Source organism: Paraburkholderia sp. JHI869 (assembly GCF_038900775.1).
GTDB lineage: Bacteria > Pseudomonadota > Gammaproteobacteria > Burkholderiales > Burkholderiaceae > Paraburkholderia.
In genome coordinates, this window is sequence record NZ_JAYMSC010000004.1 from 287,647 (window position 1) to 345,317 (window position 57,671).

Here is a 57,671-nt window from a genome sequence, read left to right on the forward strand (position 1 = left end):
CGCGCGTGTTGCAGCCTGCCACGGTGTGATGCGCGAGTTGCTGCGCCATCGACCAGTACATGTGGCGGAAATTCGTGCGCGCGATGGTCGTGGCCTCTTGAACGCCTTCGGGGCGCATCAGCACTTCCAGCGAAATGTCGAAGGCGTGGTCGCCTTCGTGGCGCAGATATTCGAGCGGCTGCGGTTCCTGCACCGGCTGCGCGACGCGGAACGGCTCCAACGCGTCGAGCGTCACGACCCACGGCGAAATCGTGGACGCGAAGGTCTTCGCGTTGAACGGCCCGAGCGGCACGTATTCCCATTGCTGGATGTCGCGCGCGCTCCAGTCGTTGAGCAGCACCATGCCGAAGATGTGGTCCTCGGCGTCTTCGCACGCGATCGGCTCGCCAAGCGCATTGCCGCGCCCGACGATGAAGCCCGTCTCCAGTTCGATATCGAGCTTGCGGCAGGCGCCGAACACCGGACGCTCCTGATCGGGCAGCTTCAACTGGCCGTTCGGGCGGCGCACCGGCGTGCCGCTCACCACCACCGACGACGCGCGGCCGTTATAGCCGATCGGCATCTCGGACCAGTTCGGCAGCAGCGCATTCTTCGGATCGCGAAACATCGAGCCGACATTCGTCGCGTGTTCCTTCGACGAATAGAAGTCGGTGTAGCCCGGAATCTGCACGGGCAGATGCAGTTTCGCATCGGCGAGCTTGACGAACGCGCGCTGGCGCAGTGCCGCGTCGTCGCGCAGCGTGGCCGTTTCGCGCGCGAGCAGCGACGAAAGCTGCACTCGCACGCTGCGCCACGTATCGCGGCCAAGCGCGATGAAATCGTTCAGTGAGGCACGCGCAAACACGTCCTGCTGCGCGCTCGCGGGCAAACGCAGCAGGCCGGTTTCGTGCAGCACCGCAAGGTCGGCCACGAGATCGCCGATCGCCACACCCACGCGCGCCTTTGCATTGGCGGCGTCGCTGAACACGCCGAACGGCAGGTTCTGGATCGGGAAATCGCACTGCGCGTCGTTCGCGCGCTCGATCCAGCTCTTGCGCTTGGGGTCGAGCGTCGCCTTGAGTTCGTCAGTCATGGTGCTGTTCATTGCGGTTCCGGATTGAAGTGTTTCGTGAGGCCTTGCCAGCATTCGAAGTAATGCGCCTGCAGCTGGCTCGTTTCGAGCGCGTAGCGCGTCGGGCGGATCAGCGTGCGGGTTTCGAACATGAAGGCCATCGTGTCGCCGACCTTGTGCGGTTTCGTCGTGTCGGAGTTCGAGGCTTTTTCGAAGGTCTCGGCATCCGGGCCATGACCCGACATGCAGTTGTGCAGGCTCGCGCCGCCCGGCACGAAGCCTTCGGCCTTGGCGTCGTACACGCCGTGCACGAGGCCCATGAATTCGCTCGCCACATTGCGGTGATACCAGGGCGGGCGGAACGTGTTCTCGGCCGCGAGCCAGCGCGGCGGGAAGATCACGAAGTCGATCGAGTCGACGCCCGGCGTGTCCGTGGGTGCGTGCAGCACGAGGAAGATCGAAGGATCCGGATGGTCGTAGCTGATCGAGCCAATGGTGTTGAAGCGGCGCAGATCGTACTTGTAGGGCGCGTAGTTGCCGTGCCACGCCACCACGTCGAGCGGCGAGTGGCCGATGTCGGCGCGCCAAAGCTGGCCGTTGAGCTTTGTGACGAGCTCGAAATCGCCTTCACGGTCTTCATACGCGGCGACGGGCGTGAGGAAGTCGCGCGGATTCGCGAGGCCGTTCGAGCCGATCACGCCGAGATCCGGCAAACGCAGCAGCGCGCCGAAGTTCTCGCAGATATAGCCGCGCGCTTCGCCATCGGGCAGATCGACCGTGAAGCGCACGCCGCGCGGGATCACGACGATCTCGAACGGCTCGACGTCGAGGCGACCCATCTCCGTGCGGATGACAAGGCGCCCTTGCTGCGGGACGATCAGCAGCTCGCCATCGGTGTTGTAGAAAAAGCGGTCCACCATCGACCGGTTCGCCGCGTACAGGTGGATCGCGCAGCCGCTCATCGAGGCCGCCGAGCCGTTGCCCGACATCGTCACCCAGCCGTCGATGAAATCCGTGGGCTCCGTGGGCATGGGCAGCGCGTCCCAGCGCAGCTGGTTGGGCGGCGTGGGCGGCACATCGCCGAAATCGGCGACGAGGCGCGGCGCCCCGTTCACGCTCAAACGCGAGGCGACCGCCGTGAATGGCTGATGCACCGCGCCCGGACGGATCCGGTAGAGCCACGTGCGGCGGTTGTGCGAGCGCGGCGCGGTGAACGCGGTGCCCGAGAGCTGCTCGGCGTACAGGCCATAGGCGCAGCGCTGCGGCGAGTTCTGGCCTTCGGGCAGCGCGCCCGCCAGCGCCTCGGTCGCGAATTCGTTGGCGAAGCCGCTCATGTAGCCGTGCTGGACTTCGGTTGGGTGCCGCAAAGGTGCGTTCATTGCTGTCTCTCCACGTTCTCGGGCCGTGACATGAGGTCACGCGATTTACGGATGGTAAAACGAATTACGTTTAGTGAAATTACGTGTATACCCTGAAGGATCGACGGAGAGCCCCAGAACGCGTGTAGAGCGCTCCAGAACCCGTGTAAATAGTCGATAACGTTATGACCAAACAGTCCATCCGGCGCGGCTGCGGGCTGCTACCATCGGGTCATGCGACCCCGTGTCGGGCTCGACCGCTCTCCGCTACATCACCATGATCGCTCCCACCATTCCCGAGCTTGTTGCCCGCGCCGCCGACCATCCGTTTCTCGGCGAGCATCTGGCGATGGGCACTGGCGCGCACGCCAAAGAGGCCGTGGCGCGGCGGCGCGGCGTGGAGCTATTGAGCGCCTATGAGCCGATTTACGACATCAGCGTGCACAGCGGCGCGCAGTCGCTCACGGCCGACCTCGCGATGGCCTCGCGCTTTGGCGACGAACTCGGCTATCAGGCGGTCACGCTGCGCGAGCAGGACGGCCAGCTCACGCCCTGCGACGCATTCAGCGACACGCTCGACGATCCCGACCTCGTCGCGGTCGACCGCATGGTGCGCGCGCTGCACGCCATCAATTTTCTGGGCGGCCAGCAGCACGGGCTGCTCTTCCTGCGCGTGCACGAGCGGCTCCTGAAGAGCGTGAAGTACGACCATGGACGGCATTTTTCGAACGTGCTGGTGTCGTTCGGGCTCAACCCCGGGCGCATCGTGATCGAACTACCGTCGGCCGCGGTCGCGCACCGCACGTTCCTCGGCTATCTCACGAAGAGCTATCAGCGATACGGATTCAAGGTGGCGGGCAATCTGCCCAATGCCGGGCAGATTCTTTCGGTGTCGGACGCGCCTCGGCCCGACTTCGTGAAGATGGATGCGGCGTCCGCGCTGCGCGATTCGATGGTGAAGCCGCTAGTGAGCTACGCGGCGCGGCTGCGCATTCCGCTCATTTTCAACCGCGTGACCGATGCGGCGCAGTTCGAGCAGTTGCAGCAGTACGACGTGCGCTTCGTGCAGGGACCGGTGTTCGCGGCCCAGGACAAGGTGGTTTGAGGGTGATGCGAAGGCAGGCGCCGGGCGGCGCCTGAGAGGCGGCCTTACAGGCTGATGGGTTCCTGCTCCAGCTCTACGCCAAAGCGCGCGAGCACATCGCGCTGGATCGCCTCAGCGAGTTCGAGAACGTCCGCGCCGGTCGCACCGCCGCGATTCACGAGCACGAGCGCCTGGCGCTCATGCACTGCCGCGGCGCGCAGCGCACGGCCCTTCCAGCCGCAGCGGTCGATCATCCAGCCAGCCGCGAGCTTCACGCGCCCGTCGGCCTGCTGGTACGAAACAATCTGCGGTTCGCGCACGACGAGCGTATCGAACTGCTGCGCTTCGATCACGGGATTCTTGAAGAAACTGCCCGCATTGCCGAGTTGCAGCGGATCAGGCAGCTTCGCGCGCCGCACCGCGACCACGGCGTCGAACACGGCGCGCGCATGCGGCGCCTCGCCGGCGTTGTGCTGCGCCAGTTCGCGCGCGAGATCGGCATAACCCGCATTGGCCTGCCACACCTTCGGCAGACGAAACGTGACCGAGGTAATGACGAAGCGATCGCGCCCTTCGCGCTTGAAGAAGCTGTCGCGATAGCCGAAGCGGCAGGCAGCCGCATCGAACTCCACGGCTTTCCCCGTCGCCATTTCGATGGCCCGCACCGAGATGCAATGCTCGGCCATTTCGAGCCCGTAAGCGCCAATGTTCTGAATCGGCGCCGCGCCCACCGTGCCCGGAATCAGCGCCAGATTCTCGAGGCCCGGCATGCCCGCTTCGAGCGTCCAGGACACGAAATCGTGCCAGTTCTCGCCCGCGGCCGCTTCCACGTACCAGGCATGGCCGTCCTCAAAGGCAACGCGCTTGCCGGCCAGCGCCATGAGCAGCACGAGACCGTCGAAGTCGCGCGTGAGCACGACATTGCTGCCGCCGCCCAGCACGAGCGTGCGCAAACCTTGCGCACGCGGATCGCGCACGGCTGCGGCGAGATCGGCCTCGCTTTCGACCCGGCACGCGTAGCGCGCACGCACGTCGAAGCCGAACGTGTTGTGCGCGCGCAGCGCAAAGCCGGCGGCGAACCACACTGGAGACTTGGTGACGGGCGATTGGGCGACGGGCATCGGGGAAGAACGGAACACGGACAGCAGAGGAAAAAGGCCGGAAAGGCAGAAATAGCCGCCGGCGGACAACTTTGCACCGCGGATTAGCGCGGATCTCGCCACCGGGCGGCGGCAAGCCGCCTTGGGCAAACGCGACAGCGCCGGTAGAATGGCGTCGGTCCGTGATTATAGCGAGTGCGCGAGTTGCTGCCTGAAAATGTGGCAGCGGGCCGCGGGCACGTAGCCTGCGCCGCCGCGCATTTCGTACTTTTTGGAGAAAGCAATGCCATCGTTTGACGTCGTCAGCGAAGCCAACATGATCGAAGTAAAGAACGCAGTCGAGCAATCCAACAAGGAGATCTCCACGCGCTTCGACTTCAAGGGCTCGGATTCGCGCGTCGAGCAAAAGGAGCGCGAGCTGACCGCGTTCGCCGACGACGACTTCAAGCTCGGCCAGGTGAAAGACGTGCTGGTCTCGAAAATGGCCAAGCGCAATGTAGACGTGCGCTTCCTCGACTACGGCAAGATCGAGAAGATCGGCGGCGACAAGGTCAAGCAGGTCATCACCGTGAAGAAGGGTGTGTCGGGCGACCTCGCGAAGAAGATTGTCAGGCTCGTGAAGGACAGCAAGATCAAGGTCCAGGCGAGTATCCAGGGCGACGCCGTGCGCGTGACCGGCACGAAGCGCGACGACCTGCAAAGCGTGATCGCCATGCTGCGCAAGGACGTGACCGACACGCCGCTCGACTTCAACAACTTCCGCGATTGACGCGCTCACGCGGCAAGTCCATCGCATTGCGGGGCGGCTCAGGCCGCCCCGTTTCGTTTCGCACTCCCCCGCTTTTGCTCGCGCTCAGTCCGCTGTCACCACGAGCGGCATGAGCACCTCGCCGGTTTCCAGAAGTGTCTTGAGATTCGAGAGAATGCGCGGCCAGCCGCCCGACACCTTCTCGATGAAGATCGATCCCGGCCGCGCCATGCTGTGCGTAATCGTGAGCTTGACCGCGTGTTCAACGGGCTCGATGTCGATCGTGCAAAGCGAATCGCCCTCGGCATGGAGTTCGGCCAGGAACATGTTGCGCCAGCGCAGCACGAGCCGGCGCGGAGGATCGGACTCGATGACCGCGCCCGAGTCGGCGATGCGGCCGTCGGCAAAACGCAGCGACCACGACGACCCCGTTTGCCAGTCGCATTCGTGATGCATGCCGAACCAGTAGCGCTCGGTGAACTCGCGGCTCGTGAGCGCGTCCCACAACGCTTGCGGCGTGGTGCGAATGAACGTGACATAGACGAACGTCGAGTCGCCAGCGGCACTGCCTTGCGCGTGCTTTTCGCTACTCATGACTGCCTCCTTCGATTGACGTCCTTCCAGCCCTCAGCCGACGGCTTCCGCTAACGCGGAAAGGACGGGGATTCCTTCAGCTAGACGGTCACGTCCGACCGCGAGAATGTTCCGCGCAGCATTGCGATCGCGATCATGAGTTGATCCGCAACCACTGCACTCCCATTCTCTTATTCCAAGCCCTGCGACACCTTTCGGCCCCGTGCGAGAACCACAGCACGAACAGGTTTGGGAGGAAAACGCTTCATCGACCTCATCGAACCATACGCCTGCGTCAGCGCACTTGTACTGCAGCATGGTCCGGAACGACGACCAGCCTGCGTCCAGCACAGATTTGCTGTGCTGGCCTTTTGCAAGGGCTTGCGCGTTCACGTTGCCGACAAAGATTGCACCGTACTCGCATGCGAGGCGGGTGCTCAGTTTGTGCAGGAAGTCTTTCCTGCGGTGTGCGATCTTGGCATGGATCGCCTTTACTCGCGCCTTCTTGTTCGCACGTTGTGCGCTCGCAAGCGCGGGCTCGAGGTCGCGGTAAAATTTTTGCGCCTCCACGTTCGCAAGCGACTCGTCCGAGAAGCCGGCGAAGGTCTCGAGGCCGAGGTCAATGCCCAGCCCCTTCGTCGACTCGCATCGAGTGACGGGTTTCGCCTTGACCGTCACGTTCAGATACCAGCGTCCGCGGCTGTCTTCACTTATCGTGCCGGCGCCGAGCTTATAGCCGCCCAGGCCATAGCTGTCCCAGACACCTAGATGCAGGCCCTGGAAGTGCGCCTGCCCGTTGCGCCAGACGACCGAACGCGCCTTGAATGGAATCCAGCCAAGGCTGCGTCGCTTACCTAGACTCTTACGCCAGCGCAGCTTGACCTTGCGGTGTTGCTTGCGGCGTGTGGCGTACTCTTCGGCCACCTGCTGAAAAACGACCGACCCCACAGTTAGGCCTTCCTTTGAGGCCCCGTTCAGGTATTTCTGAAGCTCGATGCCAGAAGGGAAGCGTTGCTCTCGATTAAAAATCTTCATCGACAGCTCGTTGCAGAAATTCCAAACGAGATTCACGTCGCGCGCCATCAAGGACAGGTCACTTGCGTGCTTGTCCTTGATGCGCAATCGAAGAACTCGAACGGGAGATGTGCAGCGGGGCATGCAGGAGTCAAATCGACGGATAACTGTATATCCGCACAGTATCACACCTCGTTGACGAATGACGGGCTTCTCGCGCATCCTGGTGAGCGTTTGAGGCCGACGAGTGCGTCCCCGCCTCAATCGAGCCTGAACTGTCCCACCGCATCCGCGAGACTGGCCGCCTGGCCGCGCAGCGCCGCCGCGGCAGCCGTTGACTGCTCGACGAGCGCCGCGTTCTGCTGAACCATCTCGTCGAGCTGGCTCACCGCCCGGTTCACTTCCTGGATGCCGCGCGTCTGCTCGCCGGCCGCATTGGTGACCTCGGAGATGATCGTCGTCACGTTCGAGACATTCGCCACGATCTCATCCATTGTCGAGCCAGCGCGGCGCACGAGCTGCGAGCCCGAAGTCACGCTGGTAACGGTCGCTTCGATCAGCGCCTTGATCTCGCGCGCGGCCTGCGCGCTGCGCTGGGCAAGGCTGCGCACCTCGCCCGCCACCACCGCGAAGCCGCGGCCCTGCTCGCCCGCGCGCGCCGCTTCCACCGCCGCGTTCAACGCGAGAATGTTGGTCTGGAACGCGATGCCGTCGATCACGCCGATGATGTCCGCGATCTTCACGGACGCCTTCTCGATGTCGCCCATCGTGTGCACGACGTCGCCAATCACCGAGCCGCCGCGCGATGCGGCCTGCGAGGCCGTTGCCGCCGTCACGTCGGCCTGCTGCGCCGCGTTCGCCGACTGCGCGACCGTCGCCGTGATTTCCTCCATCGAGGCGGCCGTCTCTTCGAGACTCGCCGCCGCCGATTCCGTGCGGCCCGACAGGTCCACGTTGCCCGCGGCGATCTCGTCGCTCGCGGTGCGCACCGATTCGCTTGCGTCGCGGATGTTGCGCATCACGTCGCGCAGCTTGTCCATGAACCCATTGAACGAACGCGCGATCTGCGCGACTTCGTCGTTGCCCACGGCAGGCAGGCGCTTCGTGAGATCGCCTTCGCCGGCGCTGATCGCGTCCATCGCGTCGCGCACGCGCGAGAGGCGCTGGAACGACACGGCCGTGGCCGCCGCCACGATCGCCGCGGCCGCCACCGCGATCACCACGAGCACGATGAGCGACGCCGTGAGAAGCGAGCGCATGGCCGCCGTCGCGTCGGCGCGGTCGAAGGCGACGACCACGCGCCAGTCGGTGCCTGGAATCGTTTGCGCGCGCATCAGCTTGATGGCGCCGTTCACGTCCACCTTCAACGGTGCAGCGGCCGAGAACAATGCGTTCAGGCGATCGCCGGCCAGTTCGGGCGCGAGTTCCGATACGGGCTTGAGCGTGAGCTTCGGGTCGGGGTGCGCAACGATCGCGCCGCTCGCGTCAACGAGCATGCCGAAGCTCGCGGGCGTCGGATGAATCGAGCGGACGTTGTCGATCACGCTGTCCATCGCCACATCGCCGGAGATGACGCCCTTCACGGCGCCGTCGCGGATCACCGGCTCCGCGAATGCCACCACGAGCTTGCCCGTGCCCACATCCACGTAAGGCGGCGTGACGACGGCCTTGCCTGCCGCGACGGCTTGCTTGTACCAGGGGCGCCCGGTCGGGTCGTAGTCGGGCGGGATGCCGGTTGCGTCGGAGAACTTCGCCGTGCGGTCGGCATAACCCACGTAGACGTTCGTGAAGCCGCCCGCCGCCGCGATCTGCTTGAGCGCCGGCACGGGGTCGGCTCCGAGCACGGCGTCCTGAAGCGAGTCGATCATCCGCGTGTGCGTCGCGACCCAGTCGGCAATGCCTTGCGTGTGGCTCTCTTCGAGCGCCGTGAGCGTGCTGTCGATCGAATCCTTGTTGTGCGAGTCCGCGACGAAATAGTTGAGCGCCGTATTCGCGGCAAGCGCGGCCACGACAATGACGACGCATAGCGCGACGATGCGCGCGCGGATGGTGGAAAACATGGGAGGGAATTGCCGTGTGGGGAAATGAAGGAGGGAAGCCGTCAAACCTGGTCTGGAACTATCAGGGATTACGGCAAGCCACACGGCATTCTTGAGGGCGCAACCGCAGAAGATGCGCCATGAATCGCTTACTTATCAGAAGATGCCAGAGGATAAGCGAAATTGTCAGACAATTTGGACGCGGCATTCTCGCCCGCTTGCCGCCGCCCTACTTGCCGGCGCCCGCAGCCTTCTTTTCGCCGATACGGCTCTCCTTGCCCGCGATGAGCTTGGAAATGTTCGCGCGATGCCGCCAGAACAGCAGCACGCTCATGGCGAGGATGGCGAGCGCGACGACGCGCGGGCCGAACATGAACACGTAGTAAAGCGGCGCGAACACGGCGGCCGCCAGCGCCGCGAGCGACGAGTAGCGCGTGAAGAATGCAACGATGAGCCAGGTGGCGAGCGTGGCGACGCCGAGGATCGGATTCACGGCGAGCAGCACGCCGGCCGCGGTGGCAACGCCCTTGCCGCCCTTGAAGCGGAAGAACACGGGATACAGGTGGCCGAGGAACACGGCAATCGCGGCGAGCGCGACAGCAGTGTCGCCAAGACCGTAGCGCGGGCCGAAGTGCGCGACTAGCCAGACGGCGAGCCAACCCTTGAACGCGTCGCCGATCAGCGTGAGGATCGCGGCCTTCTTGTTGCCGCTGCGCAGCACGTTGGTCGCGCCGGGGTTGCCCGAGCCGTAGGAGCGCGGATCGTCGAGGCCCATGAAGGCGCTCACGATCACGGCGAACGAAATCGAGCCGATCAGATAGGCGATAACGGCGACGAACAGGTTGTACATGCACAAAACCCGGAAGGAATGGAACGATGCGCGCCGGACCGTGACCGGCCGGCGACGCGCGACGGCGCTCATTCTACCGAAGCGCGGGCACGCCCTGCCCGAGCGCCCCACACATACCAGGGTAATCAGGGAAGCAACGGGATCTGCCGCGAAGACGTTCAGCAAACGCCGCGTATTAGTCGACGCTCGCGCACTGCACCGGCTTCGCGTTCAGGAGCGTCGTGAGCACCGCGGGGGCGAGGCTCACGAGATACCCGCGACGGCCTCCATTGAGCCAGATCGCGTCGAGTTCGAGTATGGTCGATTCGACGTACACGGGCATGGCTTTCTTCGTGCCGAAGGGCGACGTGCCGCCCACCAGATAGCCCGAATGACGGTTCGCGACTTCGGGCTTGCACGGCTCGATGCGCTTGGCGCCGATCTGCCGCGCGAGATTCTTCGTCGACACCTTGCGGTCGCCGTGCATGAGGACGATGAGCGGCTTCGCGTGCTCGTCCTCCATCACGAGCGTCTTGACGACGCGATGCTCGTCCACGCCGAGCTGGCGCGCGGACTCTTCCGTGCCGCCGTGCTCGACATACTCGTAGGGATGCTCGCCGAACGTGACGCCCGCGCGGCGCAGCACCTGCGTGGCGGGCGTTTCGGACACATGTTTCGTTTTGCTCATCGACGCATTGTAATCGGAGGGCTCGCAAGCGCCCCGCCACGCTCACCCGCGCGGATGATGCTTCGCGTGCAGCAGGCGCAACCGCTCGCGCGCGACGTGCGTATAGATCTGCGTCGTGGAGATGTCGCTGTGGCCGAGCAGAAGCTGCACGACCCGCAGATCGGCGCCGTGATTGAGCAGGTGCGTGGCGAACGCGTGGCGCATCGTGTGCGGCGAGAGCGGCGCATGCACGCCCGCCGCCGCCGCGTGACGCTTGATGATGTGCCAGAACTGCTGACGCGTCATGCCTTCGGCGCGCGCGGTCACGAAGAGCGCGTCGGTCGTGCGTGCGCCGAGCAACGCGGGCCGCGCCTCGCGCAGGTAGCGCTCGATCCACGCGTGCGCCTCCTCGCCGAACGGAATGAGCCGCTCCTTCGAGCCCTTGCCGAGCACGCGCACGACGCCTTCGTTCAAGCCCACCTCGACGGTCTTGAGCGTGACGAGTTCGGTCACGCGCAGGCCGCTCGCGTACATCAGCTCGAGCATCGTGCGATCGCGCAGGCCGAGCGGCGTCTCGACATCGGGCGCGCCTAGCAGCGCCTCGACCTGCGCCTCGCTCAACGTGGACGGAAAGCGCGGCGCCTGCTTCGCCGAACGAATGCGCACGGTCGGGTCCGAATGCACGCGCTGCTCGCGCAGCGCCCAGCCGTAATAGCGGCGAAACACCGAAAGGCGCCGGTTCGCCGACGTGGATTTGTCGTCCTTGCGGCGCGCGCTGTAGGCAAGCAAATCGTCTTCGTGGGTCGTGTCGAGTGCGTTCGAGCGTTCGCTCGCGAGCCATTGCGCGAAGAGGCGCAAATCGCGCCGGTAGGCGTCGAGCGTGTTGCGCGAAAGGCCGTGCTCGAGCCACATCGCGTCGCAAAACGTGTCGATGGCGGTGAGGCTCGACGCAAGCGCTTCGGCCGCTGCGGGGTCGAGCGGCTGCGCCTCGTCGTCGGAGGCATCGCTTGCGGCAAGCGGCGGCGGATTCGTCGTCATCGTGTTAGCGCAGTTGAAATCGGTTCGACGTGCATTCGTGGGCGAGCAGCCAGCGCTTCACGTCGCGAAAGAAGCCCTCGCCGCCGTGATGCGCGAAACCGCCGAGCCCGCTCGCCGACACCACGCGATGGCACGGAATCACGAGCGGAAACGGATTGTCGCCGCACGCCTGCCCCACGGCGCGCGGGCTCATGCCGCCAATGCGCTTCGCGAGTTCGCCGTAAGTGAGGACTTCGCCCGCCTCGATGGCGCAGATGCCGTCCCACACGCGACGCTGGAACTCGGTGCCAAGCGGTGCGAGCGGCAGGTCGAAGCCGGCGTCGGCGTTTTCGAAGTACTGCCCGATCTGCTCAGCCGCGCGCGCGGCGAGTTCGCAATCGGGCTCGACGCTCGCCGTGTGCGTAGGCAGATAGACGATCTCGCGCAGCGCTTGCCCGACGGTGCGGATGCCGACCTTGCCGAATGGCGCGTCGATCACTGCGTTGAACATCGTCGTCTCCTTCGTGCGCGAACGTTGCACGCCATGGTGCCGCGTTGTGCGCGCGATTTCCAGCACGCCGTCGTTCGGTTTCATGTCCATGTCAGCCTCTGCGGTGTCCGTTTGCATCAAGCCGCTTCCAGCGCCCACTGCACGTGCTCGCGCACGATCGCGGACTCGTCATGCTCGCGCTCGCGCAGCGCCTTCACGATCGCCGCGCGCGCGGCATCGCCGGCGTTGTCCATGCCATCACGCTTCGCGCGCAGCGCATTGCCCATCGCCACCGCGATATTGCGCGACCAGCTCTCGTAGCCGATGCGCCGGATCGCGCTGCCCTGCATGCGCTCGTCGAACTGCGCCGCGCTCCAGCCAAACAGGTCGACGAGACTCGCGCGATCGAGCCCATGACGCACGTCGAAATCCGCGACGGGCGCGGCCTGCGCGAACTTGTTCCAGGGGCATACGAGCTGGCAGTCGTCGCAGCCATACACACGATTGCCGATCAGCTCGCGTAGTTCCAGGGGAATACTGCCCTTGAGCTCGATCGTGAGATAGGAAATGCAGCGGCGCGCATCCACGCGATATGGCCCGGTGATCGCACCCGTGGGACACGCGTCGATGCAGCGCGTGCAACTGCCGCAATGCGCGCCCGGCGTTTCGGGCGCGGCGCTGACAGGGTCGTCTGCGTCGGTGGGCAGCGGCACGTCCACGTAGATCTCGCCGAGAAAGAAGAGCGATCCCGCGTCGCGCTGCAGGAGCAGCGTGTGCTTGCCGCGCCAGCCCACGCCTGCCTTCTGCGCGAGTTCGACTTCGAGCACCGGCGCGGAGTCGGTGAACACGCGAAAGCCGAATTTGCCGATCTCGGCCTCGATGCGTTCGGCAAGCTGTTGAAGACGCGCTCGCAACACCTTGTGATAGTCGCGGCCACGTGCGTAGATCGACACGACGGCGGCATGCGGGTCGGCAAGACGCGCTTGCTCGCGCAGCCGCCAATCGGCGTGAATGCTCTCGTGGGCAACGTCTGTGCCAACCTCGGTGCCAGCTTGCGAAGCACTTTCGCGCGTCTTTCCCACCGCATTCGGCGCGAGCGTATCGATGGGCAAATAGGCCATGCGTGCGGTGATCACGCGTCGCGTGCCGGCCACAAGCTCGGCGGGCCGCGCGCGTTTCATCCCATGTTTGGCCATATAATCCATCTCGCCGTGGCAGCCTGCTTCGAGCCACGCGGCGAGGCCCGCCTCGGCATGGGAAAGGTCGGTATCACTGATACCGATCGCACCGAACCCCAGCTCGCGCCCCCACGTCCGGATGCGCGCCGCGAGCGCGGCAAGCGCCGCCTCATCGAGCAGCGCGGCCTGCCCGGCAGCAGGCGCAGACGAATCTCGCGGCGCCTGTGCTTGAGCACACGCCTGAGCGGACGCCGGGTCGAGCGCCTCCGAAGACGCGCGCGCATCCTGCGCGGAGTTGTAAGGGGAATGCGTGGGGTTCATTACGTCATTTTACGAGAATGCCCGACACGCCCGGTCACGACCACGCGCCGCTTAAGCAGGATCCATCCGCCGCCGTTCTCCTCGAACGCCGTTTCGATCTCGCCGACGCCGACGCCACCGACGCCTTCGGCGCACGCTTTGCGCATGCGCTCGATTCGCTGCGCGCGAATCATGTGAAAAACCACGGCGCGCCGCCCTTTCATGGCCTGCACGTGCAGTTGCACGGCGACCTCGGCGCGGGCAAGACCTCGCTCGTGCGCGCCACGTTGCGCGCGCTCGGCCACACGGGCCGCGTGCGCAGCCCCACCTACACGCTCGTCGAACCGTACACGGTCATGACGCCAGGTGTGCCAAATGGGGAACTCCAGCTCTATCACTTCGATCTGTACCGTTTCAGCGATCCGGCCGAATGGGCCGACTCGGGCTTTCGCGAATATTTCGCGCAAGACGCGGTATGCCTCGTCGAATGGCCGCAACGCGCGGGCGGCCTCCTCGGCGTACCCGATCTCGTGTTCTCGCTCGAGCCGGATGCAAGCGGCGAAGGCCGCGTGCTCACCGCTTACGCATACAGCGCATCAGGAAAGGCATGTCTAGAAAGATGTTAATCAAACCGTTCCGCTCGATCGAATCGGCCGCCACCGCCACGCACAACTGGCGTCGCCGGCAGATTCTGAAGGCGGGCGCCTCCACGCTCGTGCTCGGTCTGGCCGTCCCGCGCCTCGCGTGGGCCACTTCGGTCGTCGGCGTTCGTGTGTGGCCCGCGCGCGACTACACGCGCGTCACCATCGAATCGGACCAGCCGCTGCAGAACACGCAGCAACTGCTGCAGGGCCCCGATCGTCTCGTCGTCGACCTCACCGGGCTCGATCTCGACGACGCGCTCAAGAACCTCGTCTCCAAGATCACGCCGAACGATCCGCAGATCCAGGCCGTGCGCGTGGGCCAGTACCAGCCGCACGTGGTGCGCATGGTGTTCGACCTCAAGGGGTCGGTGAAGCCGCAGGTGTTCTCGCTGCAGCCGGTGGGCTCGTACAAGTACCGGCTCGTGTTCGACCTCTATCCGGCGGTCGCGCCCGACCCGCTCATGGACCTGCTCGCGCAAACCGAGCGCAAGCAGCAGCAACTCGACGCGCACGAGGCGCTGAAGGACAGCGCGCCGCCATCCACGCCGCCCACGCTCGCGGGTCCGAACACACCGCCCGCGCACGACAACAGCGACGCGTTTTTCGAGCGCTACGCGCAAAACGACGCGGGCGCCTCGCCCGGCGCGCCGCGCCCCACGCCGCCGGTGCCGCCTGCCACGGTTGTGCCGCGCCCGGGCAAGCCTGCCGTGCCGAAGCCACCCGTCATCGCCCAGCGCAACAACAACGACGACAACGCCAGCGCCGACGACAACTACGGCTTCACGACGCCAAAGTCCACCAAGGGCGGCACCACGCGCCTGTTGACGGTCGCGATCGATCCAGGGCACGGCGGCGAGGACCCGGGCGCGATCGGCAGCGCGGGCACCTACGAGAAGCACGTCGCGCTCGACATCGCGAAGAAGCTGCGCGCGAAGATCGACGCCCAGCCCAACATGCGCGCGATGATGACGCGCGACGCCGACTTCTTCGTGCCGCTGAACGTACGCGTGCAGAAGGCGCGCCGCGTGGGCGCGGACCTGTTCGTCTCGATCCATGCCGACGCGTTCACCACGCCCGAGGCGCGCGGTTCGTCGGTGTTCGCGCTTTCGGAGCACGGCGCGACGAGCGCCGCCGCGCGCTGGATGGCGAACAAGGAAAACTCGTCGGACCAGATCGGCGGCATCAGCGTGCAGACGGCCGACGCGGCCGTGAACCGCGCGCTCTTCGACATGTCGACGACGGCGCAGATCCGCGACTCGCTGCGTTACGGCGGCTTCGTGCTCAACGAGGTCGGCGAGATCAACAAGCTGCATAAGGGCTCGGTCGAGCAGGCGGGCTTCGCGGTGCTCAAGGCGCCCGACATTCCGTCGATCCTCGTGGAAACCGCCTTCATCAGCAATCCCGAAGAAGAGAGCAAGCTCAACGACGACGCCTATCGCGAGAAGATGGCGAACGCGGTTCTCAAGGGCATCAAGCGCTATTTCGCGGCCAATCCGCCGCTGGCGAAGAGCCGCATGACCTGAGCGCCGCGCGAGGTGTTCAGCGGCTAAAAAAACGCCGCGCAAGCCTTCGGGCTCGCGCGGCGTTTTTCGTTTGCAGCGGGACGTGCTTACGAGCGCGCAGCCCCGAGGCGCTGCTTGACCCAGCCGCCGAACACGTTGACGGCGAGTCCGCCCATCACGAGCACGGCGCCGCCGATTTCGGCCGACGTCAACTGCTCGCCGAGCAGCAGCGACGCCGAGGCGAGCCCGACGATCGGCACGAGCAGCGAGAACGGCGCGACCTGGCTTGCGGGATACTTCGAGAGCAGGCGGCTCCAGAGGCTATAGCCGATGAGCGTCGCGACGAACGCGAGATAGACGATCGCGCCCACCGACGTCATGCCGATGCCCGAGAGCGCGGCCGCGATGCGCTGCGGACCTTCCATAAAGTACGAGAGCACGAGAAACGGCAGCGGCGGCACGAGGCTTGCCCACACCACGAGGCCGACGAGATCCACCTTGCCCACCTTCTTCGTGACGATATTGCCGAGCGCCCACATACAGGCCGCGCACAGCGTGAGCACGAAACCGGCGATGGTCATGCCTTGCGCGCCGCCCTGCACGGACTGCACACCGATCAGCGCGAGACCGCCCGCCGCAATCAACAAGCCGACAACGTTCTGCGCGTGAAAGCGCTCGCGCAGAAACACGGCCGCAAAGCCGAGCGTGAAGAACGCCTGCGCCTGCAGCACGACCGAAGCCAGCCCCGCAGGCATGCCCACGTACATGGCCGTGAAGAGGAACGCGAACTGGCCGAGCGAGATGGTCGCGCCGTAGGCCAGCAGCCAGCGCAGCGGCAATTGCGGGCGCTTCACGAACAGCACCGCGGGGAAAGCCGCCAGCATGAAGCGCAGCGCGCCGAGCAGGAGCGGCGGCACGCCGTGCAGCCCCACCTTGATCACGACGAAATTCACGCCCCACGCGAGCACTACCACTAGCGCCAGCAACAAGTCCTTCGGCGACATCCCCTCTCTCCTTTATTGCGTCATACCTTTTCGTCGAAGCGGCGATCTTACCGCCTCCCGCCACTTCGTGACGCCCCGCACCGTGCCGCCAGCGCCGGGGCCGGCAGTGGCCTGCAATGACCCATCCGTTAGCCGCACACCGGGAAAGCCGGCGTTAGAATGAGCGCCAGCCTCGCGCGCGGATTGCCTCGCGCGCCGAATTCGCCCACGAACCAGCCAGAATCGGGCACCGTCCGACTCATCCAGGAAGCATCATGTCCTCATCGATCAAAGCGGTTCTCAAGCCTCATCAACGCGACATCGGCAATCTCTTTGTGCGGCGCGTGCTGCCCGCGCTCGCCGCACGCCTCGTCGGCCCGTTCATCTTCTTCGACCACATGGGCCCCGCCACGCTGGCGCCAGGCTCGGGCGTGGACGTGCGCCCGCACCCGCATATTGGCCTGGCCACCGTCACGTATCTTTTCGACGGCGCGCTCATGCATCGCGACAGCATTGGTTCGAGCCAGAAGATCGTGCCCGGCGACGTGAACTGGATGACGGCCGGGCGCGGCATCGTCCACTCCGAGCGCACGCCCGACGAGGACCGCGCCACCGGCCTCACCATGCACGGCATCCAGACGTGGGTCGCGCTGCCGTTCGAGCACGAAGACACGGAGCCGTCGTTCTTCCATCACGCCGCCGCCACGCTGCCCGAAATCGAGCGCAACGGCGTGACCATGCGCGTGATCGCGGGCACGGCGTTCGGCGCGACCTCGCCGGTCGAGACCTTTTCCGGCACGCTCTACGTCGCCGCAGATTTCGCGCCGGGCAGCGCCTTCGCGCTCGATGCGGAGCATGAAGAGCGCGGCGTCTATCTCGTGGAAGGCGATCTCGCGATCGACGGCACGCCGCTCGAACAGCACACCATGGCCGTGCTCGCGCCGGGCGAAACCGTCACGCTCTCGAGCGCAAATGGGGCACGCGTGATGCTGCTCGGCGGGGAAAAGCTCGAAGGCGAGCGCTTCATCGAATGGAACTTCGTGGCAAGCTCGCGCGAGAAAATCGAAGCCGCGAAGGAAGCGTGGACGCGTCAGGAAATGGGGCATGTTCCCGGCGAAACGGAATGGATTCCGCTGCCGGAAAAGAAGCCGCGCTGAGGCTTTCCGCTTTCAGGGGACGATTGAAACCTGCGCGTTTCGTCCCCAACTAGCGACATAACGGATTTCTCAACGAGGACGCAATGGACACCACTCTCGCCACTTTCGAAAAAGACGTGATCGAAGCGTCGGCGCTAGCGCCGGTGCTGGTCGACTTCTGGGCGCCCTGGTGCGGCCCTTGCAAGAGCCTCGGCCCGATGCTCGAAAAGCTCGAGGCCGACTACGCGGGCAAATGGAAGCTCGTGAAGGTGAACGTCGACGAGAACCAGGAACTCGCCGCGCACTTCGGCGTGCGCAGCATTCCGCACGTCGTGGCGTTCGCGGACCGCCAGGCGGTCGATCAGTTCGTGGGCGTGCTGCCCGAAGGCCAGCTGCGCCAGTTCCTCGACGGCCTGATCCCCGACGGCGCCGACGCCGCGCGCCAGGCTGCGCAGGAAGCGCTGGCCGAAGGCCGCCGCGACGAAGCCTATGAAGCGCTGCAGGCCGCGCTCGCGTTCGATCCGGGCAACGACGAAGTGCGCATGGACCTGATCGAGATGCTGCTCGCCGACAACCGCGCGGACGACGCGCAAAAGGAAGTCGAGCTGCTCTCGCCCAAGACCACGCAGGGCATCGACGCGCGCTTCAACGCGATCAAGACGCGCCTCGACGCGCTCGACGCCGCTGCCGACCTGCCGCCCACCGACGCGCTCGAAGCGCAGGTCGCGGCCAACCCCGGCGACCTCGAAGCACGCTTCGATCTGGCGAACGCGCTGATCGCGCGACACAAGTATGCGGACGCGCTCGAGAATTTGCTGGAGATCGTGAAGCGCGACCGCGCGTTCCGCGACGACGTGGGCCGCAAGACCATGCTTTCCGTGTTCGATCTCGCGGCGCATCAGCCGCAGCTCGTGAGCGAGTGGCGGCGCAAATTGAGCGCGACGCTGAACTAAGACGCTGAACGACAAGTGAGCGCAGAGGACGCCGAGTGCGTCCTCTGCGTCAGTTTCGCTCCGCTACGCCTGAACACGACCATACTGGTCGTCGAAACGCACGATGTCGTCCTCACCGAGGTAGCAGCCCGACTGCACCTCGATGATCTCGAGCGCCGTCTTGCCCGGATTCTCGAGCCGATGCGTCATGCCAAGCGGGATATAGGTCGATTCGTTTTCGGAAAGCAGGAGCACCTCTTCGCCACGCGTCACGCGCGCCGTGCCGCGCACCACGGTCCAGTGCTCCGCGCGGTGATGATGCATCTGCAGCGAGAGCCGGCCGCCCGGCTTCACAACAATGCGCTTGACCTGAAAGCGCTCGCCCTGATCGACCGAGTCGTACCAGCCCCACGGGCGCTCCACGCGCCGGTGCTGGCGCGCCACCTCGCTATGCTCCGCCTTGAGCTTCGCGACCACCGCCTTGACGTCCTGAACGCGTTCCTTCGCGACAACGAGTACGGCGTCCGCCGTCTCGACCACCACCATGCCCCGTACGCCCACGCAGGCGACGAGCCGGCCGTCCGAGTGCACGAAGGTATCCATCGCATCCTCGAACAGCACGCGCCCGCGCGCGACGTTGCCGTTTTCGTCCTTCTCCGAGACCTGCCACAGGGCATCCCACGCCCCGACGTCCGACCAGCCCGAACGAAGCGGCACGACCACGCCAGCGAGCCGCGCATTTACGCCGACCGATTCCATCACCGCGTAGTCGATTGAATCGGACGGACAGGTCGCGAGTGCGTCGCGATTCAAGTGGACGGTGCCGTCGGCGTCAACGACGGCGCTCTCGAACGCCGCCGCGCACTGCGCCGCGATGAGCGGCCGGCTGTGCGCGATCGCCGCGAGCCAGACAGATGCGCGCACAACGAAAATCCCGCTATTCCAGAGATAGTTGCCCGAGGCGACGTAGCTTGCCGCGCGCTCCGCATCGGGCTTCTCCACAAAATGCTCGATGCTGCGCGCCCCGCTGCTACCAAGCGGCAAACCCGCGCCGATGTAGCCGTAGCCCGTTTCGGCACGCTGCGGCGGCACACCGAGCGTCACGATGGCGCCGCGCGCGGCGTGCGTTACGGCTTCTTCGAGCGCGACAGTGAACGCGGCGCTATCGGCAATCAAATGGTCAGCGGGCATGGCAACGAGCACGGGATCGCCGTCGGCGCTTGCGGCAAGCGCCGCCGCCGTCAGCGCGGGCGCCGTGTTGCGCGCGAGCGGTTCGAGCACGAAGCGCGCGGCCATGCCGCTGCGGCCGAGACGGTCAGCAGTCAGATGGCGCAGGTCCTCGCTACTCACGACAAACGGCGCAGCCTTGCGAACGGCTGTATGCGCGTCAGGCGATGTCGCGCCAGCGTGCAGGAACGCGCCATCGAGGCGCCGCACGGTCGCCTCGAGAAGCGACTCGCCGTCGAGCAGATCGATCAGTTGCTTGGGACAGTGTTCTCGCGAAAGCGGCCACAGCCGCGTGCCGGAACCGCCCGCGAGCACAACGGGTTGAACGATGAGCTCGGCTTCGCCTTCGTTGATAGCGGCCATCAGGCCGGCAGATGTTGCATCGTTGTTCATCTGGATCACTCCCCCCGTTGCAATGCCCGTGGTCTCGTTATGGTTCTCGTACAGGTGACATTTGAACAAGACGTGCCGAGCGAATCTGTACGCGCAACCACATTGATTGCAGGGGACGTGACGAAACATTTCTGCGCGACGGCGATGCGGCCCATCGTTATGTGCGGCAACGCACGAAGCGCGAAGATGGCCGCGCAATGTGATGTTTCAGATCCGAACGTTTTTGCGAGAGTGTCAGCGGAACCCCAACAGAATTGAATCAAAAACGCGTCGCTTCAGAGGCTCTCGCACAACGCCCTCGAAACACTGGCCCGGCGATGTTTCACCCAGGACTCATTTCCGTTCACCGCCAGGCAGAGTGCAAATATCACAACAAATCAAAGGGTTGCCCGCGACAATCTTCAGCAGGTTCGCAAGCCGGGTAGCGCGGATGCTGTACAGAACTGAAACAATAATGCGGCAATGCGCGCTCTTCGAAACGGCTCGCGCCGCGCGAACCCGCAAACTTCCTCGCTTTCGCCCCCGCTGGCACAACCCCTGCTAAGTAGAGTTCGCCACCGGGCGTAGATGCCGACAAACGAGATCGGAAAAACGCTAAGGGCTTATGGGGCCGGCGAATGAATGTATAGCCGTACGGGTAACGGCGATAACAACAAGTTCAAAAACCGGAAACAGAAAAAACAGGAGGCGGCACACGCCGCTTTACGCGAGGACCGATCATGTTGACCCTTCAATCCGATCTGCACGGCAACCATCTGCTGGGCGCACTTCCGTCTCACGAGTGGCAGGCGCTGGCGCCGCATCTCGAGCTCGTCCAACTGCGCACAGAGCAACTGCTTTGCGACTGCGGCCAGCGCATTCATCACGTGTATTTTCCGACGACGGCCGTCATTTCGATGCTCACGACAATGGAAGACGGCAGCTCCGTCGAAATTGCAGCCGTGGGCCGGGAAGGCATGACCGGTGTGCCAGTGCTGACTGGCGGCGAGACGATGCCGAATCGCGTGCAGGTGCAGAGCGCGGGCTTTGCCTACCGCATCAGCGCACAGGCGCTCAAGCAGCAATTCGCGCGCTCCGAGCTCCTGCGCCGCATTACGCTGCTTTACATGCATGCGCTGCTCACGCAGGTCGCACAGACGGCCGCCTGCAACCGCCACCATTCGCTGAGCAAGCAGCTCTGCCGGTGGCTGCTGATCGAAGTCGACCGCGTCGATTCCAACGATCTGAGCGTGACCCAGCAGCTCATCGCCGACATGCTTGGCGTACGGCGCGAAGGCGTCACGGAAGCGGCGGGCAAGCTGCATGACGAAGGTCTCATCCATCACAGCCGCGGCAAGATCCGCATACTTGACCGCCAACGCCTCGAAGCTCGCGCATGCGAGTGCTACGGTCTCGTGCGCCGCGAGTTCGATCGCCTGCTGCCGCGCCTGCACGAAGCGGAAGCGGTGGAATAAGCGACCACCGCGCGTCGTTCGCTTTTCGGCGCTATGCGAAAGCGTGCCTCACGAGGCACGCTTTTTCGCATTCTTGCGGTCCGGGTTCAGCGCGTGTTGGCTCGATGCGCCAACGCCCGCAGCACATACGAGGCCGCCGCGAAACCAAAGCTCGCGGTCACGCACACACTCGAGCCGAAGCCCGCGCAGTTCAGCCCCACCGGACCGTGATGGCCCGGCGATGTGGTCACGTGCTCGGCCTCGGCGTCGATATCGCACACAGCCGCTTCCGGATAGATGAGCGGCTCGTCCGAATACACGGCGCTTACCTTGAACTTGGCCTTCGGCCCGCGCGGAAAGCCGTGCTGCTTGCGCAACTGGCCGCGCACCTTGGAAAGCAGCGGGTCCTGGATCGTGAGCGCGAGATCGTCGATGCGGATGCGCGTGGGGTCGAGCTGCCCGCCCGCGCCGCCCACCGTGATGAGCGGCACGCGGTGTTCGACGCACCAGGCGATCAGCGCGGTCTTGGTGCGCACGCTGTCGATGGCGTCGATCACATAGTCGAAGCCACCGCCCAGCAACTCGCCGAAGTTCGACGGCTCCACGAAATCCTCGACGAGACGCACATCGCAGGCCGGGTCGATGAGCTTGATGCGCTCGGCCATGGCCTCGACCTTGGGCTTGCCATAGTTGCCGTCGAGCGCGTGGATCTGGCGGTTGGTGTTGCTCTCGGCCACGTTGTCGAGGTCGATGAGCGTGAGCTTGCCGATCGCGCTGCGCGCTAGCGCCTCGGCGGCCCACGAGCCTACGCCGCCAATGCCGATCACGGCGACATGGGCGCGCTCGAACGCGTCGAGCGCGGGTGCGCCATAAAGCCGCGCGATTCCGCCGAATCGGCGGGCGCGGTCGGCAACATCGTCGGCAGGGCTCGGGGTAAGATCGACAGAGCCGGCGGCAGGGGAAATCGGGGTACTGGACATGGCGGTAGGCAATCGTAAGCGGACCGCTCGCACGCTGCTGTCGCGGTCCTCGCAAGACCCGTATTTTGCCTGATCGCGCCAAACGAGGCCGGGCGCCTCCGCTCCCTGCCTGTTCGATATACTTGTCCGCATTGAAGCGTCTGCATAAAAGATGACATCCCTCGCCGATCTCCGCAAGACCTACTCGCTCGGCTCGCTCGACGCCGCCGACGTCGATCCCGATCCGATCCGCCAGTTCCAGACCTGGTTTGCCCAGGCGCTCGACGCGAAGCTGCCCGAGCCCAACGCCATGACGGTCGCCACTGTCGACGCACAGGGCCGTCCCGCCGCACGCATCCTGCTCATCAAGGGCGTGGACGAGCGCGGCTTCGTGTTCTTCACGAACTACGAGAGCCGCAAGGGCCGCGAGCTGAGCGCGAATCCGCACGCAGCGCTTCTCTTTCACTGGATCGAGCTGGAGCGTCAGGTCCGCGTCGAGGGCAAAGTCGAGCTCACGAGCGCCGAGGAAAGCGACGCCTACTTCAACTCGCGCCCGCTCGGCTCGCGCATTGGCGCGTGGGCTTCGGAGCAGAGTACGGTGATCGCGAACCGCGAGACGCTCGAAGCACGCGAGCGCGAAATCGTGGCGCAGTATGGCGAGGCGCCGCCGCGCCCGCCGCACTGGGGCGGCTACCGGCTCGTGCCGCAGGCCATCGAGTTCTGGCAAGGCCGGCCGTCGCGGCTGCACGACCGCATCCGCTATACGCGTGAGAGCGCGAGCGCTGCGTGGAAGATCGAACGTCTCGCGCCTTGATCGCATGCGCGCGGCGTAAGTGCTTTACGCCGCGCGCATCTTGTCTTTCGTTTCATCGCTTTCGTTGCACGCCGTTCAGTAGCTCGCTGTTACCTTAACGCTGTTGCCAAAAAACCTGCATCGCAATTCGCTTTTGTCATTGGGCTTCAACCGTTCATCTGACATGGAGAGAAACGCATGTTCTGGGAGAAAAAACTCGCACAGTGGGTAGACGAAGTGCGCACGAAGGCCGACCTGCCCGCCCGCCTCGTGCTCTGGAGCGGACAGCAATACGACTTCGGCCACTTCGCCGCGCCTGCGGTCACGCTCAAGGTCAATAGCGCGTCGGCACTGCCGCTCCTGCTCACGCCGAGCCTCGACAATCTCGGCGAGGCCTACGTGAAGGGCAAGATCGACATCGAAGGCAAGCTCGCCGACATCATCAACATCAGCTATTTGCTCGCGCGCAACACCGTCACGAGCGCCGGCAAGCTTGCGCGCGTGCGCCGCTATTTCACGCACTCGAAGTCCACGGACAAGCAGGCCATCCAGTACCACTACGACGTCTCGAACGAGTTCTACAAGCTGTGGCTCGACGAGAACATGGTCTATTCGTGCGCGTACTTCGAGAACGGCGACGAAGATCTCGCCACGGCCCAGCTCAAGAAAATCGACCACATCCTCACGAAGATCCAGGTGAAGGAAGGCCACACGCTGCTCGATATCGGCTGCGGATGGGGCGCGCTCGTGTTGCGCGCGGCCCAGAAGTTCGGCGCGCGCTGCGTGGGCGTGACGCTCTCGCAGAACCAGTTCGATCTCGCCACCGCGCGCGTGAAGGCCGCCGGGCTCGAAGGCCGCATCGAGATCCGCCAGCAGGACTATCGCGACATCCAGGGCCAGTTCGACCGCATCACGAGCGTGGGCATGTTCGAGCACGTCGGGCGCAAGAATCTGCCGGGCTATTTCCACAAGGTCCACGACCTGCTCGCCGACGACGGCGTCGCCATGAACCACGGCATCACCTCGTCGGACGCCGAATCGGGCGAAACGGCGCTCGGCGGCGGCGAGTTCATCGACCGCTACGTGTTCCCCGACGGCGAGCTGCCGCACATCGGTCTCGCGCTCGAAGCGGCGCAGCGCGGCGGCCTCGAAGCGGTTGACGTGGAAAGCCTGCGCCGTCACTATGCGCACACGCTCGATTTGTGGGCGGAGAATTTCGAGGCGCGCGCCGAGGAAGCGAAACAGCTCGTCGACGACGAGAAGTTCCGCATCTGGCGCGTTTATCTGGCGGGTTGCGCGTACGCGTTCGAGCACGACGACGTGTCGATCTTCCAGATCGTCTGCCGCAAGGCCGGCCGCAGCGCGACAACGCTGCCGTGGTCGCGCCGGTATATGTACGAGAAGCCGCTCTGACGCGGGCGGCGGCGCGGCTCGCCGCGCCGCCAGCGAACCGACTGTTCCCGCAGTTGCGCCCGGCCCAGGCGGCTTTGCCCCACCACCGCCATCACGACGCCACTGCGCGACGCCACTGCATGAACGAACGCGACGACGGCCACGACCTGTTTGGCGACATGACGGGTGTGCCGGCCAACGACTCCGGCCGCGACGACGCCCGCCCGGCCACGCGCCGCAACGCGCCGAAAACCGAAGCCCGCGCCGAGCCGCAGCCCGACCTGTTCGGTTTCGCGGCACCGGTGCCCACGCCTGCGGTGAAACGCACCTCGAAATCCGCCACAACGCACGAAGACGACGCCGAAGTGCAAGCGCGCGACGAAAGCGAGCCGCGCCCCAAACCGCCGAAAAAGCCCACACCTAACCCCGACGCCCCCAAGCGCCGCGGCCGCGGCGTGCTGCCCGCCGTCGCGACGCAAGACACGCTCGACGTCGCCGCCGCGCTGCCTGCGAGCGTGCGCCTTGGCACCTCGTCATGGTCGTTTCCGGGCTGGCGCGGCATCGTCTACGGCGAGGACTACAGCCAGTCCAAGCTTGCCCGCGACGGCCTCTCGGCCTACGGCGCGCATCCGCTGCTGCGCTCGGTGAGCATCGACCGCTCGTTCTACGCGCCGCTCACCGTCACCGACTACCTGCGCTACGCACAGCAGGTGCCGGACCACTTCCGCTTCATCGTGAAGGCGCCGGCGCTCGTCACCGACGCCAGCGTGCGCGGCGAGCGTGGCGAGCCCGTTTCGGCGAACCCGTGCTTTCTCAACGCGGAGCTGGCCGCGCGCGAATTCGTCGAGCCGTGCCTCGCGGGCCTGGGCGGCAAGGCGGGCGCACTCGTGTTCCAGTTCCCGCCGCTGCCCGATCAGCTTCTGGCCGACCCGGCGGCGTTCGTCGAACGGCTCACGGCCTTCCTCGCCGCGCTGCCGCCACTGCCCCAATCAGCCGGGCCTGCCGCAGCCGGCGACGGCCCCTGCTACGCCGTCGAAATCCGCGACGCCATCCTGCTCACGCCGCGCTTCGTACGCACGCTGCGCGCCGCGGGCGTGCGCTACTGCGTGGGCCTGCACGCGCGCATGCCGGACCCGCTGCGCCAGGCCGCCGCGCTTGCGCTGATGGACGGCGAAGCCCCGGCCGGCCCGCTGATCGTGCGCTGGAGCCTGCACAGCGGCTTCAAGTACGAGCAGGCGAAGGCGCGCTACGAGCCGTTCGACAAGCTGGTGGACGAAGACCCGCACACGCGCGTGACGCTCGCGGAACTGGCCGCGCGCTACGCGATGGCGGGCCAGCCCGTGCTGATCACGACGAACAACAAGGCGGAGGGATCGGCGCCGCTCACGTGCGGGAAGCTCGCGCGGGCCATTGCGGACGAGATGGATCGGCTACGTGGGGAAATGGCGCTGGACGCCGCGCAAGACGCCACGCCGGACGAAGCACCGCCCGGCGCGCAAGAAGAACAACAAAACGAGGACTGAGACGCGGGGCGGCACCGAGGCCGCCCGCTTTTGCCACTTACTCTGCCTTGAGCCGGTGCGCGAACTTCTGGCGGAACTTCGCGACCTTCGGCGCGACCACAAACGAGCAATAGCCCTGGTTCGGGTGCTGTGCGAAGTAGTTCTGGTGATACGCCTCGGCGGGGAAATAGTTGCCGTCGAGCGGCAGCACCTGGGTGACGATCTTGCCGTCGTACACGCCTTCGGCGGCCAGCTCGCGGATCGCCTGCTCGGCCGTCTCGCGCTGCGCCTCGGAGTGCGTGAAGATCGCCGAGCGATACTGCGTGCCCACGTCGTTGCCCTGGCGGTTGACCTGCGTGGGATCGTGAATCGCGAAGAAGATGTCGAGAATCTCGCGATAGCTGATTATCGCGGGATCGAAATCCACCTTCACGACCTCAGCGTGGCCGGTTTCGCCGTCGCAGACCTGCTCGTAGCCCGGGTTTGCCACGTGGCCGCCCGCGTAGCCCGATTCCACCGCGTTCACGCCCTCCACGCGCAGATACACCGCCTCCAGGCACCAGAAACATCCGCCGCCCAGGGTGGCCGTTTCGACTGTCTGACTCATGCTGTTCGCTCCTTTGATCGTGGCTGCGGACGCAATGGCGGACACAACTGCGCGGTGCCCCGCGCGACCCGCCATCCGCCGCTTCCGCTAAAATTGTGACAATTCGCCGAATTTCCACATGACGTTGATCCCGATTTCTGCTCCCGCCGCCGCGCGCGCGGCCCGCGCTGTCCGTATAGGCCTGCACCGATGACCCGCCGCGCCACCCCGCCCAATTTCGACGACGGCGCATTCCGCCGCGCGCTTGGCCAGTTCGCCACCGGCGTGACCGTGATCACGACGCGCGCGCCGGACGGCACGCTCATCGGCATTACGGCCAGTTCGTTCAACTCGGTCTCGCTCAATCCGCCGCTCGTGCTGTGGAGCCTCGCCACGCGCTCGGCATCGATGCCCGTGTTCCGCTCGAACAGCCATTATGTGATCAATGTGCTCGCCGCGTCGCAGCTCGACCTGTGCAAGCGCTTTGCGACCGTGAAGGGCGACCGTTTCGAGGGCGTCTCGCACGCGGCCGGCGACACCGGCATGCCCGTGCTGGACGGCGCGATCGCGTGGTTCGAGTGCCACAACCGCAGCCGCTACGACGAAGGCGACCACGTGATTTTCGTCGGGGAAGTGGAACGCTGCGGCGTGCGCGAAGACGGCACGGACGCTTCGCCGCTCGTGTTCCACGGCGGCGCGTTCCACCAGCTCCAGTCGCTTTGATCCGGCGCGGGGCGCACGTCCCCGCGTTCCCGTTTATGCCGGCGCGCTCTTCGGCTCGCGCTGCGCGATCAGATCCACGGGCACGCCCACTTCCACCTTGAGCGTCGTGAGCACGATGTTCGAGCGGATGTCCATCACGCCCGGCGCCTTATACAGCTTGTTGAGCACGAAGTCCGAGTAGTGCTTGAGGTTGTGCGCGAGCACGCGCAGCAGGTAGTGCGTCTCGCCCGTCACCACATACGCCCCCACCACCTCCGGCCAGTCGCGCAGCGCCGTGACGAAACGCTCGTGCCAGCTTTCCTGGTCGTTGCGCATCGACACCTGCACGAACGCCTCCATCTCGAAGCCGAGAATCTCCCGGTTCAGGCTGGCGCGGTAACGCTCCACCACGCCCTGCTCCTCGAGCAGCCGCAAACGGCGCAGGCACGCCGATGGCGAGAGCGAAATGCGCTCCGCCAAATCGAGATTGCTGATCCGCCCCTCATTCTGCAGCACGGCGAGAATACGGCAATCGGTAGCATCAAGCGAGATTGCGTTCATATTTGGTCTCCATTCCCGTCTTAAGACAAATTATGTGCCAACAACCGAAGTTTGCGGCGTTTTTTTCGCAAGCACATTTCGCGGGGAGTTGCCTATCATTCGAAGCATCAGGAGACGAAGCAACTTTGAGATGACACAGATCAAAGACATTTCCCCGCGGATTCACCCCGAAACGCCCGTCTGGCCCGGCGATACGCCCGTTGGCGTCGAGCGCGTGTGGCGCATGGAGGCGGGCTCGCCGGTCAACGTCGCGCGCGTGACGCTTTCGCCCCACACCGGCGCGCACACGGACGCCCCGCTGCACTACGACGCCGAAGGCGCGCCCATCGGCGAAGTGCCGCTCGACACGTATATCGGCGCGTGCCGCGTGATTCATTGCGTGGGCGCTGCGCCGCTCGTGCTGCCCGCGCATGTGGAAGGCGCACTGCCAGGCATCCCGCCGCGCGTGCTGCTGCGCACTTACGCGCACGCGCCGCAGGACCACTGGGACAGCAAGTTTTGCGCCGTCGCGCCGGAAACCATCGATCTGCTGGCCGCGCACGGCGTGCGGCTGATTGGCATCGACACGCCTTCGCTCGACCCGCAGGAATCGAAGACGATGGACGCGCATCACCGCATTCGCGCGCACGGCATGGCGATCCTCGAAGGCGTCGTGCTCGACGACGTAGCCCCCGGCGACTACGAACTCATCGCGCTGCCGCTTAAGTTCTCGACGCTCGATGCGAGCCCCGTGCGCGCCGTGCTGCGCGAGTTGCCTTAAGTTGCCTCAAGCCGCCGCCGACTGAATCCCCTCAATCCGCCACACAACGAAACGTTAGACATGAACGACCGCAACGAAGCCCTGGCAGCCGATCGCGCCGATCCGCTCGCCGCCCTGCGCGAGCAATTCACGCTCGCGGCCGGCACCATCTATCTCGACGGCAACTCGCTCGGCGTGCCGCCCTCGGCCTCGGCCGCGCGCGCGCAGGCCGTGATCGGCGGCGAATGGGGCGAAGGCCTCATCCGCAGCTGGAACACGGCGGGCTGGTTCGCCATGCCCAAGCGTCTGGGCAACAAGCTCGCGAAGCTGATCGGCGCAGCGCAAGACGAAGTGGTCGTCACCGACACCATCTCGATCAACCTCTTCAAGGCGCTTTCCGCCGCGCTGCGCGTGCAGAACGCGCGCGACCCGAAGCGCCGCGTGATCGTCTCGGAGCGCTCGAACTTTCCGAGCGACCTGTACATCGCGCAAGGGCTCATCGAACAACTCGACCGCGGCTACGAGCTGCGCCTCGTCGACGATCCTTCCGAGCTGCGCGCCGCGATCCGCGAAGACGTGGCCGTGGCGATGATCACGCACGTGAACTACCGCACCGGCGAGATGCACGACATGCGCGCGCTCACCGAGCATATTCACGCGCAGGGCGCGCTCGCACTGTGGGATCTCGCGCATTCGGCGGGCGCGGTGCCTGTGGACCTGAACGGCGCGAATGCCGACTACGCCGTGGGTTGCACGTACAAGTACCTGAACGGCGGCCCAGGCTCCCCCGGCTTCGTGTGGGTGCCCAAGCGCCATCAGAGCGCGTTCTCGCAGCCGCTCTCGGGCTGGTGGGGCCACAAGAAGCCGTTCGAGATGAGCCCCGAGTACCGCCCCGACGACGGCATCGCGCGCTTTCTCTGCGGCACGCAGCCGATCATTTCGATGGCGCTCGTCGAATGCGGTCTCGACGTGTTCCTGCAAACCGACATGCAGGCCATCCGCCGCAAGTCGCTCGCGCTCACGGATCTCTTCATCGAACTGGTCGAGACGCGCTGCAAGGAGTACGGCCTCACGCTCGTCACGCCGCGCGCTCACGCGGATCGCGGCTCACACGTGAGCTTCGAGCATCCGCACGGCTATGAGGTGATGCAGGCGTTGATCGCGCGCGGCGTGATCGGCGACTATCGCGAGCCGCGCGTGCTGCGCTTCGGCTTCACACCGCTGTATCTGCGCTACGTCGACGTGTGGGACGCCGTGGAGACGCTGCGTGACGTGCTGGCCACCGAAGCCTGGCGCAAGCCCGAATTCGCCGAGCGCGGCGCGGTAACCTGAGGAGCGGCAGATGAACGATCACATGCAGATTCCGGGTATGCCCGACGCGGGTGAAACCGCGAGTGAAGCCGCCGGCGCCGCACGCGGCGGCTGCCCGTTCGGGCACGGCACAGGCGCGCCCGCTCCCGCGACGCAAGCACCAGCGGCTGAGGGCGAAGGCTGGCACGAGGCGCAGCTCGACTTCTCGAAGTCGATGAGCTACGGCGACTACCTCGCGCTCGATGCCGTGCTGAACGCGCAGCATCCTTTGTCGCCCGATCACAACGAGATGCTGTTTATCGTCCAGCATCAGACGAGCGAGCTGTGGATGAAGCTCGCGCTTTATGAGTTGCGCGCGGCGCTGGCGAATGTGCATCGCGATGCGCTGCCGCCTGCGTTTAAGCAGTTGGCGCGCGTATCTCGGATCATGGAGCAGCTCGTGCAGGCGTGGAATGTGTTGTCCACACTCACGCCCTCCGAATACACGGCCATGCGGCCGTATCTAGGCGCGTCGTCGGGCTTCCAGTCTTACCAGTACCGCCAGATCGAGTTTCTGCTCGGCAACAAGAACGAACAGATGCTCAAGCCGCACGAGCACCGGCCCGAAATTCTCGAGCAGGTGAAAGCGACACTCGAAGCGCCATCGTTCTATGACGAAGTGATCCGCCTGCTCGCGCGGCGCGGCTTTGCGATCGCGCCCGAACGCCTGAACCGCGACTGGACGCAGCCCACTACACACGATGCCACGGTCGAAGCCGCATGGCTGGAGGTGTATCGCAATCCTTCGGAGTACTGGGATTTGTACGAGATGGCCGAAGAGCTCGTCGATCTCGAAGACGCGTTCCGCCAATGGCGTTTCCGCCACGTGACGACAGTCGAGCGCATCATCGGCTTCAAGCAGGGCACGGGCGGCACGAATGGCGCGCCGTATCTGCGCAAGATGCTCGATGTCGTGCTGTTTCCCGAGCTTTGGCACGTGCGTACGGTGCTGTAACGCAAATCGCCGCGCCCAAAAGCAAAAATGCCCGCCAATCGATGGCGGGCATTTTTTTGCGCCGGAACGCGTGAGGCTTAGACCACCACGGTCTGCGCTTCGCCTTCCTTGCTTTCGCGCACGAAGCCGATCTTCCAGACCTGCTCGCCAGCGGCTGCCAGCAGCGCAGCGGCTGCATCGGCTTGATCCGCCGCCACAACCACCGCCATGCCGATGCCGCAGTTGAACACGCGGTGCATTTCCGCATCGGCGACGCCGCCGTGCTTTTGCAGCCACGTGAAGAGCGGCGGCAGCGGCCATGCGGCGTGATCCAGCTCGGCCGTGAGGCCGTCGCGCAGCACGCGCGGAATGTTTTCGACGAGACCGCCGCCCGTGATGTGCGCCATGCCCTTCACGGTGATGGTTTCCATCAGCTTGAGCAGCGGCTTCACGTAGATGCGCGTGGGCGCCATCAGCGCGTCGGCGAGCGAGCGGCCGTCGAAGTCGGCGGCGAGGTCCGGCTGCGCGCGCTCGATGATCTTGCGCACGAGCGAGAAGCCGTTCGAGTGGATGCCGCTCGAGGCGAGGCCCAGCACAACGTCGCCCGGGGTGATCGTGCTGCCGTCGATGATCTTGCTCTTTTCGACCGCGCCCACCGCGAAGCCCGCGAGGTCGTACTCGCCGTCGGGGTACATGCCCGGCATTTCAGCCGTTTCACCGCCGATCAGCGCGCAGCCCGAAAGCTCGCAACCCTGCGCGATGCCCTTCACGACCGTGGCCGCCGTGTCGACATCCAGCTTGCCGCAGGCGAAGTAGTCGAGGAAGAACAGCGGCTCGGCGCCCTGCACGAGGATGTCGTTCACGCTCATCGCGACGAGATCCTGGCCGACCGTGTCGTGTTTGTTCAGATGAAACGCGAGACGCAGCTTCGTGCCCACGCCGTCGGTGCCCGAAACCAGCACGGGCTCCTTGTACCGCTTCGGCACTTCGAAGAGCGCGCCGAATCCGCCGATGCCGCCCATCACGCCTTCGCGCAGGGTCTTCTTCGCAAACGGCTTGATGCGGTCGACGAGCGCGTCGCCCGCGACCATGTCGACGCCAGCGTCGGCGTAGGAGAGGCCTTGTTCCTGATTAGCGGGGCCGGATTTCGGTTGATTCATGGGGAAGCGCCAGAAGGTCGGTAAAATGCGATTTTAACCGATTGACGGCGCCCCGCCGCCGCGGGTGGAGCGAGATTTGGAACGCGCCTGCCCTGCGCCTCACGACCGGAAACCGAGTTTTGCCGCAGAACACACCGTACTTCGCACCGCATTTTGCACCGCAGCCGCGTCGGGCCGCTCTCTGGACCGGGTCCGCGCTCGCCCTCGGCAACGTGCCGCGGCGCTCGCGGCCCAGTGATCTCCGCAGTTCTCACGAGAGCACGCTTCACTAGAACCGATTCCGTCCAGACACACCGTGCAGCGACAGTTAACGCTCGATCTCGGCACCCCGCCGCCATCGACCTTCGACAACTTCCATATCGGCGCCAACGCCGAGCTGGTCGCGCGCCTGCGCGGTCTGGACGCCGCGCTCATGGCGGGCCCGATCGCCGATCGCACGTTCTACGTCTGGGGCGAACCGGGCAACGGCCGCAGCCACCTGCTGCACGCGCTCGCCGACGAAGCGCCGCCGGGCCACGTGCGCTATCTGGGCCCGCAAAGCGCGCTGGCCGCGTTCACGTTCGATCCGCGCGTGACGATCTACGCGGTGGACGACTGCGACTCGCTCTCGGGCGCCCAGCAGATCGCGCTATTCAACCTGTTCAACGAGGTGCGTTCGTACCCCGCATGCGCGCTCGTCGCGACGGGCAATGCGCCGCCGATGGGTCTCGCCGTGCGCGAGGACCTGCGCACGCGCCTGGGCTGGGGACTCGTGTTCCACCTCGCGCCGCTCTCCGACGAGGGCAAGGCGGCCATCCTCAAGCTCGCGGCGCGCGAGCGCGGCATTGCGCTGGCCGACGACGTGCCCGCCTACCTGCTCACGCACTTCCGGCGCGACATGCCGAGCCTCATGGGCTTGCTCGATGCGCTCGACCGCTTCTCGCTCGAACAGAAGCGCGCGGTGACGCTGCCGCTCCTGCGCGCGATGCTCGCCAAGGGCGTGGGCGATCTGGTCGGCGTAGCGAGCACGCTAGCGGCGGAAGACGTGCTTTCCGGCGAAGAACCGGCGCAAGCGGACAGCGCAGACGAAGATGAAGGCGGCGACGCCGAGGCGCAAACGCAACCCGCCGAAGACGACGAGCATTCTGCAACACCGGAGCTCTTCTCGAGCGAGCCGGAACCGCCAGCCGCAGAGCCCGACGACGCCCAGCCCTACGAGGCCCCGAAAGCACCGGCATTGCAGACGCGGTCATCTGCGCCCGCGCCCTTCGACAAACCGACTGACAACGTCGAAGGCGAATTGGGGGCCAAATATCGTCACGTCGTCCACAAGGAACTGGGCACCGAGCTCAAGGGCGAAGTCGAAGCCGACGTGAGCAACGAAATGAGCGGCGAGCTGCGCGGCGATCTCGATGCGCCGGACGCAAGCGCCGCGAACGCTGGCGAAGCGCCGAAAGAAGCATCGGCAGACGCCCCGGCATCGGCACCGCCCGATCCGGCCAAAGCGCAAGACACCGAACCGCCCGGCGCGTGCGACACGCCCTCCGGCCCCGAATCCCCCGCGGACCCCGCCGCGCCAACGCCGCCCGCCGGCGGCGGCACCGGCGTCCCCCGCTTCAAGTAAAATGAGCGCCCATGGCTAACCTTGCACTTTTTGACCTCGATCACACCCTGATCCCCACCGACAGCGACCACGAATGGGGCCGCTTCATGGTGAAGCTCGGCATTGTCGACGGCGAGCGCTTTGCGGAGCAAAACGACCGCTTCTACGCCGACTACAAGGCCGGCAAGCTCGACATCCACGCTTACCTCGTCGCCATGCTCACGCCGCTCGCGAAATACTCGCGCGCGCAGCTGAAGGAGTGGCACGACCAGTACATGCACGAGGTGATCAAGCCGACCATCCTGCCGAGCGCGGTCGAGCTCGTGAAAAAGCACAAGGAAGCGGGCGACCTCTGCTGCGTGGTCACGGCCACCAACGAATTCATCACGGCGCCCATCGCCGAGGTGTTCGGCGTGGACAAGCTGATCGCGTGCGAAGTCGAAACCGTGGACGGCCATCCAGCATCGGCCTTCACGGGCCGCCCGACGGGCACGCCGAGCTACCGCGAAGGCAAGATCGTGCGCGTCGAGCAGTGGCTCGCCTCGCTCGGCAAGAGCCTGTCGGACTTCGAGCACAGCTACTTCTATAGCGACTCGCACAACGACATCCCGCTGCTCGAAAACGTCACCGACCCGATCGCCACCAACCCCGACGACACCCTGCGCGCTCACGCGCAACAAGCGGGCTGGCGCATTCTCGATTTGTTCCAAGCCCAGTGATCAAGAAACTCATCCGCAAGCTGTTCGGCCAGGACGACGCCGAAGCGGCGCAAGACACCGAAGCCCCCGCCGCCGACCCGCACACCGCCTCGCATGAAGTTGCAGGCACCACCCGCGCGCGTCGCAAGCCGGCCAGCGCGCAGAAAGCCACGAAGCCGCGCGCAGGCAAAGGCGCGCCCGATCCGGCCACGCCCGTCATCCTTTCGGCGGACATCCACGGCATCAATCCCGCGCTCATCTCGCGCAACGCGGTGCGCGTGACCGAAGGCCTGCAGCAAGCGGGTTTCCGGGCGTTCATCGTGGGCGGCGCGGTGCGCGACCTGCTGCTCGGCGTCGCGCCCAAGGACTTCGACGTGGCCACCGACGCCACGCCCGACCAGGTGCAGAAGCTGTTCCGCCGCGCGCGCATCATCGGCCGGCGCTTCCAGATCGTGCACGTGCAGTTCGGCCAGGAAATCATCGAAGTGTCGACGTTCCGCGCACTGGTGGACGCTCCGCCCGCCGATGCAGCGCCCGCTCCGGCGCCTGCCAAGCGCATGCGCCGCGACGAACTCGACCGCAAGACGCACGCCGTGGATGCGAGCGGCCGCGTGCTGCGCGACAACGTCTGGGGCGAGCAGCACGAAGACGCCACGCGCCGCGACTTCACGATCAACGCGATGTACTACGACCCGGCTACGCAGACGGTGCTCGACTATCACAACGGGATGGCCGACATGCGTGCGCGCCTGTTGCGCATGATCGGCGACCCGGCCACGCGTTACCGCGAAGACCCGGTACGCATGATGCGCGTGGTGCGTTTCGCGGCGAAGCTCGGCTTCGAGATCGAAGAGCACACGCGCGAGCCGATCACGAAGCTCGCGGACCTCATCAACAACGTGCCGGCGGCGCGTCTTTTCGACGAGATGCTCAAGCTGCTGCTCTCGGGCCACGCGCTCGAGTGCCTGAAGTGGCTGCGCAAGGAAGGGCTGCATCACGGCCTCCTGCCGCTGCTCGACGTGATTCTCGAGCAGCCGCAGGGCGAGCGTTTCATCACGCTCGCGCTCTCGAACACCGACGCGCGCGTGCGTGCGGGCAAGCCTGTCTCGCCTGGCTTCCTGTTCGCCACGCTGCTTTGGCACGACGTGCAGCAGCGCTGGCAGCAGTACACGGCCGCGGGCGAAATCCCGGTGCCGGCGCTCCATCGCGCGATGGACGACGTGATCGACGCGCAAACGGAGAAGCTCGCGATCCATCGCCGCTTCTCGTCGGACATGCGCGAGATCTGGGGCCTGCAGCTGCGCCTCGAAAAGCGTGGCCGCGGCGCGATCAAGCTGCTGGAACACCAAAGATTTAGAGCGGGGTATGATTTCCTCCTGCTGCGCTGCGAATCGGGCGAGCTGGACGCCGAAGTCGGCCAATGGTGGACGGACTTCATTTCCGGCGACAACGCCGCGCGCGAAACGCTTCTCGCGCAAGGCGGCAAGGAACGCTCGCCGCGCAAACGCCGCCGCCGCGGCGGCGCGAAGAGCCGCAAAACGGGCGAAGGCGCTGGGTCGGAAGCCGGCACGGCCGGTGACGAGCAGGAAGCCAGCAGTGCAGACTATGACGGCCAAGCCGGTCCGCACGAGGACTGACGCCGTGGGGCGTCGCGGCATGCCGCGACGCACACGTGTCGAACCGCAACAACAGTCGCAGGAAGTGAAGCCATGACGGTTGCCTGGCTGGGAGTTGGCGCGAATCTGGGGGATGCGCGCCAGACCCTCAAAGACGCGGTGGTGTGCCTCGCACAACAGCACACCCTCACCGTCGTCGCCAAATCGAGTCTGTACCGCACCGCGCCCATCGACGCGGGCGGCGACGACTATTTCAACTGCGTCGTGAAGATCGAGACGAGTCTCGACGTGCACGCGTTGCTGGCGCTGTGCCAGCGCGTGGAGCATCACTTCGGCCGGGAGCGTCCCTTTCGCAACGCGCCCCGCACGCTCGACATCGACATCCTGCTTTTCGGCGACTACACCATCGGCGAACCCGACCTCGTCGTGCCGCACCCGCGCATGACGGGCCGCGCGTTCGCGCTCGTGCCGCTCGTCGAGATCGATCCCGAACTCGTGATTCCGGGCCAGGGGCCCGCCAGTGCGTTCCTCGCCGCCGTGGCCGACCAGCGCATCGAGAAGGTCAAGCCGCTGTGCCAGTGCATGGGCGCGGCACCTGCGCCGGACACGCCGCCCTCCGGCAACTGCCGATGAGCACGACACCCCTGCCCGTCGTCAGCGCGCGCGCCACGCGGCCAGCGGCGCTCCAGTACATCGTGATCGAAGGGCCGATCGGCGCGGGCAAGACCACGCTCGCCACGCGTCTGGCCGAGCGCTGGTCGATGCAGACGCTCTTCGAATCGAACGCCGAGAATCCGTTTCTGGAGCGCGTGTATCGCGATACGGCGCCGTCGTCGCATGCGCTCGCGGCGCAGTTGCATATCGCCTTGCAGCGCGAGCAGCTTTCGCGCGAAGTGGCCGCGCGCCGCGGAACCGGCGCGGCGCTCGTGACGAACTTCCTTGCCGAACGCAACGACCTGTTCGCACGCCTCACCCTCGCTGAAGACGAACTGCCGCTTTACCGTGCGCTCGCCTCGCGGCTCACGTCGTCCGCTCCCGCGCCCGACCTCGTCGTCTATCTGCAGGCGAGCCCCGAGGCGCTGTACGCGCGCATCCAGAAGCGCGCAGTGCCGCGCGAGCTGTCTATCTCGAGCGCGTTCCTGCGTGCGCTCTGCGACAGCTACAACGATTTTTTCTATCATTACGATCATGCGCCGGTGCTCACCGTCGGCGCGGAGCATCTGGATCTGCTCGATTCCGATGCGGACCTCGCGCTCGTCGTCGAACGTATCGAGACGATGCGCGGCCGCAAGGAATCGTTCGTCAAGGGCACGTCGCTATAGCTTGTCGCGCCGACCGGCGCGATCGAGCGGCGCAGCCCCTCTCCCGTTTTCCCTTTCCCAACGGATTTCCCCATGACTTACCTGCAGGAAACGAGCCGCAGCGCGGTCACCGTGCCCAAACTCCAGGCCATGCGCGACGCGGGCGAGCGCATCGCCATGCTGACCTGCTATGACGCAAGCTTCTCCGCGCTGTGCGACCGCGCGGGCGTCGATACGGTGCTGATCGGCGACTCGCTCGGCAACGTGCTTCAGGGCCACACGACGACGCTGCCCGTCACCATCGACGACATCGCGTATCACACGGCGTGCGTGGCGCGCGCGCAAACCAAGGCGCTGATCATCGCCGACTTGCCGTTCGGCACCTTCGGCACGCCCGAAGACGCGTTCGCAAACTCGGTGAAGCTCATGCGCGCCGGCGCGCAGATGGTCAAGATCGAAGGCGGCGAATGGCTCGCGCCCACAGTGAAGATGCTGGTGGAGCGCGCCGTGCCCGTGTGCGCACATATCGGCCTCACGCCGCAGTCGGTGCATGCGTTCGGCGGCTTCAAGGTGCAGGGCAAGAGCGACGCGGCCGCCACGCAAATGATTCGCGACGCGCTGGCGCTGCAGGATGCGGGCGCGCAACTCGTGGTGATCGAGGCCGTGCCCGCGGCGCTCGGCGCGGAAGTCACGAAGCAGTTGCGCATTCCGACCATCGGCATCGGCGCGGGCGTGGACTGCTCGGGCCAGGTGCTCGTGCTGCACGACATGCTCGGCATTTTCCCCGGCAAGCGGCCGCGCTTCGTGAAGGATTTCATGACGGGCCAGCCCGACATCGAATCGGCTGTGCGCGCGTATGTGCAGGCCGTGAAGGAAGGCACGTTCCCAGGACCCGAGCACGTGTTCTGATCCCTTGGTTTTGCTTGGCAGAATGAAAAAAGCGCGCTCCATGTGGAGCGCGCTTTTTTTTGTGGTGCGCCGTGATGCGCTACGGCCGCATCAACGAATCAAGCGTGCCGGCACGGCGCCGCGCAGCGCATTCGTCAGCAGCAAAGCTTCGGCGTTGAGCACGTCGTCGCGCGTGAGCACGCGCTCCTGTGCGCCGAGCGCCTCATCGTCGAGCAGCACGCCACGCATCACGCCCGGCAGCACGCCTGACGCGAGCGGCGGTGTGAACCACGCGCCTTCGCGCTTCACGAACACGTTAGAGCGGCCGCCTTCGGTCAGCTCGCCGCGTTCGTTGAAGAACAGCATGTCGAAACCGCCCAGCGCTTCGGCCTCGCGCCATGCCCGATCGAATTCGGCGCGGCGCGTGGTCTTGCGCAGCAAGAGCGCGTCGGCGGATTCGGTCGGTTGGAAGCCGTGATCCGGCGCGAGCAGCACACCTACGGTGTCTTGCGAAAGTGCCGCAAGCGGCGCGCTGGTGAGCGTAGCCGCCCCGCTCTTGCCGAGTGCAAGGCGCACGCGGTGTGGCGCGTGATCGTCTGCAAACGTGGCGCAGGTTTCGTCGATGCGCGTGCGCAAGGCCTCGACATCGCACGGAAAACCGAGCCACGCGGCACTCGCCGCGAGTCGCGCGAGATGACGCTCGACGTGTCGCACGCCTTCGGCGCGCGTCGCGTACATCGTTTCGAAGCATTCGATGCCCGGATCGGCGTCGGTCAGAAAACGGGCTTTCAAGCGGCACTCCTCATATTCGTCAGCGGCCACGCTGTCGAGCACGATGCCCGCGCCCACGCCCATTTCGCCGCGCCGCGTGGCTGCCGCCCCCCTGGAGGGCGCCTCGAGCGTCAACGTGCGGATCACAACCGAGAGGCAGAAGTCACCGCAACTTTCATCTTTAGACGGTGCTTCGAGCCAGCCTATTGTGCCCGTGTACAGCCCGCGTGGCGCATGCTCGAGCGCTTCGATCAGCTCCATCGTCCGGTGCTTGGGCGCACCCGTGATCGAGCCGCACGGAAAGAGCGCACGCATGGCGTCGGCGAACGTCGTGCCGTCGCGCAGCGACGCTTCCACGGTCGAGGTCATCTGCCAGACGGAAGCGTAGGGTTCCACGCTGAAGAGCGCCGGCACGCGCACCGAACCGGTTTGCGCGACACGCGAGAGGTCGTTGCGCAGCAAGTCGACGATCATCACGTTTTCGGCGCGGTTCTTCGGATCGCCTGCGAGAAAACGCGCCGCGGCGGCGTCTTGCTGCGCATCTGCGCAACGTGCCGCCGTGCCCTTCATTGGTTTCGCGCGCAACGTTTTGCCGTGCTTCTCCACGAAAAGCTCCGGCGAGCACGAAAGCACCCAGCGGTCGCCCGGCAACGCGATCAGCGCGCCGTAACGCACGCGCTGACGCTCGCGCAAGCGCCGGTAAAGCGCGAGCGGCGAACCGTACGCTTCGAAGCCGAGCCGGTATGTGTAGTTGATCTGATACGAGTCGCCCGCGCGCAAAGCGTCCTGGACAGCGGCGATGTCCTGCTCGAAACGCTCGCGATCGACGCCGATCGTCACGCCCGCCACGCCTGCTGGCGCCGGTGCGTCATTGCCCTCTTGCGCGGCGAGCCACGCATCGGCTTCCTCACGCGAGAGCTTTTCGCAGCGTTCGAACAACAAAAAACGCAGCGCGGCGTGGCCGTGCTGCGTTTCGATGGATGAGGCGGTATCGCGCTTTGCGAATTCGAGCGTGCGCCCGAACTCGTAGTCGCCGATCACGAGCGCATGAAGTCCCGCACCCAGTTCGGCGTTCACCTGCGCGCACATCGCGTCGAGGTCCGCCGCGCGCTCGCAAGCAAGTTCGCGCACGAACCCCGTATAAAGGCGGCTCGAACGGCTAGCCGCCGTCGAGTCGCCGTCGTCGAGCAGCGCGAACATCGCGACACCCGTCGCGCCGCCAGGATTGACTGCCATTGCGATCACTACCTGCTACTGCGTGTTGATGCCGAAAAACGGAAGCCGAAAAAGCGCATCAATCGCGCATCAATCGAAAAAGCTCTTCACGCGGTCGAACCAGCTCTTGCTTTGCGGGCTGTGGCGCGAACCGCCTTCCACGAGCGACTTTTCGAATTGCTGGAGCATTTCGCGCTGGTGATCGGTGAGCTTGACCGGCGTTTCCACCTGGACATGCACATAGAGATCGCCGGCGATGCTCGAACGCAGGCCCTTGATGCCCTTGCCGCGCAGACGGAACGTCTTGCCCGACTGCGTGCCTTCAGGCACCGTGAAGCTCGCGCGGCCCGCCAGCGTCGGCACTTCGATCTCGCCGCCCAGCGCCGCCGTGGTGAACGGAATCGGCATCTGGCAGTGGAGGTCGTCGCCGTCGCGCTCGAACACCGCGTGCTGCTTGATGTGGATCTCGACGTACAGATCGCCCGACGGCCCGCCGTTGATGCCAGGCTCGCCGTTGCCGGCCGAGCGAATGCGCATGCCGTCGTCGATGCCCGCCGGAATCTTCACTTCGAGCGTCTTGGTTTCCTTAACCTTGCCCGCGCCGTGGCAGTTCGTGCACGGCTCAGGAATGTAGGAACCCGTGCCGTGGCACTTCGGGCAGGTCTGCTGGATGCTGAAGAAGCCCTGCGACATGCGCACCGAACCCGAACCGTGGCAGGTCGGGCAGGTTTCGGGCTTCGTGCCGGGCTTCGCGCCCGAGCCGTGACAGACTTCACAACCGCTCCAGCCCGGCACGCGGATTTGCGTCTCGTAGCCGTGCGCCGCCTGCTCCAGCGTGATTTCCATGCTGTAGCGCAGGTCCGCGCCGCGATACACCTGCGGGCCGCTGCGCTGGCCGCCGCGGCCGCCAGCCGCCTGGCCGAAGATATCGCCGAAGATGTCGCCGAAAGCGTCCGCGAAACCGCCGAAGCCCTGCGCGCCCGCGCCGCCCATATTGGGATCGACACCGGCGTGCCCGTACTGGTCGTAAGCCGCGCGCTTTTGCGAGTCCGACAGCATTTCGTAGGCCTCTTTGGCCTCCTTGAAATGCTCTTCCGCATCCTTGTTGTCCGGATTGCGGTCGGGGTGGTACTTCATCGCGAGCTTGCGATACGCCTTCTTGATTTCGTCGTCGCTCGCGTTCTTCGCGACGCCCAGAACCTCGTAGTAATCCCGTTTCGCCATATCGGTTCAACGCCGGCCGTGTGCTTCGCGGCCCACGCCGGCTCCTCTTGAATGCTGGATCTGGTGACCCGTTTGCCGTTCCTTCGAACATCCGCACGAGCGCTTCTCACGCCGCGGCGGCCCCTGAAAGAGAACGGCCTCCATAAAACAAATGTGCCCGGAGAGCCAGAAGGCTCGCCAGGCGCTGCAATGCTGACACGCATCGTAACCGATGCGGCCGCTTTCGTAGCACCACGACCGTTCGCTGATCAGGCGAAACGGTCATGGCCGCCACGAACCGGCTTAGTCCTTCTTGACTTCCTTGAACTCGGCGTCGACCACGTCGTCCGCGTTGTTCTGCGCTGCCTGCTCGGCACCGGCTGCACCTGCGGCACCCGCACCGGCTGCACCGGCCGCGCCTGCCTGCTGTGCCTGCATGTCGGCGTACATCTTTTCGCCGAGCTTCTGCGACGCAGTGGAGAGCGCCTCGACCTTCGCCTCGATCGTCGCCTTGTCGGCCGACGAGCTCTTCAGCGTTTCTTCGAGGTCCTTCAGCGCGGCTTCGATCGCTTCCTTCTCGCTGGCTTCGATCTTGTCGCCGTACTCGGCCACGGCCTTCTTCGTGCTGTGAACCAGTGCGTCGCCCTGGTTGCGCGCATCGGCCAGCTCACGCAGACGGTGATCTTCTTCCGCGTTCGCTTCGGCGTCCTTCACCATCTTCTCGATTTCGGCTTCCGACAGACCCGAGTTCGCCTTGATCGTGATGCGGTTTTCCTTGCCGGTCGCCTTGTCCTTCGCGCCGACGTGCAGAATACCGTTCGCGTCGATGTCGAAGCTCACTTCGATCTGCGGCACGCCGCGCGGTGCGGGCGGAATGCCTTCGAGGTTGAACTCGCCCAGCAGCTTGTTGCCCGCTGCCATTTCGCGTTCGCCCTGGAACACCTTGATCGTCACGGCCGACTGGCTGTCGTCCGCCGTCGAGTAGACCTGTGCGTGCTTGGTCGGGATCGTGGTGTTCTTGTTGATCATCTTCGTCATCACGCCGCCGAGCGTCTCGATACCGAGCGAGAGCGGGGTGACGTCGAGGAGCAGCACGTCCTTGCGGTCGCCCGACAGAACCTGGCCCTGAATCGCGGCGCCAACGGCCACGGCTTCGTCCGGGTTCACGTCACGGCGCGGGTCCTTGCCGAAGAACTCCTTCACCTTTTCCTGCACCTTCGGCATACGCGTCTGGCCGCCGACGAGAATCACGTCGTCGATGTCGCCGACCTTCACACCTGCGTCCTTGATCGCCACGCGGCACGGCTCGATGGTGCGCTCGATCAGGTCTTCGACCAGCGCTTCCAGCTTGGCGCGCGTGATCTTCAGGTTCAAGTGCTTCGGACCCGAGGCGTCTGCCGTGATGTACGGCAGGTTGATTTCGGTCTGCTGGCCCGACGAGAGTTCGATCTTGGCCTTTTCAGCGGCTTCCTTCAGGCGTTGCAGCGCGAGCACGTCCTTCGAGAGGTCGACGCCCTGCTCCTTCTTGAACTCGCCGATGATGTAATCGATGATGCGCTGGTCGAAGTCTTCGCCGCCGAGGAACGTGTCGCCGTTGGTCGAGAGCACTTCGAACTGCATTTCGCCGTCCACATCCGCGATTTCGATGATCGAGATGTCGAACGTGCCGCCGCCGAGGTCGAACACGGCGATCTTGCGGTCGCCCTTTTCGGCCTTGTCCAGACCGAACGCGAGCGCGGCTGCCGTCGGCTCGTTGATGATGCGCTTGACTTCCAGACCGGCGATACGGCCGGCGTCCTTGGTGGCCTGACGCTGGCTGTCGTTGAAGTACGCGGGAACCGTGATCACGGCTTCGGTGACCGGCTCGCCGAGGTAGTCTTCAGCGGTCTTCTTCATCTTGCGCAGCACTTCGGCCGAAACCTGCGACGGCGCGAGCTTCGAGCCATGCGCTTCGACCCAGGCGTCGCCGTTGTCGTGCTTGACGATCTTGTAGGGCATCAGGCCGATGTCCTTCTGCACTTCCTTCTCTTCGAAGCGGCGGCCGATCAGGCGCTTGACTGCGTAAAGCGTGTTACGCGGGTTCGTGACCGACTGGCGCTTGGCCGGCGCACCGACCAGCACTTCGTTGTCGTCCATGTAAGCGATGATCGACGGCGTCGTACGTGCGCCTTCCGAGTTCTCGATCACCTTGACCTGATTGCCTTCCATCAGCGCCACACACGAGTTCGTGGTGCCGAGGTCGATACCAATGATTTTGCCCATTTTTGTCAAATCTCCAGAATTTGGTCGCTGTGCGGACGCCGCTTTCGCGCTGCGCAGGTAACTGCATGCTCGAGCCGCGTTTTCCCTTGTGCGCGGCTGGCGTCCACTTCAATACGGAACTGCTGCCCAAATAAGTGCCGTTACGGCGATTTCAAGGGGTTTGGGCTATGCGTTCCATCATTTTTTTCAATCGCGGGGCCGTTTTCTTCATTCCGGCCGCCGCGTTCCTTGCATTTGTCTTACTTCGGTGCCGAAACGGTCACGAGCGCCGGACGCAGCACGCGGTCGGCGATCACATAGCCCTTTTGCAGCACGCTGACTACCGTGTTCGCATCCTGCTCGGACGGCACCATCGAGATGGCCTGGTGGCGGTGCGGGTCGAACTTCTCGCCCACGGGGTTGATCGCGAGGACACGGCCCTTCTCGAGCGCGCCGCTCAGCTGCTTGAGCGTGAGCTCGACGCCCTCATTGACCTTGGCGAGGTCGTCCGAGTTATGGGCGAGCGCGGCTTCGAGGCTGTCCATCACCGGCAGCAGATGCTCGGCGAAGTTTTCGATCGCGAACTTGTGCGCCTTGGCGACGTCTTCCTGCGCGCGGCGGCGGACGTTCTCCGTCTCGGCCTTGGCGCGCACGAAGGCGTCCTGCAATTCGGCGACCTTGGCTTGCGCTTCGGCCAGTGCAGCTTCGGCCTCCACAGCAGCGTTCTGGTCCACGCCGCCCTGGGCTGCCGCCTGCTGGGCCGCGTCGGCCGCTTGCGGCTGCTGGGCTGCTTGCGACGCCTCGTCCGCGGGCGTGGGGTTCTGGCTCGTCGGGTTCTCTTGCGTGTTTTCCATGTCGCTGAACGTCGTTGAATAGTGAAAAAGGGAACAAAGCTTCGGGCGCCTTGGCGCGGGCCTCACTGCTCTCGCCGACGACCGTTGTGCCGGCGCGACAGAGGCTTTGTACATTGCGACAGCACATGGGTGCCGGATCGCTTGTTTCAAGGGGCTCTCGTGGCTTTTTTATACACAGGCCGAAGCCGCGAAATCGCCAGTTACAACCATTACTGCACCGCCGCAAAAATGAAATTGAGTAAGGGACATCCCTGACCTACACTCAGGAATGGATGCTGCTCATGGCGTGTTTACCCTGAAGGCAGCATCGCACCGAACAGGCCCGGATCCAGCCGATCTTCTATTAAACGAACGCGCTAACCGGGCCTCGAAACTGGCCGTTTTGCCGCGATCCCTAGGGGAGTACCGTGAAACTGACCTTTGCCATATCGGTGGTCGCTCTGGTACTCATCGCCGGAACTACGACCATCTGCATGTCGGGCGCCGTGAACGAAAACACGACGGAATACGGGGGCGTGCACGCTACGATGGAAGCGCTCTTCAGCCCTCACGCGAAAGTTTGTCGATAGTGCGGCGGTCGCGCTTGGTCGGCCTGCCCTGCAACACGGCAGCCGGTTCGCGAAAGAGCCGGCGCCGGTCCTGCTCCACCGCGCGCCTCTCGCGCCCGGCTTCGGTTTCCGCATAAAGCGTCTGCGCGATGCTGGCAGGGCCGCGCACGTCGCAAATCCCCAGCACTTGCACTTCCCACACCACGTGATCGATCTCGATTTCGACGAGGTCGCCCACGCGCACGTCCTTCGACGCCTTCACGGCGTCGCCGCCAATGCGCACGCGCCCCTTGGCCACGGCGTCGGAGGCGAGCGAGCGCGTCTTGAAGAAACGCGCCGCCCATAACCATTTATCGATGCGCAGCCGCGCGCCAGGTTCAGTCGAAATCTTGTAGTTCATCAGATGCTTTCCAGATGCGCGGCTCGGTTCGCTGGTCAAGCCGCCGCGCCTGCGTGCGCCGCGGCCTGCACAGGCCAGCCCTGCAGGTGCTGCGCAACGATCTCGCCCAGCGCCGCAATCCAGGCGTGCGAAGCGTTCAGGCACGGAATACGGTGGAACTCCTTGCCGCCGCCGTGCAGGAATTCATCGCGCACTTCCATGCCGATTTCCTCGATGGTTTCCAGGCAATCCGCCGTGAAACCGGGGCAGAACACGTCCGCACGACGCACACCGCCCGCGCCCAGTTCCCGCAGCGTGGGCGCTGTGTACGGCTGGAGCCACTGCGCCCGCCCAAAGCGCGACTGGAACGTCACCCGGCATTCGACCGGTGTCAGCTCCAGCGCGTGCATCAGGAGCGCGGCCGTTTGCTGGCACTGGTCGTGGTACGGGTCGCCGAGGTCGAGCGTGCGGCTTGGCACGCCGTGAAAGCTCAGCACGAGGCGGTCGCCCGCCGCGAAATTCGGCTTGCCGTGTGCGTGCCAGTACTGATGCACCTGCGCCGCGAGCGCCGCGATGTAAGCCGGATGGTCGTGATAGCCACGCACCGTGCGGATTTCCGGCTGGTTGCGCATGCGGCGCAATGCAACGAAGGCCGCGTCGAACGCCGTGGCCGTGGTCGACGCCGCATACTGCGGGTACATCGGCATGAGCAGAATGCGTTCCGCGCCCGCCAGCTTGAGCTGGTTCAGCATCGCCGGAATGTCGGGCGTGCCGTAGCGCATCGCGAAATCGACGAGGACCGTGTAGTCGTTGATCTGCAGCAGATGGCGCAGGCCGTCGGTCTGCTTTTGCGTGTGCACGCGCAGCGGCGAGCCCTCGGGCGTCCAGACCGCCGCGTACTTCTTCGCCGAAGAGCGGCCGCGAAACGGCAGGATCAGCGCGCGCAGGATGACCTGCCAGACGGGCGCAGGAATCTCGACCACGCGCGGATCGGAGAGAAACTGCGCGAGATAGCGGCGCACAGCGCGCGGCGTGGGCGCGTCCGGGGTGCCCAGGTTAATGAGCAGCACGGCGACGCGATGCGCCGCGGCGGACTGCGAAGGCCGCTCCAGGTCGAAACGCATAGGCGATCAGTGGCGCCGCGCGAATGCGCAGCAACGGTTGCACGAAACAAACATTATAGCGGGCGGTCCTGGCGGGCCAAACCGACCCGTAGTGCCATGGAGCTGCACATTGCGCGTTGGCCATTCGGCCGATGGCGCGCGCCGCGCCTTTCGGGGATGATCTTCGGGAAGGCAGGTGTGCCCGATGCCCGATGCGGCGCTCAGTTCTGGCTGAGCGTGAGCGAGAGCAGGCGCGCGGTGATATCGACGATCGGGATCACCCGGTTGTACGCCATGCGCGTCGGCCCGATCACGCCGAGTGTGCCGACGATCTTGCCGTTCACCTCGTAGGGGGCCGTCACGACGCTCATTTCCTCGATCGGCACGAGTTGCGACTCGCCGCCAATGAAAATCTGCACGCCCTGCGCGTGGCTCGAGACGTCGAGCAGTTGCAGGAGGCTGGTTTTCTGGTCGAACACGTCGAAGAGCTTGCGCAGGCGCGCCATGTCCGAAGAAAGGTCGGCGACTTCGAGCAGGTTGCGCTCGCCGGAAATGAGCAGGGTGTCGCCGCCTTCGGGCTCCTCGGTGCTCGCGGTCACCGCCGCGTGCATGAGCGTGGTCATGTCGCCGCGCAGCGCGTCGATTTCCTCGCGCAGGCGGCGACGCACCTCGTCGAACGACAGGCCCGCGAAGTGCGCGTTGATGTAATTCGAGGCTTCAATGAGCTCGGAAGGCGAGAAGTCGCGCTGCGTCGCCATGATCCGGTTCTGCACGTCGCCTTCGGGCGTCACGATGATGAGCAGGATGCGCTTGTCGGACAGGCGCATGAACTCGATCTGCTTGAACACGTGGCTGCGCCGGGGCGTGAGCACCACGCCCGCGAACTGCGAGAGGTTCGAGAGCACGCTGGCCGCCGCCGCCACCACTTTCTGCGGCTCGCCGGGGCGCAGCGTGGTCTTCACCGCGCGCGTGACCGCGTCGTCCTCGGAGCCGGGCTCGACGGTGAGCATGGTGTCGACGAACAGGCGATAGCCGCGCGGCGTGGGCACACGCCCGGCCGAGGTATGCGGGCTGGACACGAGACCCAGCTCCTCGAGATCCGACATGACGTTGCGGATCGTCGCCGGGCTCAGCTCCAGGCCGGAATAGCGCGACAGCGTGCGCGAGCCGACCGGCTGACCTTCGGCGATGTAGCGCTCGATCAGCGTCTTGAGGAGGGTTTGTGCGCGGGGATCTAGCATGACTCAAAATTTTAGCCTAATGGCGCTTTGGCCGCGAGTGCGCCGCCAGGCCGGGCCCGGCGGGCAGGTCCGCAGCGCGGGGCGGGCCGATAGCGGGCGCCCGGCCTGGCGCAGGAGCCCGCCCACGACACCGCGCACGGCACTTCGCGCGCTGCTGTCATCGCCGTGTCACCGGCTTCGGGCTGGAAGACGCGGCGCACAAGGCCTGGCGGGCCACTCGCGGCTTGCGCCAGGTTCTTTTCGTGACCTGACTATGGTGTAATGCCGGCATGCAGATCCAGAAGATCCAGAGCCAGTTCAAGACTGTTGCGCTCGTTGGGCGCAGCAATACGCCAGGCATCGCCGAGCCGCTGACGGCGCTCGCCCAGACCATTTCGAAGCGCGGCTTCGAGGTGGTGTTCGAAGCGCAGACCGCAGAGGAAATCGGCGCGCAAGGCTATCCGGCGCTGCAGCCCGCCGAAATCGGCGCGCGCGCGGACGTGGCCGTCGTGCTCGGCGGAGACGGCACGATGCTCGGCATCGGCCGCCAGCTCGCGCCCTACCGCACGCCGCTCATCGGCATCAACCACGGGCGGCTCGGCTTCATCACCGACATCGCGTTCTCCGAAATGCAGGAGGTCGTGCCGCAACTGCTCGCGGGCTCGTTCGAGCGCGAGGAACGGTCGCTGCTCGAATCGCGCATCACGCGTGACGGCGACCCGATCTACCACGCGCTCGCCTTCAACGACGTAGTCGTGAACCGTAGCGGCTTTTCAGGCATGGCCGAACTGCGCGTGAACGTGGACGGCCGCTTCATGTACAACCAGCGCTCGGACGGTTTGATCGTCGCGACGCCCACGGGCTCGACCGCCTACGCGCTCTCGTCGCAGGGGCCGATCCTGCATCCGCAGCTGCAGGGCATCGTGCTCGTGCCGATCGCGCCGCATGCGCTCTCAAACCGCCCGATCGTGCTGCCCGACGACTGCAAGGTGAGCATCCAGATCGTGGCGGGCCGCGACGTCAACGTGAACTTCGACATGCAGTCGTTCACGGCGCTGGAGCTGAACGACGTGATCGAAGTGCGCCGCTCGCGCCACACCGTGCCCTTCCTGCACCCGGTCGGCTACAGCTACTACCGCACGCTGCGCAAGAAGCTGCACTGGAACGAGCATCCCTCGCTGCAGGGCGATCCGGAGGACTAAAGCCGCGTCTTCGCGTGAAGCGCGCGTGGGCTGCAACGTATTTGCCACGCAGGTGCCATGCAGCCAGCAGTGCCACGGTCATCAAAGCCAACCCAAAAAAAGCACAACCAGACGCCATGCTTCGCCATCTCTCGATTCGCGACTTCGTGATCGTCGCGGCGCTCGACCTCGAATTCGACAACGGCTTCACCGTGTTTTCCGGCGAGACGGGCGCGGGCAAGTCGATCCTGATCGACGCCCTCGCCCTCACGCTCGGCACGCGCGCCGACGCGAGCGTCGTACGCACGGGCGAGAGCCGCGCCGACATCACCGCCGAGTTCGATGTGCCCGCGCACGCCGCTATTTGGCTCGACGAGCAGGCGCTCACGAACGGCGACGGCGAGCAAACGGTCATGATGCGCCGCGTGGTGGACAGCGGCGGGCGCTCGCGCGCCTTCATCAACGGCACGCCGGCCACGCTCGCGCAGTTGCGCGAGCTAGGCGAGATGCTCGTGGACATCCACGGCCAGCATGCGCACCAACTGCTCATGCGCCCCGACGCACAGCGCGAACTGTTCGACACCCACGCGGGCCTCATAGATCTCGCCGCCACCGTCACGCGTGCATGGCGCGAGGCGCGCGACGCGCGTCTTGCACTGCAAAGCGCCATGTCGCGCGACCGCGAACTGCAGCTCGAGCGCGAGCGCCTTGCGTGGCAGCTTGCCGAGCTCGACAAGCTCGCGCCGCAGCCGGGCGAATGGGAAGAAGTGAACGCGGAGCACGTGCGGCTTTCGAACTCGGCCAACCTGATCGAAGGCGTGCAAGGCGCGCTCGCCGCGTTATCCGAATCCGACGAGGCGATGCTCTCGCAGCTAAACTCGATCGTCTCGAAGCTGCGCAGTCTCGCCGAAGTCGACGCCGAGCTCAACGACGCGCTCGCCGCGCTCGAACCGGCCGCGATCCAGATCCAGGAAGCGGCGTACTCGCTTTCGCATTACGCGCAACGCCTCGATCTCGATCCGCAACATCTCGCGCAGGTCGAACGGCGCCTCGACGCGCTGCATTCGACGGCGCGCAAATTCCGCCTCCCGGCCGAGACGCTGCCCGAGGAACACGCGGCGCGCCGCCAGCAGCTTGCGGCGCTCGACGCCGCGTCCGATCTCGACGCCCTGCGCGCCGCCGAGCAAAAGGCGCAAGAAGCGTATCTCGTGCAGGCGCGCCAGCTCTCGAAGGCGCGCGCCAAGGCGGCGAAGGCGCTCGGCGCGGCGGTCACGCAAGGCATGCAGGAACTGTCGATGGCGGGAGGCAGCTTCGAAGTCGCGCTCGTGGCGCTCGGCAGCTCGAATGGCGAGCCGATCGGCGGCGCGCACGGTCTGGAGCAGATCGAATTCCGCGTGGCGGGCCATGCCGGCGTGCCGCTGCGCCCGCTCGCGAAGATCGCCTCAGGCGGCGAACTCGCGCGCATCAGCCTCGCGCTCGCCGTGATCGCGAGCGCGGCGAGCCCAACGCCCACGCTGATCTTCGACGAAGTCGATACGGGCATTGGCGGCGGCGTGGCCGAAGTGGTGGGGCGTTTGCTGCACCAGCTCGGACGCGCGCGCCAGGTGCTGTGCGTCACGCACCTGCCGCAGGTGGCGGCGCGTGGCGATCACCACTTTCAGGTGGCGAAGTCCGGCGACGGCAACGGCGGCACGGTCTCGGCCGTCACGCCGCTCGACCGTGGCGGCCGGGTGGAAGAAGTCGCGCGCATGCTGGGCGGGCTGGAGATTACCGCGACGACCCGGCGGCATGCGAAGGAGATGCTGGCTGCGTGAGCGAGACTGCGCCTCACGTATCAGGCACACCAGCCATCGACGCGTAGCGCGCTCGCGCTACGCCTCCCCTCGCTCCCCGAACACCCGCTTCCACAACGCCAGCACCACCTCGCGCTCGCGCGCGACACGCGCCGGATCGACCCGCGCCTTCTCCATGCCGTCGAGCCGCAACTGGTGCTGCAGCTTGCGATAAAGCCGGTACGCCGAGCCTATCGTCTCGGCCTCCTCCTCGCTCATGAGCCCGAAGCGCGACACCTCGCGCAGCAGCGCGATATTGCCCGTATTGCGGATCAGCTCGGGGTCCTGCGCCGCGTGCAGCAGCACCCAGTACTGCACGAGAAACTCGATGTCCACCATGCCGCCGCGATCGTGCTTCAGGTCGAAGAGCTCGGTGCGGTTCGGGTGGCCGTCTTCTACGCGCTGGCGCATCTCCACGATTTCCTTCGCGAGCGGCGCTGCGTCGCGCGGCGTGGTCAGCACCTGCACGCGGATCGCCTCGAAGGCGCTGCCGATCGCCGCATCCCCAGCCGAGAAGCGCGCGCGCGTGAGCGCCTGGTGCTCCCAGACCCACGCCGTGTTCGCCGCGTCGCCTTCGCGCAGCTGGTAGCGACGGAACGCATCGAGGTCCGTCACGAGCAATCCCGACTCGCCGTTCGGCCGCAAGCGCAGATCGACGTCGAAGAGCGTGCCGGCGCCCGTGGCCGTCGTGAGCCAGGTGATGAGGCGGCGCGCGAAGGTCGCGTAGATTTCCGAGGCGCGCTCGTCCTCGTCTTCGTAGAGAAAGATGATGTCGAGGTCCGACGCATAGCCCAGCTCCTTGCCGCCAAGCTTGCCGTAGGCGATCGCTGCGAAGCGCGGCACCTCGCGATGGCGCTTGGCGAGCTGCTTCCACACGGTCTCGATCGTCACGTCGAGCACGGCGTCGGCAAGCTCGGAGAGCCGGTCGCTGACGTGCTCGACCGTTAGCCGCCCCGCCAGATCGTTGAGCAGGATGCGGAACACCTCGGCCTGGTGCGCGTGGCGCAGCAGGTCCATCTGCAGTTCGACGTCGGCGGCGGCGGCGAGGCGCGCACGCAACAAACGCGAGAACTCGGGCCAGTCGAATGGCGACGCAACCGCCTCGTCGTCGAGCAGTTCGTCGAGCAGTTGCGGATGGCGGATCAGATAGCCCGCCGCCCAGCGCGACCCGCCCAGCACCTTGAGCACCCGGCTGAGCGCATCCGGATATTCGCAGAGCAGCGCGAGATACGCGCCGCGCCGGATCACGGCTTCGAGCAGGTCGAACATGCGCGCGAGCGTGTCGCCGCGGCGATCACGCGGCTCGAGCGTTCGCGCGGCTTCGAGCGCGCGCTGCGCGACGCTGTCGAAGCGCTCGCGGCTCTTCTCGGGCAGCCCCGCATAGCGCGCCGACTGCCACAGGCCGCGCAGGCGCGCAAGCAACGGTGCGGGGTCGTCGATACCCAGTTCCGTGAGACGTTCGAGCAACGAGTCCTCGGCGCCCTCTTCCATGAGCGCGCCGCTCCAGACCCACGCCGCCGCGCCGTCTTCGGACGCGCCACAGCCGCCCTCGCCGCCCACCTTGTCCGAGAAGATCTGCACGAACTGGCGCTCGACCTTGTCGCGGTGAGCGTCGAGCGTCGCCATCAGCGCGGCGTAGTCGGCGAAGCCCATCGACTTCGCGAGCGCCGCGCGCTCCTCGGCATCGACGGGCATGGCGTGCGTTTGCGCGTCGTCGCGGTACTGCAGGCGGTGCTCCAGTTCGCGCAGAAAGTTGTAGGCGAGCGTGAGCTCGCCGCACACTTCTGACGCGATCAGTCCGCGCGCGGCGGCGTAGCCGAGCACGGCGAGCGTGGGGCGTACGCGAAAGCCCGCGTCCTGGCCGCCGCGAATGAGCTGGAACACCTGCGCGCTGAATTCGATCTCGCGAATGCCGCCGCGCCCGAGCTTGATGTCGTCGGCCTTGTCGGGGCGCATCATGGCGCGCCGCTGCGCTTCCTGGCGGATCTGCAAGTGCAGCGAGCGAATCGCGCTGATCACGCCGAAGTCCAGATAGCGCCGGTACACGAACGGCTTCACGAGCGCATCGAGCTGGCGCGCGAGACGCAGCGCGCTGTCGCTCTCGTCCTCGGATACGAGCCGCCCCTTGATCCACGCGTAGCGTTCCCACTCGCGGCCTTGCACATAGAAGTACTCTTCGAGCATGCCGAGGCTGCACACGAGCGGCCCGGAGTCGCCGTTCGGGCGCAGGCGCATGTCGACGCGAAACACGAAACCGTCGGCCGTCACGTCGGAGAGCGCAGCGATCAGGCGCTTGCCCACGCGCGTGAAGAAGTCCTGCGTGGCGATGGGCGAGCGCTGGCCGCCCGTGGTCTCGCCGTCGTCCTCGTACACGAAGATCAGGTCAATGTCAGACGAAACGTTCAGCTCGCGCCCGCCCAGCTTGCCCATGCCCACCACGCCGAGCGTGAGACGCTCGCCATTGGGTCCACGCGGCTCGCCAAAGAGCGTCTCCAGGTCGGCGCTCACGCAGGCGAGCGCGCGCTGGATCGTGACTTCGGCGAGATCGGTCATGCTGCCGGTCACTTCGGCGACGTCGGCCACGCCGCCGAGATCGCGTTCCATCACGGCGCAGATCACTTCTACGCGCAACTGGCGCAGGACTTTCTTCAACTGCTCGTCGCTGAGCGGCGCAGCGGGTGCGGCGCTTGCTTCGCCAAACAGTTGCCCACTCAACGCGTCGAGCCGCGCGACGATGCGTTCGCGCGAGAGCGGTGAGGCGGCCAGCGCCTCGACCTGGCTGGCCAGTTCGGGACGCGCGGCGTAAGCCCGTGCGGCATAACGGGAATAGCTGGAACTCAGAAGAGGGATGTCGGTCATGAAGTGCTGCTTGCCGGGAAGGCTCGCTGTTCGCCGCAGTGGTTTCGTTGCGGTTGCGTTGCGCGCGCCTGGGTTGATGACGGTGTCGATGCGACGATGCCGATATCGGTCGTTCGACCGCGAGGGTTCGCCCGAAGCCGCGCTCGCACCGCCCACTGGCGCTCGCGGTTCGCTTGGCCGATGCGTCCGGCATAGCCCCCGCTGCAGTGCAAGAAATCATGCGTATCGCGCGCCGCGCGGCCATCCCGGCTTCCCCGGATGGGCGTTTTGACGGCCCTCTGTGATACATTTCGTCGTTAGAACGCAACGCTACCATACCGCACCCGCCGCAGCATGTCCGAGCGAAACGATCACGCCGGCCTACCCCCATCTGGACATGCCAGTCAGGCTACGGAGCCTGGGGGACCGCACCATCATCACCCGGTCCTGCGCCACACGCTACGCGTGCTGGCGATCATCGCGCTCGTCCTGTATTTCATCGTCTCGGTCCTCCTGCTCGGGCTGCGCTACGTCGTCTTGCCCTACGTGGACAACTTCCGTCCGCGCATCGAGCAGCTCGTTTCCTCGAAGATTCACGCCGAATTCCGCATCGGCAAGCTCGCGCCGCATTGGTCGGGCTTCCAGCCTGGCATCGACGTCACCGATCTGACGATTCGCGACCGCCACGGCAACATCGCGCTCGACGTGCCGCACGCCACGGCCTCGGTGTCGTGGCGCTCGGTCGTGCTGCTCGAACCGCTGCTCTCGAGCATCGTAGTCGAGCAGCCCGACGTGCATATCGCGCGCGAGGACGACGGCACGCTCACCGTGGCCGGCGTGCCGGTGCCCACCGCACACACGGGCAACGCCACCTTCACAACCTGGCTCATGCGCCAGGAGGCCATCGTGCTGCGCGGCGGCACGCTGCGCTGGCACGACGCCACGCGCGACGCGCCCGACCTCGCGCTCTCGCACATCCGCCTCGCGATTCTCAACGACGGCTACGATCACCGCCTCGCGCTCCAGGCGCCCGCGGAGGGCACCGTGCTGCATGGCCCGCTCGACTTCCGCGCGCACTTCACGCACGCGCACTACGCGCAGGCCGGCAAGCCCATCAGCTGGACGGGCGACACTTACCTCTCGACCGGCCCCGTCGATCTGCCCACGCTCGCGCGCTACATCGACTTCCCGATCGCTACCTACGCCGGGCGCATCGACAACTCGATCTGGGCGCACTTCGCCAACGGGCGCATCCTGGAGGCGAGCGGTGCGCTCGAAGGTGTCAACGTTTCGCTGCGCACGCGGCCCACGCAGCCGTTGCTCGACTTGCCGGTCACGCGCTTCCACTGGAGCCTGGGCATCCAGCCCGGCGACTACGCGCTCAAGCTGCGCGACTTCCACGCCGAACTCGGCCAGCCGCCGCTCGACGACGGCACGCCGCTCACGCGCTCGCTCGCGCTCACCACGCTCGACGCGCGCTTTCGCCAGCAAACGCTCCAGCACGGCCAGTTGATGAGCGTGAAAGGCGACCGCATCGATCTCGGCATCCTCGCCGAGTTCATGCGCGCGCTGCCGCTGCCTGGTCGCGTGCAGGGCGCGCTCGTGCGCTTCGACCCGCGCGGGCTGGTGGCGAACTACGACCTCTCCCTCGAGCGCGCGAAGCCCGAGTCGGGGGAAGCCGCCGCCGAGCAGCGCTCGACGAGCGTCGAGCCGGTCACCCACTATCGCTTCAAGGGCGACCTGCAGGGCATCAGCGTGAATGCGCAGGAGCCGGGGCCGGGCCTCACGCCGCGCGGTCACCCGCGCGCGGGCCTGCCGGGGGTCGAGAACCTCTGGGGGCACATCGACGCCGACGAGTCGCACGGCACGATCGACCTCGACACGAACGACGTGGCCATCACGCTGCCCGGTGTGTTCGACAATCCGCGCCTCACGTTCGACCGGCTCTACGGCGCCGCCAAATGGACCGTGGCCGCCGAGCGCGAGCCCGGCAACCGGATGAAGGCGTTCACCGTCGACGTCGCGAACCTGGGCGTGGGGAACGCCGACGCGCGCGCGAAGATGACCGCGCACTACACGAACCCCGGCAAGGGGCGCGGCTCGCTCGACCTCGTCGCGCACTTCGACGAGGCGAAGGTCACGGCCATCCCGCGTTACCTGCCCACCGCCATCAGCGAGAAGACGCGCACCTACCTCGGCCACGGCTTGCAGGCGGGGCTCTCGAAGGGCGCGACGATCGAGATCCACGGCGACCTCACCAAATTCCCCTACTCGCGCGACCCTGACGCCGGCCAGTTCCGCATCGTCGCGCCGTTCACGGGCGGGCGCTTCGACCCGTCGCCGTTCCCGCCGCGCAAGATGCGCAGCGGCGCGCCGAACGTCTGGCCGGCGTTCGACGGCATCGACGGCGTGTTCAACCTGCACGAGAACAAGCTGCGCTTCGACGTCGATCGCGGCCATTACCGCAACTTCGTGCTGCGCAACGTGAGCGGGCGCATCGAGGAGCTGGGCATCAAGGGCTCCGATATCGTCATCGAGGGCAGCGGGCGCGGACCGCTCGCGGACCTGCTCGACTACGCGGACAACAGCTCGATCGGCTACATGTCGAAGCACGCCACCGCGAAGGTGCGCGCGCAAGGGCAGTCCACGCTCGCGCTCAAGCTCACGATCCCGCGCCATCCCATGCCTAAGGTGCTGCTCGCGGGCGCCATCGGCTTCGAGAACAACACGCTCACGGCGAAGAACGTGCCGCCGGTCTCGAACCTCACCGGCCGGGTGCGCTTCACCAACCACAGCGCCAATGTCGACCGGCTCACGGCGCGCTTTCTCGGCGGCGACGTGCGCGCGAGCGGCGGCATGCGCGACGACGGGCACTATGCGGTGAACGTGGCGGGCGACGTCGCGGTCGATGCGGCGCGCGGCCTGAACCTGCACGGCATGGCGGCGGCGGCGCTCGGGCGCCTTTCGGGCGCGGCGCCCTACTCGCTTTCGGTGGCCGGCCAGCGCGGCCGCCTGCCCGACGTGAAGGCCAATGCCGATCTCACGGGCCTCGCGCTCGATCTGCCCGCGCCGTTCGGCAAGGCGGCCGGCACGCCGATGCCGCTGAACTTCGAATTGCAGCCGGGCGCGGGCACGCCCGCCGAAACCGCTACCGACGCCCGCGCCGACGACGCAACCTTCGAACATGCGGAACTCACGCTTGGGCCGCTGGCCGCCCGTTACGTGATGCGCCGCCATCCGGGTCACGTTCCGGAGGTGGTGCGCGGCGCGATTGGCATGAACCGGCCGGCGGATCTGCCCTCGGAAGGCGTGACCGCCGCCGTCGATCTGCCCACCTTCGACGCCGACGCCTGGCGCGCCGTCGTGCAGCAGTTGCGCGGAACCGCGGCAGCGCAGGCCCAAGGCTCGACGCCTGCCCGCACCGCGGCCGCGCCGGCTGCGGCGAGCGGCGCCCAGGCGCCGGTGCCTCCGCCGCGAACGGCAGCGGAAAGAGCCGCAGAGCGGATGGCTCAAAACGCGGCCTCGGAAGCGGCAGCCGCATCGGAATCGGCTGCGGCCAACACCCCCGCTGCTGCCGCGCCGCAAAACCCGGCATCGGCCACCACGGCGGCAGCGGCGGCACCCACCGCAGCCTCGTCGCCGCTCGCCCCCAACGGCGCGGTCGGCCAGTTCCTGCCTTCGCGCTTCGCCATCCACGTCGGCATGCTCACGCTGCTCAAACGCCACTGGGAGAACGTCGTGCTCGGCGCGTCGCGCACCGGCGAGCGCGGCAACGAATGGCAGGCCAACGTCGCCTCCAACCAGGTCTCGGGCCACGTCTCGTGG

The 57,671-nt window shown here is 66.0% G+C and carries 46 protein-coding genes and 2 pseudogenes (2 of these 48 only partly in view); 23 read left to right on the forward strand and 25 right to left on the reverse strand.

The annotated features are described in order from the left end of the window. Positions 1-1,084, reverse strand: partial view of a fumarylacetoacetase gene (gene fahA, locus VSR72_RS10300; protein ID WP_342952275.1) — the 5' portion only. The gene continues 230 nt to the left of window position 1, outside the view; 1,084 of the gene's 1,314 nt are visible here — the first part of the coding sequence; the start codon lies at positions 1,082-1,084; its stop codon lies beyond the left edge, outside the window. Then, entirely contained in the window at positions 1,081-2,430 is a 1,350-nt protein-coding gene (gene hmgA / locus VSR72_RS10305; protein WP_342952276.1) for a homogentisate 1,2-dioxygenase, read from the reverse strand. The genes fahA and hmgA overlap by 4 nt, the downstream gene beginning before the upstream one ends. Positions 2,431-2,686: 256 nt before the next feature. Between hmgA and VSR72_RS10310 the strand changes: the two genes are divergently transcribed. After that, on the forward strand, positions 2,687-3,514 hold the full coding sequence (locus VSR72_RS10310; RefSeq protein WP_342952277.1) for an EAL domain-containing protein: 828 nt from the start codon (positions 2,687-2,689) through the stop codon (positions 3,512-3,514). A gap of 44 nt (positions 3,515-3,558) precedes the next feature. Here VSR72_RS10310 and murB read toward each other — a convergent pair whose 3' ends face one another. Next, entirely contained in the window at positions 3,559-4,614 is a 1,056-nt protein-coding gene (murB, locus tag VSR72_RS10315; protein ID WP_342952278.1) for a UDP-N-acetylmuramate dehydrogenase, read from the reverse strand. Positions 4,615-4,876: 262 nt separating this feature from the next. On the opposite strand from murB, the gene VSR72_RS10320 reads away from it, so the two are divergent. Continuing rightward, positions 4,877-5,362, forward strand: coding sequence for a YajQ family cyclic di-GMP-binding protein (locus tag VSR72_RS10320; RefSeq protein WP_158757064.1), 486 nt, complete (start codon positions 4,877-4,879; stop codon positions 5,360-5,362). An 84-nt stretch (positions 5,363-5,446) separates the two neighbouring features. Here VSR72_RS10320 and VSR72_RS10325 read toward each other — a convergent pair whose 3' ends face one another. The 8 genes and pseudogenes from VSR72_RS10325 to queG form a co-directional block, all read right to left on the reverse strand. Further along, on the reverse strand, positions 5,447-5,935 hold the full coding sequence (locus tag VSR72_RS10325) for an SRPBCC family protein (RefSeq protein ID WP_342952279.1): 489 nt from the start codon (positions 5,933-5,935) through the stop codon (positions 5,447-5,449). A gap of 33 nt (positions 5,936-5,968) precedes the next feature. Continuing rightward, a complete protein-coding gene (locus VSR72_RS10330) occupies positions 5,969-7,036 on the reverse strand; it encodes a transposase (protein WP_342952280.1) in 1,068 nt (355 codons plus the stop codon). Positions 7,037-7,188: 152 nt separating this feature from the next. After that, positions 7,189-8,988: a methyl-accepting chemotaxis protein gene (locus VSR72_RS10335; protein WP_342952281.1), complete on the reverse strand. Its 1,800-nt coding sequence runs from the start codon at positions 8,986-8,988 to the stop codon at positions 7,189-7,191. A gap of 208 nt (positions 8,989-9,196) precedes the next feature. Further along, the gene (plsY, locus tag VSR72_RS10340) at positions 9,197-9,817 is read right to left on the reverse strand and encodes a glycerol-3-phosphate 1-O-acyltransferase PlsY (RefSeq protein ID WP_342952282.1); all 621 of its coding nucleotides are present in this window, start codon (positions 9,815-9,817) and stop codon (positions 9,197-9,199) included. A gap of 175 nt (positions 9,818-9,992) precedes the next feature. Beyond that, positions 9,993-10,484: a Cys-tRNA(Pro) deacylase gene (gene ybaK, locus VSR72_RS10345; RefSeq protein WP_342952283.1), complete on the reverse strand. Its 492-nt coding sequence runs from the start codon at positions 10,482-10,484 to the stop codon at positions 9,993-9,995. Between the two features lie 42 nt (positions 10,485-10,526). After that, positions 10,527-11,501, reverse strand: a complete 975-nt coding sequence (gene xerD, locus VSR72_RS10350) for a site-specific tyrosine recombinase XerD (protein WP_342952284.1) — start codon at positions 11,499-11,501, stop codon at positions 10,527-10,529. Positions 11,502-11,505: 4 nt separating this feature from the next. Further along, entirely contained in the window at positions 11,506-11,991 is a 486-nt protein-coding gene (locus tag VSR72_RS10355) for a methylated-DNA--[protein]-cysteine S-methyltransferase (RefSeq protein ID WP_342952431.1), read from the reverse strand. A gap of 116 nt (positions 11,992-12,107) precedes the next feature. Then, positions 12,108-13,325, reverse strand: a pseudogene (queG, locus tag VSR72_RS10360) (tRNA epoxyqueuosine(34) reductase QueG); the annotation flags it as partial. A 161-nt stretch (positions 13,326-13,486) separates the two neighbouring features. Here queG and tsaE point away from each other — a divergent pair. Then, on the forward strand, positions 13,487-14,074 hold the full coding sequence (gene tsaE, locus VSR72_RS10365; RefSeq protein WP_342952285.1) for a tRNA (adenosine(37)-N6)-threonylcarbamoyltransferase complex ATPase subunit type 1 TsaE: 588 nt from the start codon (positions 13,487-13,489) through the stop codon (positions 14,072-14,074). Further along, complete coding sequence (locus VSR72_RS10370; protein ID WP_342952286.1) at positions 14,056-15,615, forward strand: N-acetylmuramoyl-L-alanine amidase; 1,560 nt, start codon at positions 14,056-14,058, stop codon at positions 15,613-15,615. The genes tsaE and VSR72_RS10370 overlap by 19 nt, the downstream gene beginning before the upstream one ends. An 86-nt stretch (positions 15,616-15,701) precedes the next feature. On the opposite strand, the gene VSR72_RS10375 is transcribed toward VSR72_RS10370, so the two are convergent. Next, positions 15,702-16,598, reverse strand: a complete 897-nt coding sequence (locus tag VSR72_RS10375) for an EamA family transporter (RefSeq protein WP_342952287.1) — start codon at positions 16,596-16,598, stop codon at positions 15,702-15,704. 254 nt (positions 16,599-16,852) lie between these two features. Between VSR72_RS10375 and VSR72_RS10380 the strand changes: the two genes are divergently transcribed. Beyond that, positions 16,853-17,734, forward strand: a complete 882-nt coding sequence (locus tag VSR72_RS10380; RefSeq protein ID WP_342952288.1) for a pirin family protein — start codon at positions 16,853-16,855, stop codon at positions 17,732-17,734. 83 nt (positions 17,735-17,817) lie between these two features. Continuing rightward, positions 17,818-18,666 carry a thioredoxin gene (trxA, locus tag VSR72_RS10385; RefSeq protein ID WP_342952289.1) on the forward strand — a complete coding sequence of 283 codons (849 nt, stop codon included), beginning with the start codon at positions 17,818-17,820 and terminating at the stop codon, positions 18,664-18,666. Positions 18,667-18,729: 63 nt separating this feature from the next. On the opposite strand, the gene VSR72_RS10390 is transcribed toward trxA, so the two are convergent. Then, complete coding sequence (locus VSR72_RS10390) at positions 18,730-20,235, reverse strand: mannose-1-phosphate guanylyltransferase/mannose-6-phosphate isomerase (RefSeq protein ID WP_342952432.1); 1,506 nt, start codon at positions 20,233-20,235, stop codon at positions 18,730-18,732. Between the two features lie 749 nt (positions 20,236-20,984). Between VSR72_RS10390 and VSR72_RS10395 the strand changes: the two genes are divergently transcribed. Continuing rightward, complete coding sequence (locus tag VSR72_RS10395) at positions 20,985-21,719, forward strand: Crp/Fnr family transcriptional regulator (protein WP_342952290.1); 735 nt, start codon at positions 20,985-20,987, stop codon at positions 21,717-21,719. An 86-nt stretch (positions 21,720-21,805) separates the two neighbouring features. On the opposite strand, the gene tcdA is transcribed toward VSR72_RS10395, so the two are convergent. Beyond that, on the reverse strand, positions 21,806-22,678 hold the full coding sequence (gene tcdA / locus VSR72_RS10400; RefSeq protein ID WP_342952291.1) for a tRNA cyclic N6-threonylcarbamoyladenosine(37) synthase TcdA: 873 nt from the start codon (positions 22,676-22,678) through the stop codon (positions 21,806-21,808). A 151-nt stretch (positions 22,679-22,829) separates the two neighbouring features. Here tcdA and pdxH point away from each other — a divergent pair, with 151 nt between their 5' ends. The 3 genes from pdxH to VSR72_RS10415 all read left to right on the forward strand — a co-directional run bounded on the left by pdxH (position 22,830) and on the right by VSR72_RS10415 (position 26,365). Next, on the forward strand, positions 22,830-23,471 hold the full coding sequence (gene pdxH, locus VSR72_RS10405) for a pyridoxamine 5'-phosphate oxidase (protein ID WP_342952292.1): 642 nt from the start codon (positions 22,830-22,832) through the stop codon (positions 23,469-23,471). Between the two features lie 177 nt (positions 23,472-23,648). Beyond that, positions 23,649-24,863: a cyclopropane-fatty-acyl-phospholipid synthase family protein gene (locus tag VSR72_RS10410; protein ID WP_342952293.1), complete on the forward strand. Its 1,215-nt coding sequence runs from the start codon at positions 23,649-23,651 to the stop codon at positions 24,861-24,863. A gap of 119 nt (positions 24,864-24,982) precedes the next feature. Then, positions 24,983-26,365: a DUF72 domain-containing protein gene (locus VSR72_RS10415; protein ID WP_342952294.1), complete on the forward strand. Its 1,383-nt coding sequence runs from the start codon at positions 24,983-24,985 to the stop codon at positions 26,363-26,365. 37 nt (positions 26,366-26,402) lie between these two features. Here VSR72_RS10415 and msrA read toward each other — a convergent pair whose 3' ends face one another. Beyond that, the gene (msrA, locus tag VSR72_RS10420) at positions 26,403-26,951 is read right to left on the reverse strand and encodes a peptide-methionine (S)-S-oxide reductase MsrA (protein ID WP_342952295.1); all 549 of its coding nucleotides are present in this window, start codon (positions 26,949-26,951) and stop codon (positions 26,403-26,405) included. Between the two features lie 189 nt (positions 26,952-27,140). Here msrA and VSR72_RS10425 point away from each other — a divergent pair, with 189 nt between their 5' ends. After that, positions 27,141-27,653, forward strand: a complete 513-nt coding sequence (locus tag VSR72_RS10425) for a flavin reductase family protein (RefSeq protein ID WP_233880161.1) — start codon at positions 27,141-27,143, stop codon at positions 27,651-27,653. 33 nt (positions 27,654-27,686) lie between these two features. On the opposite strand, the gene VSR72_RS10430 is transcribed toward VSR72_RS10425, so the two are convergent. Continuing rightward, on the reverse strand, positions 27,687-28,193 hold the full coding sequence (locus tag VSR72_RS10430) for an Lrp/AsnC family transcriptional regulator (protein WP_028202039.1): 507 nt from the start codon (positions 28,191-28,193) through the stop codon (positions 27,687-27,689). A 130-nt stretch (positions 28,194-28,323) separates the two neighbouring features. On the opposite strand from VSR72_RS10430, the gene kynB reads away from it, so the two are divergent. The 3 genes from kynB to kynA are packed head-to-tail and all read left to right on the forward strand — an operon-like array spanning position 28,324 to position 31,237. Beyond that, positions 28,324-28,953, forward strand: coding sequence for an arylformamidase (kynB, locus tag VSR72_RS10435; protein ID WP_342952296.1), 630 nt, complete (start codon positions 28,324-28,326; stop codon positions 28,951-28,953). Between the two features lie 60 nt (positions 28,954-29,013). Continuing rightward, the gene (gene kynU, locus VSR72_RS10440) at positions 29,014-30,264 is read left to right on the forward strand and encodes a kynureninase (RefSeq protein ID WP_342952297.1); all 1,251 of its coding nucleotides are present in this window, start codon (positions 29,014-29,016) and stop codon (positions 30,262-30,264) included. Positions 30,265-30,274: 10 nt separating this feature from the next. Beyond that, positions 30,275-31,237, forward strand: coding sequence for a tryptophan 2,3-dioxygenase (gene kynA / locus VSR72_RS10445; RefSeq protein WP_342952298.1), 963 nt, complete (start codon positions 30,275-30,277; stop codon positions 31,235-31,237). Positions 31,238-31,314: 77 nt separating this feature from the next. Here kynA and purM read toward each other — a convergent pair whose 3' ends face one another. Continuing rightward, positions 31,315-32,376 carry a phosphoribosylformylglycinamidine cyclo-ligase gene (gene purM, locus VSR72_RS10450; protein WP_342952299.1) on the reverse strand — a complete coding sequence of 354 codons (1,062 nt, stop codon included), beginning with the start codon at positions 32,374-32,376 and terminating at the stop codon, positions 31,315-31,317. Positions 32,377-32,671: 295 nt separating this feature from the next. Between purM and hda the strand changes: the two are divergent. The 6 genes and pseudogenes from hda to panB form a co-directional block, all read left to right on the forward strand. Next, positions 32,672-33,349 (forward strand): annotated as a pseudogene (gene hda, locus VSR72_RS10455) (DnaA regulatory inactivator Hda); the annotation flags it as partial. Between the two features lie 641 nt (positions 33,350-33,990). Then, entirely contained in the window at positions 33,991-34,677 is a 687-nt protein-coding gene (locus VSR72_RS10460; protein WP_342952300.1) for an HAD family hydrolase, read from the forward strand. Next, positions 34,674-36,293 (forward strand): polynucleotide adenylyltransferase PcnB, encoded by a 1,620-nt coding sequence (pcnB, locus tag VSR72_RS10465; protein ID WP_342952301.1) that lies wholly within the window; start codon positions 34,674-34,676, stop codon positions 36,291-36,293. Before VSR72_RS10460 ends, pcnB begins: the two co-directional genes overlap by 4 nt. 72 nt (positions 36,294-36,365) lie before the next feature. Continuing rightward, the gene (folK, locus tag VSR72_RS10470; RefSeq protein ID WP_342952302.1) at positions 36,366-36,905 is read left to right on the forward strand and encodes a 2-amino-4-hydroxy-6-hydroxymethyldihydropteridine diphosphokinase; all 540 of its coding nucleotides are present in this window, start codon (positions 36,366-36,368) and stop codon (positions 36,903-36,905) included. Next, the gene (locus VSR72_RS10475; protein WP_342952303.1) at positions 36,902-37,594 is read left to right on the forward strand and encodes a deoxynucleoside kinase; all 693 of its coding nucleotides are present in this window, start codon (positions 36,902-36,904) and stop codon (positions 37,592-37,594) included. Before folK ends, VSR72_RS10475 begins: the two co-directional genes overlap by 4 nt. Before the next feature lie 72 nt (positions 37,595-37,666). After that, the gene (gene panB, locus VSR72_RS10480) at positions 37,667-38,482 is read left to right on the forward strand and encodes a 3-methyl-2-oxobutanoate hydroxymethyltransferase (RefSeq protein WP_321928078.1); all 816 of its coding nucleotides are present in this window, start codon (positions 37,667-37,669) and stop codon (positions 38,480-38,482) included. Positions 38,483-38,572: 90 nt separating this feature from the next. Here panB and pabB read toward each other — a convergent pair whose 3' ends face one another. The 7 genes from pabB to hrcA all read right to left on the reverse strand — a co-directional run bounded on the left by pabB (position 38,573) and on the right by hrcA (position 48,016). Further along, positions 38,573-40,468: an aminodeoxychorismate synthase component I gene (pabB, locus tag VSR72_RS10485; protein WP_342952304.1), complete on the reverse strand. Its 1,896-nt coding sequence runs from the start codon at positions 40,466-40,468 to the stop codon at positions 38,573-38,575. A 69-nt stretch (positions 40,469-40,537) separates the two neighbouring features. Further along, a complete protein-coding gene (dnaJ, locus tag VSR72_RS10490; protein ID WP_133182515.1) occupies positions 40,538-41,671 on the reverse strand; it encodes a molecular chaperone DnaJ in 1,134 nt (377 codons plus the stop codon). 282 nt (positions 41,672-41,953) lie between these two features. Then, on the reverse strand, positions 41,954-43,912 hold the full coding sequence (gene dnaK / locus VSR72_RS10495) for a molecular chaperone DnaK (protein WP_342952305.1): 1,959 nt from the start codon (positions 43,910-43,912) through the stop codon (positions 41,954-41,956). 239 nt (positions 43,913-44,151) lie between these two features. Next, positions 44,152-44,745, reverse strand: a complete 594-nt coding sequence (gene grpE, locus VSR72_RS10500) for a nucleotide exchange factor GrpE (RefSeq protein WP_342952306.1) — start codon at positions 44,743-44,745, stop codon at positions 44,152-44,154. Between the two features lie 540 nt (positions 44,746-45,285). Then, positions 45,286-45,693 carry a S4 domain-containing protein gene (locus tag VSR72_RS10505; protein WP_342952307.1) on the reverse strand — a complete coding sequence of 136 codons (408 nt, stop codon included), beginning with the start codon at positions 45,691-45,693 and terminating at the stop codon, positions 45,286-45,288. 35 nt (positions 45,694-45,728) lie between these two features. Beyond that, complete coding sequence (hemH, locus tag VSR72_RS10510) at positions 45,729-46,796, reverse strand: ferrochelatase (protein WP_342952308.1); 1,068 nt, start codon at positions 46,794-46,796, stop codon at positions 45,729-45,731. Positions 46,797-46,996: 200 nt separating this feature from the next. Beyond that, complete coding sequence (hrcA, locus tag VSR72_RS10515) at positions 46,997-48,016, reverse strand: heat-inducible transcriptional repressor HrcA (protein ID WP_342952309.1); 1,020 nt, start codon at positions 48,014-48,016, stop codon at positions 46,997-46,999. Between the two features lie 269 nt (positions 48,017-48,285). Here hrcA and VSR72_RS10520 point away from each other — a divergent pair, with 269 nt between their 5' ends. Both VSR72_RS10520 and recN read left to right on the forward strand, forming a co-directional pair. Then, entirely contained in the window at positions 48,286-49,197 is a 912-nt protein-coding gene (locus VSR72_RS10520) for an NAD kinase (protein ID WP_028202022.1), read from the forward strand. Between the two features lie 116 nt (positions 49,198-49,313). Then, a complete protein-coding gene (gene recN, locus VSR72_RS10525) occupies positions 49,314-50,990 on the forward strand; it encodes a DNA repair protein RecN (protein ID WP_342952310.1) in 1,677 nt (558 codons plus the stop codon). Positions 50,991-51,047: 57 nt separating this feature from the next. On the opposite strand, the gene glnE is transcribed toward recN, so the two are convergent. Continuing rightward, positions 51,048-53,867, reverse strand: coding sequence for a bifunctional [glutamate--ammonia ligase]-adenylyl-L-tyrosine phosphorylase/[glutamate--ammonia-ligase] adenylyltransferase (gene glnE / locus VSR72_RS10530; protein ID WP_342952311.1), 2,820 nt, complete (start codon positions 53,865-53,867; stop codon positions 51,048-51,050). 333 nt (positions 53,868-54,200) lie between these two features. Between glnE and VSR72_RS10535 the strand changes: the two genes are divergently transcribed. After that, positions 54,201-57,671, forward strand: the 5' portion of a protein-coding gene (locus tag VSR72_RS10535) for an AsmA-like C-terminal region-containing protein (RefSeq protein ID WP_342952312.1). Its footprint extends 1,017 nt past the window's final position; only the first 3,471 of its 4,488 coding nucleotides appear in the window; the start codon lies at positions 54,201-54,203; its stop codon lies beyond the right edge, outside the window.

Coding starts and splice junctions, on each gene's coding strand:
- hmgA (WP_342952276.1), bottom strand. CDS start 2,430: ATGAACGCACCTTTGCGGCACCCAACCGAAGTCCAGCACGGCTACATG.
- VSR72_RS10310 (WP_342952277.1), top strand. CDS start 2,687: ATGATCGCTCCCACCATTCCCGAGCTTGTTGCCCGCGCCGCCGACCAT.
- murB (WP_342952278.1), bottom strand. CDS start 4,614: ATGCCCGTCGCCCAATCGCCCGTCACCAAGTCTCCAGTGTGGTTCGCC.
- VSR72_RS10320 (WP_158757064.1), top strand. CDS start 4,877: ATGCCATCGTTTGACGTCGTCAGCGAAGCCAACATGATCGAAGTAAAG.
- VSR72_RS10325 (WP_342952279.1), bottom strand. CDS start 5,935: ATGAGTAGCGAAAAGCACGCGCAAGGCAGTGCCGCTGGCGACTCGACG.
- VSR72_RS10335 (WP_342952281.1), bottom strand. CDS start 8,988: ATGTTTTCCACCATCCGCGCGCGCATCGTCGCGCTATGCGTCGTCATT.
- plsY (WP_342952282.1), bottom strand. CDS start 9,817: ATGTACAACCTGTTCGTCGCCGTTATCGCCTATCTGATCGGCTCGATT.
- ybaK (WP_342952283.1), bottom strand. CDS start 10,484: ATGAGCAAAACGAAACATGTGTCCGAAACGCCCGCCACGCAGGTGCTG.
- xerD (WP_342952284.1), bottom strand. CDS start 11,501: ATGACGACGAATCCGCCGCCGCTTGCCGCAAGCGATGCCTCCGACGAC.
- VSR72_RS10355 (WP_342952431.1), bottom strand. CDS start 11,991: ATGTTCAACGCAGTGATCGACGCGCCATTCGGCAAGGTCGGCATCCGC.
- tsaE (WP_342952285.1), top strand. CDS start 13,487: ATGCCCGACACGCCCGGTCACGACCACGCGCCGCTTAAGCAGGATCCA.
- VSR72_RS10370 (WP_342952286.1), top strand. CDS start 14,056: ATGTCTAGAAAGATGTTAATCAAACCGTTCCGCTCGATCGAATCGGCC.
- VSR72_RS10375 (WP_342952287.1), bottom strand. CDS start 16,598: ATGTCGCCGAAGGACTTGTTGCTGGCGCTAGTGGTAGTGCTCGCGTGG.
- VSR72_RS10380 (WP_342952288.1), top strand. CDS start 16,853: ATGTCCTCATCGATCAAAGCGGTTCTCAAGCCTCATCAACGCGACATC.
- trxA (WP_342952289.1), top strand. CDS start 17,818: ATGGACACCACTCTCGCCACTTTCGAAAAAGACGTGATCGAAGCGTCG.
- VSR72_RS10390 (WP_342952432.1), bottom strand. CDS start 20,235: ATGGCCGCTATCAACGAAGGCGAAGCCGAGCTCATCGTTCAACCCGTT.
- VSR72_RS10395 (WP_342952290.1), top strand. CDS start 20,985: ATGTTGACCCTTCAATCCGATCTGCACGGCAACCATCTGCTGGGCGCA.
- tcdA (WP_342952291.1), bottom strand. CDS start 22,678: ATGTCCAGTACCCCGATTTCCCCTGCCGCCGGCTCTGTCGATCTTACC.
- pdxH (WP_342952292.1), top strand. CDS start 22,830: ATGACATCCCTCGCCGATCTCCGCAAGACCTACTCGCTCGGCTCGCTC.
- VSR72_RS10410 (WP_342952293.1), top strand. CDS start 23,649: ATGTTCTGGGAGAAAAAACTCGCACAGTGGGTAGACGAAGTGCGCACG.
- VSR72_RS10415 (WP_342952294.1), top strand. CDS start 24,983: ATGAACGAACGCGACGACGGCCACGACCTGTTTGGCGACATGACGGGT.
- msrA (WP_342952295.1), bottom strand. CDS start 26,951: ATGAGTCAGACAGTCGAAACGGCCACCCTGGGCGGCGGATGTTTCTGG.
- VSR72_RS10425 (WP_233880161.1), top strand. CDS start 27,141: ATGACCCGCCGCGCCACCCCGCCCAATTTCGACGACGGCGCATTCCGC.
- VSR72_RS10430 (WP_028202039.1), bottom strand. CDS start 28,193: ATGAACGCAATCTCGCTTGATGCTACCGATTGCCGTATTCTCGCCGTG.
- kynB (WP_342952296.1), top strand. CDS start 28,324: ATGACACAGATCAAAGACATTTCCCCGCGGATTCACCCCGAAACGCCC.
- kynU (WP_342952297.1), top strand. CDS start 29,014: ATGAACGACCGCAACGAAGCCCTGGCAGCCGATCGCGCCGATCCGCTC.
- kynA (WP_342952298.1), top strand. CDS start 30,275: ATGAACGATCACATGCAGATTCCGGGTATGCCCGACGCGGGTGAAACC.
- purM (WP_342952299.1), bottom strand. CDS start 32,376: ATGAATCAACCGAAATCCGGCCCCGCTAATCAGGAACAAGGCCTCTCC.
- VSR72_RS10460 (WP_342952300.1), top strand. CDS start 33,991: ATGGCTAACCTTGCACTTTTTGACCTCGATCACACCCTGATCCCCACC.
- folK (WP_342952302.1), top strand. CDS start 36,366: ATGACGGTTGCCTGGCTGGGAGTTGGCGCGAATCTGGGGGATGCGCGC.
- VSR72_RS10475 (WP_342952303.1), top strand. CDS start 36,902: ATGAGCACGACACCCCTGCCCGTCGTCAGCGCGCGCGCCACGCGGCCA.
- panB (WP_321928078.1), top strand. CDS start 37,667: ATGACTTACCTGCAGGAAACGAGCCGCAGCGCGGTCACCGTGCCCAAA.
- pabB (WP_342952304.1), bottom strand. CDS start 40,468: ATGGCAGTCAATCCTGGCGGCGCGACGGGTGTCGCGATGTTCGCGCTG.
- dnaJ (WP_133182515.1), bottom strand. CDS start 41,671: ATGGCGAAACGGGATTACTACGAGGTTCTGGGCGTCGCGAAGAACGCG.
- dnaK (WP_342952305.1), bottom strand. CDS start 43,912: ATGGGCAAAATCATTGGTATCGACCTCGGCACCACGAACTCGTGTGTG.
- grpE (WP_342952306.1), bottom strand. CDS start 44,745: ATGGAAAACACGCAAGAGAACCCGACGAGCCAGAACCCCACGCCCGCG.
- VSR72_RS10505 (WP_342952307.1), bottom strand. CDS start 45,693: ATGAACTACAAGATTTCGACTGAACCTGGCGCGCGGCTGCGCATCGAT.
- hemH (WP_342952308.1), bottom strand. CDS start 46,796: ATGCGTTTCGACCTGGAGCGGCCTTCGCAGTCCGCCGCGGCGCATCGC.
- hrcA (WP_342952309.1), bottom strand. CDS start 48,016: ATGCTAGATCCCCGCGCACAAACCCTCCTCAAGACGCTGATCGAGCGC.
- VSR72_RS10520 (WP_028202022.1), top strand. CDS start 48,286: ATGCAGATCCAGAAGATCCAGAGCCAGTTCAAGACTGTTGCGCTCGTT.
- recN (WP_342952310.1), top strand. CDS start 49,314: ATGCTTCGCCATCTCTCGATTCGCGACTTCGTGATCGTCGCGGCGCTC.
- glnE (WP_342952311.1), bottom strand. CDS start 53,867: ATGACCGACATCCCTCTTCTGAGTTCCAGCTATTCCCGTTATGCCGCA.